Raw genomic sequence first — 57,671 nt, forward strand, 5'->3', positions numbered from 1 at the left:
TCACCACTTGGCGGTGGTCGAAGAGGGAGCGGGTGCTCACCAGGGCGTTGCCGAGGGCGGCGGGCGGCAGGCCGGGGGCGGCGGCGAGGTGTTCGTGCAGCCGCTGGGCCTGGCCGCGCAGGGCCTCCGGGGACTTCGCCGACAGCACCCACGGCAGGACACCGCCGGGAGCTGCGGTGGCGGGCGGGGCGGCATCCGGGGTCTGCCCGGCTGCCCCCGCGCGGTCGCCGTCGCCGTCGTTCTCATGGGGCTGTCCGCCGGGGTGCGGGGGCTGTTCGAGGATGAGGTGGGCGTTGGTGCCGCTGATGCCGAAGCTGGACACCCCGGCCCGGCGCGGCCGTTCCGCTGTGCTCGTCCACTCGCGGGACCCGGTGAGCAGTCGTACCGCTCCGGCCGTCCAGTCGACGTGGGTGGAGGGGCGGTCGACGTGCAGGGTGCGGGGCAGGACCCCGTGCCGCATCGCCATGACCATCTTGATGATGCCGCCCACCCCGGCCGCCGCCTGGGTGTGGCCGATGTTCGACTTCAGCGAACCCAGCCACAACGGGCGCTCCTGATCCCGGTCCTGGCCGTAGGTGGCGAGCAGGGCCTCGGCCTCCATGGGGTCGCCCAGCCGGGTGCCGGTGCCGTGGGCCTCGACCGCGTCCACCGTGGCGGCGGGCAGTCCGGCGTCGGCCAGGGCGGCGCGGATGACGCGCTGCTGGGCCAGTTCGCTGGGTGCGGTCAGTCCGTTGGAGGCGCCGTCCTGGTTGACGGCCGTGCCGCGGATCACCGCCCAGATACGGCGGCCGTTGCGGCGGGCGTCGGAGAGTTTCTCCAGGACCAGGACGCCCGCGCCCTCGGAGAAGCCGGTGCCGTCCGCGGCGTCCGCGAACGCCTTGCACCGGCCGTCCTCGGACAGGCCGCGCTGGCGGGCGAGTTCGACGAACATCCCCGGCGTGGGCAGCGTGGAGACCCCGCCCGCCAGGGCCAGGGTGCACTCCCCCGAGCGCAGCGACCGTACGGCCTGGTGGACGGCGACGAGGGAGGAGGAGCAGGCGGTGTCGGTGGACAGTGCCGGGCCCTGAAGGCCAAGGACGTAGGCCACCCGGCCCGAGGCGACGCTGGTGTAGGTGCCGGTGATCGCGAAGCCCTCCACGTCGCCGGCCGACCCGCCGCCCATCCGCGGGCCGTAGTCGACGGCGTACAGGCCGGTGAACACGCCGGTCGGCGAGCCGCGCAGGCCGGCCGGGTCGATGCCGGCCCGCTCCAGCGCCTCCCAGGAGGTCTCCAGCATGAGGCGCTGCTGGGGGTCCATCGCCAGTGCCTCGCGCGGGCTGATCCCGAAGAACGGCGCGTCGAACTCCGCGAGGCCGTCGAGGAATCCGCCGGTGCGGGTGTACGTCTTTCCGTGCGCCTCGGGGTCCGGGTCGTACAGCGCGTCCAGGTCCCAGCCGCGGTCGCGGGGGAAGTCGCCCATCGCGTCCACGCCGTCGGCGACGACGTCCCACAGCCCTTCGGGCGAGGTCACCCCGCCCGGGAAGCGACACCCCACGCCCACGACCGCGATGGGTTCGCGTGCGGACTCCTCCAGCTCGCGCACCCGCTCACGCAGGTCCTGCGCGTCGCCGACGGCGCGTCGCAAGTAGGACCGGAGCTTGTCGACATCCTCCACCAGGGCCTCCCCCAACAGTTGCCAATACGAACGGTGTTGCTACACGTATCCGCGCTCGATCAACGCGTACAGATCGTCGTCACTGCCGCTCCCCGGCACGCCCGGCACGTCCTGCGTGTTCTGCGTGTCGGGGGCCGCCTGCGGCTCCGGGTCCGGCCGCGGGGCGGCGGGCGCCTGCGGTTCCAGGAGGGAGAAGAGGTGGCGGGCGAGCGTGTGCGCGGTGGGGTAGGTGAACGCGACGGTGGCCGGCAGGCGCAGGCCCAGTGCCGCGGCGAGCCGGCCGCGCAGCCCCACCGCCATCGCGGAGTCGAAGCCCAGTGCCTTGAAGGTGTCCTCGGCCCGTGCCGCGATGTCGGCGCCGGTGGTCCCGGCGTCCTTGACGCTCAGCAGGGCCGCCGTCTCGGCGCACACCAGTGCCTGGACCGCTGCCTGCGAGGTGAGGTCCGCGGGCCTGGTGTCCGGGCCGGGTGCGGCGGCCGCCGGGGTGTCGGGGCCGTCCGGGCCGTCGGGGGCGCTCAGCCAGTACCGGCGGCGCTGGAAGGGGTAGGAGGGCAGGGCGACGGTGCGCGGGCGGTGGCCGGCGAACGCGGTCGTCCAGTTCACCGGCACACCCCGCACGTGCAGTTCGGCCAGCGAGGCCAGCACCTTGCCGGCGCTGCCGTCGCGGCGGTGCAGGGTGCTCGCCAGCAGGGGCGGGACGGCCAGCGTGTCCGCGGTCTCCTCCATCGCCACCTGGAGTACGGGGTGCGGGCTGACCTCGACGAACACGGCGCCGCGTTCGCGCATCAGGGTGTCGACGACGTCGCCGAAGCGGACCTGCGAGCGCAGGTTGTCGTACCAGTAGGAGCTGTCCAGGGTGCGGGTGTCCAGGGCGGTCGCGGTGACCGTGGAGTGGAAGGTGACCGCCGCTTCGCGCGGTGCGATGCCCGCGGTGTCCGCCAGGAGCCGTTCCCGGATGCGTTCGACGTGGTGGGAGTGGGAGGCGTAGTCGACCTTGACCCGCCGTACCCGGACCCCCTCACCGGCGGCCGCGGCGGCGAACTCCTCGAGGGCCTCGTCGTCGCCGGAGATCACCACGGACGCGGGCCCGTTGACGGCGGCCGTCGACAGTCGTCCCGGCCACTGTTCCAGCCGTTGCTGGACCCAGGTCCGGGGTGCGGCGACCGCGCTCATCCCGCCGAGTCCGGCCAGTGCCTTCAGCGCCTGGCTGCGCAGGGCGACGATGCGGGCCGCGTCGTCCAGCGTGAGGGCGCCCGACACGCAGGCGGCGGCGATCTCGCCCTGCGAGTGCCCCACCACGGCGTCGGGGACCACGCCCAGGGAGCGCCACAGTTCGGCCAGCGACACCATCATCGCGAACAGGGCGGGCTGGACGACGTCCACCCGCTCCAGCGAGGCGGCCGACGGCGCGCCGGTCACGACGTCCACCAGCGACCAGTCCACGAAGGGTTCCAGCGCGCGGGCGCACGCGTCGATCGAGCGGGCGAAGACCGGCGACTGGGTGTACAGCTCTCTGCCCATGCCGGGCCACTGGGATCCCTGGCCGGGGAAGACGAAGACGACCGGGCCGGTGGCGCCGGTGGCCGTGCCGCGGACCGTGCGGGCCGCGTCGGCGCCGGCGGCGAGCAGGGCGAGGCCCTCCAGCGCTTCGTGGCGGGTGTCGGCCAGGACCACGGCGCGGTGCTCGAACAGTGACCGGGTGCGGAGCAGGGAGTGGCCCACGTCGGCGGCGCTCAGCGAGGGGTCGGCGCTCACGTGGTCGCGCAGGCGGGCCGCCTGGTCGGTGAGGGCCTGCCGCGAGCGGGCGGACAGCAGCCACGGAAGCGTCCCCAGGCCGCCGGCCGGGGCCATGTCCCCTTCGCCGAGCGGGAGTTGGCGGGCGTGCGCGGGTCCGGTGGTGGGGGCCTGTTCGAGGATGACGTGGGCGTTGGTGCCGCCCATGCCGAACGCGGACACTCCGGCGCGGCGCGGCCGGCCGGGTGTGCTCGGCCAGGGCCGCGGGGCGGACAGGACCTCGAAGTCGTCGTGGAAGTCGGGGATGGCGGGGTTGGGGGTGCGGAAGTTGAGGCTGGCGACCAGGTGGCCGCGCTCCACGCACAGTGCCGTCTTGACGAGGCCGGTGATGCCCGCGGCCGGCTCCAGGTGTCCGACGTTGGTCTTCACCGAGCCGATGACCAGGGGGCGGCTGCGGCCGCTCTGTCCGGACACCGTGCGCAGGCCGGCGATCTCGGCCGGGTCGCCAAGGCGGGTGCCGGTGCCGTGGGCCTCGACGTAGTCCACGCTGTCGAAGGCGATGTCCGCGCGCCGCAGGGCGGCACGGATGGCGGCGGCCTGCCCCTGGGGGCTGGGGTCGGGCATCCGGGTCGTGGCCCCGCCGCTGCTCACGCCCCAGCCGCGGATGACGGCGTGGACGGGGTCGCCGTCGGCTTCGGCGAGGTCGAGGCGTTTGAGGACGACGAACGCGCCGCCCTCGCCGCGGGCGAAACCGCTGGCCCGTTCGTCGAAGGTGAAGCAGCGGCCGTCGGGTGACAGGGCGCCCAAATTCGCCAGGCCGAGTCCTGCCTGCGGGTCGACGATCAGGTGGACGCCGCCGGCGATCGCCATGTCGACGGCGCCGCCGGCGATCCGGTCACACGCCAGGGCCAGCGACACCAGGGAGGAGGACTGGCCGGAGTCCGCGCAAAAGCTCATGCCGCGCACGTCGAACAGGCCGGAGATCCGGTTGGCGATCAGTGCGCCGCTCGAGCCGAGCGCGGCGTAGTGGTCGTCGCTGTCGGCGCCGGACAGGGTGCGCAGCAGTTCGTAGCCGGAGGGTGCGGTGCCGACGACGACGTCGATGTCGCGGCCGGCGAGCGCGGCCGCCGGGATGCGGGCGTCCTCGACGGCCTCCCAGGCCAGTTCGAGTCCCAGGCGCTGGGCGGGGTCCATGGCGGCGGCCTCGGCGGCGCCGGTGGTGAAGAAGCCGGTGTCGAAGCCGTCGACGGCGTCGAAGAACGAGCCCGCCGCGACGGTGGCGGCGTCCGGGTGCCCGGCGGGGGCCGGGCGGGCGTCGGCCGCCCGCCGCGGGGGGAACGTCCCCAGCGTCGACTGCCCCTGGGTCAGCAGGCGCCAGAAGGCGTCCAGGCCGTTGACGCCGGGGAAGCGGCAGGACATCCCGATGACGGCAATACCGGTGGCTGCGCCACTCATGCGAATTCCCTTCCGGTTGCCTGGCGCACGGGAGCGCCGGGCCGCGGCGCGCTCATCGCCCGCGGGCGAGCGTGGTGAGCAACTGGGCCGGGGCGTCCATGAAGTCGTAGTGGCCGCCGTCGAGGACCCGGATCTCGACGGAGTCGGCGTACTGGTGCCAGCCCTGGAGTTCTTCGAGGCTGACGTCGTCGTCCTCGCGCCAGTGCAGGACGACGACGGGGCAGTCGATGCGGGCGGGTTCGGTACGCCGGTAGGCGCCGGCGGCTGCGTGGTCGCGCAGCAGCACGAACATGCCCATGTCGATCATGTCGGGGCGGGGTTCGATGCCCCGGCCGCGCAGGAACGTCTCCAGTTCGGCGCGCAGTTCGTCCTCGCTCAGGCAGAGCATGCGGTCGCGGGCGGCTTCGTGCGGGGCTCGTTGGCCCGACACGTACAGGCACTGCGGGGTGGGCAGGCCGAGTTCGGCGAGCAGCAGGACGCTCTCGTAGGCGGGCAGGGCGCCCGCGCAGTGTCCGAAGAAGGCGAACGGGGTGTCCAGCAGGGGGGTGAGGGGTTCGACGAGGGCGGCGGCGAGGTTCTCGTAGGTGCCGTAGTGGGGGTGGGCCAGGCGGTTCTCGCGGCCGGGGAACTGCAGCGGGCAGACCTCGGTGCCGTCGATGGTGGCCGGCCAGGCGCTGAAGGCGGAGGCTCCGGAGCCGGAGAAGGGGAAGCAGAACAGGCGGGCGGCGGGCCTGGCGGGTGCGGGGGGCCGCACGAACCACGGCGAGGGGGCGGTGGCGGGGGCGGCGGTCATGGGGTGGGCCGTTTCTGGGCGGCGATGGGCAGGTGGGTCATGCCGGCGATGAAGTAGGAGCGCAGGTGCTCCACTTCGCCGGCGAGGTCGAGGGAGGCGCAGCGTGCGAGGAGTTCCTCGAAGAAAACGCGCAGGGTCAGGCGGGCCAGCGGTGCGCCGATGCAGAAGTGCGGGCCGAAGCCGAAGGCGACCTGCCGTTTGGCGTTGGGGCGGGTGATGTCGAAGGTGTGCGGGTCGGGGAACCGGGAGGCGTCCCGGTTGGCCGATCCGATCCACGCGACGACCGCGCCGCCTGCGGGGATGACGCCGCCCGCGATGGGCACGTCGGTGACGGCGTAGCGCATGAAGTTGCAGGCGGCCGAGGTCCAGCGCAGCCCTTCCTCGACGAGGTTGGGGATCAGGGTGGGGTCGGCCTGGGCCTTGTCGAACTGTTCGGGCCGCTCGATGAGGGCCTGCACGGTGCCCGAGACGGTGTGCGGGGTCGTCACGTTGGCGCCGAGCAGGATGCTGTAGCCGTCGAGGGCGATCTCCTCGTCGCTCAGCGGTGCTCCGCCGGGACGCACGCTCATCAGGTGGTGGAGGAGGCTGTCGTCCTGCTCTCCCGAGGCCCGGCGGCGTTTGACCCAGTCGGTGACGTAGGTGACGAGTTCGTGGTGGGCGATGGCCAGGGTGGCGGCTTCGCTGCCGAGCTGGAAGTGCGGGTCCGAGGGTGCGGTGACCATCGCGGTCAGCTGGACGAGTTCGGCCCAGTCCTTGTCGGGGATGCCCAGCAGCGGGCCGGTGACGATCGCGGGGAGGAGCAGGGCGCGCTCGGCGAGGTCGAACACCTCGCCGTCCAGGGCCGGTTCGAGGAAGCGGACCACCGTGCGGCGGATGGAGTCCTCCCAGGACCGGACGGCGCGGGCGGTGAGCTTGGAGCCCAGCGGCCTGCGGACCTCGGTGTGGCGGGGCGGGTCGGTGGAGGTCAGCAGCACGCCGGCGGCGACGTCGTCCTGCCCGAGGTGGGTGGGCACGGTGCCGCGTTCGGAGGTGAACTCGCGGTGGTCGCCCAGGACGCGGCACACGTCCTCGTAGCGGGTGAGGGACCAGAACTCCCGTCCGTCGGGCAGGACCTGGTGGTGCAGGGGTGCCTGGGCGCGCATCAGGTCCCAGACGGGGTGCGGGTCGCCATCCGTGTAGAGGTCCAGGTCGAACAGGTCGACGGCATCGAGGTCGATGTCGCGCGCGGGACCCGGCGTCAGTCTCATGCCCGGGCCCTCGCCTGCTCGATCAGTTCGGCGACGCGGGCCGGGGTCTGGGCCAGGTAGAAGTCGCGTACGGACAGCTGGACGCCGTGGTCCTGCGCCACCCGTTCGATGATCTTGATTCCGGTCAGCGAGTTGCCGCCGAGGGCGAAGAAGTCGTCGTCGTGCCCCACCTCGGGGCAGTTGAGGAGTTCTCCCCACAGTGCGGCGAGTTCGTCCACCAGCGGCACCGGGCCGCCCGAGGGCGCGTCCTGGCGTTGTGCGATCTCGTCCTGTCCACCTCGCGGGTGGATCACCTGCGGCGCCGATTCCATGGCCAGTGTTTCCTTCCTCCGCCGATCGCCAGTGCCCGCTCGCGTCCCGTGCCGCCCGGCACATGCGGTGCATATGACGGGCCGTCACTTTCCGCGTGGCCGCGGGGGTCGGGTGTGCTGTCCCGCCGGCGAGACACGTTCGCCGCATGGCCGACTGGAGTGTCACCCGCCGCCGACCCCCACCACACCCGTCCCGGCACCGGCCCGGTGGGGGCCGGCCGGTGGGGTTGAGGGTGGACGGCCGGCCTGCACGCCACCGCACCGCACGGCCCCCCTCCCCCACCTCCGCCTCCTCCCCCGCCCCCGAGGGGGAAGTCCCGCCTTGAGGGTGTCCCGCCGGCGGGACGGCACAAGTGCGCCCGTACCGCGCCCTGTCCGGGCGCACAGCCGCGTTGACCGGCCGGTGGTGGGGACGTGAACGTGAGGGCGAGGCAGAGACGTTGAAGGCCCAGCCGAACGAGGGGGAACGACGTGGCAGACACCGGCATGGACGCCGAGGTGGTGATCGCGGGCGCCGGGCCGACGGGCCTGATGCTCGCCTGCGACCTGCGGCTGGCGGGCGTCGACGTGATGGTCCTCGAACGGCTCGCGGACCGCACGGGCGAGTCACGGGCCGGCGGGATCCACTCGCGCACCCTGGAGGTGCTGGACCAGCGCGGCGTCCTGGACCGGTTCCTGGCGGCCGGCGAACTGCAGCCGGTGGGCCACTTCTCCGGCCTCTACCTGGACTTCGAGGAGTCCGAGTCCCGCCACCCCTACCCGCTGATGATCCTGCAGTCCGCGATCGAACGGCTGCTGGAGGAGTGGGCGGGCGAACTGGGCGTGCGCATCCGCCGGTCGGCCGAGGTCGTCGGGCTGCGTCAGGACGAGGACGGCGTGAGCGTCGAGGTGGGCGCGGCCGGCTCCGCGCGCCGGACGCTGCGCGCCCGCTACCTGGTGGGCTGCGACGGCGGACGCAGCGCCGTGCGCAAACTGGCCGGCATCGGCTTCCCCGGCACCGAGGCGACGATGACGGCGCTGATCGGCGACGTCGAACTGCCCGGCCTGCCCGAGGAGTACGTGTGGATCCGGCGCTGCGCGAGCGGCGACTTCTCGGCGATCGCCTTCGAGCCCGGCTGGTACCGGGTGATCACCTCGGAGTACGACCGGGTCGCCGACCGCGACGAGGCGCCCACCTTCGAGCAGCTGCGCGACTCGCTGGTACGGCTCGCGGGCACCGACTACGGCATGCACAGCCCACGGTGGATCTCCCGGTTCAACGACGCCGCCCGCCAGGCCGACCGCTACCGCCAGGGCCGGGTGCTGCTCGCCGGGGACGCCGCGCACATCCACTTCCCCGCCGGCGGCCAGGGCCTGAACATGGGCGTGCAGGACGCGGTCAACCTGGGATGGAAACTGGCCTCGGTGGTACGCGGCCGAGCGCCGCAGAGCCTGCTGGACAGCTATCACGCCGAGCGTCACCCGGTCGCGGAGCGGGTGCTGAACAACACCCGGGCGCAGTCGGCGCTGGCCCGCCCCGGCCCCCAGTCGGACGCGCTGCGCGAGGTGTTCGGCCAGCTGATGGTCTTCGACGACGTCAACCGGCATCTGCGGCACATGCTCACCGCGCTGGACATCCGCTACCCCACCGACGACCGGCACCTTCTGTCGGGCCGCCGGGTCCCCGACGCCGACCTCAAGACGGCGGGCGGCGCCTCCGGTGTCAGCGAACTGCTGCACGCCGGCCGGCCCGTCCTGCTCGACCTGGGCGCGGGAGCGGAGGTGACGGCGGCGGCCGCCGGCTGGGCCGATCGCGTCGACGTCGTGGAGGCGGTCAGCGAGGACGAGCACTGGTTCGTGCCCGCCGCCGGTGAGATCCCCGCCCCCGCCGCCCTGCTGATCCGCCCCGACGGCCACGTCGCCTGGGCCACCGGCACGACCGGCAGCCCCGACCTCGCCGCCCTGCGCAGGGCGCTCACCACCTGGTTCGGGCCGGGCCTGCCCGGCTGAGGACACCGCGCCCCCGTCGCGTGACGGCGGCCGCCACGACCCGCTGAAGGGGTCGTGACGGCCGCCGTCGTCGTGCGCCGCGAGCATGTGCCGGGTTGGAGCCGGCCCGCCCAGGACCCGCTCTCCCCCACCGACGCCGGCAGCCCCCTCCCCCACCGACGCCGACACCGACATCGAAACCAGCACCGGCACCGGCGGCAGCAGCAGCAGGGATACAGTGACGCCCCCAACTCCCCTGCACCTGAGGAGAGTTGGGAGCATCCCCGGCAGTACGGGGGGGGCGGCTAGAGGGTGTCTTGGACCGACTGCGCGTTGATGGTGTCCAGGATGTCGCGGCCGTGGTCGACGAGGTACATGTGGTCGCCGGGGAACTCCGCGTAGGTGAAGCCGGCGGTGGTGGCGTCCTGCCACTGGCGGGCCTCGGCCGCGGTGACCAGTCCGTCCCGGGCGCCGCGCAGGGAGCAGATCGGCACCGAAAGGGGGGTGTCGGTGGAGGGGACGTAGTTCTCGTGCATCTCGCAGTCGGCCTGCAGGACCGGCAGGATCAGCTCCCGCATCTCCGGGTGGTCCAGGGCCTCGTGGCGGAAGCCCGCGAACTCCTCGACGCGGGCGAGGAACTCCTCGTCGGGCAGGCCCGTCGCGCGGCGTTCGCGCTGGGTCCAGGGGCCCGGAGAGCCGCTGACGACCAGGCGTTCGACGTGCACGCCGCGGGTGGGGAGCAGGTGGGCGAGTTCGTAGGCGAGGACCGCGCCCAGGCTGTGTCCGAACAGCACGGTGGTGGTGCCTTCGCCGAGGTCCGCGACGATGTCGTCGACCGATCCCTTGGCCGCCTCGACGACGTTGCGGTACGGCGTGTCCAGGATCCGCCGTTCCCGGCCGGGCAGTTCGACCGAGGTGACGCGCCACCGGCCGGCGGACAGTTCCCGCCAGGGGTGGAAGAACGAGGGTCCTGCTCCCGCGAACGGCACGCACAACAGCGCGGCCTGCTCGGAGTCTTCCTGTGGTGTCCGGGGTCCGCTCACCGCGGCCCACCCCCATCCGTTCGGTGTGATCGTGCATCGGGCCGGTGCCGGGCACCGGACGCGCGGCCGGTCATGCCAGCCTGTCGCGGGCGATCTCGAAGAACTCGGCGACCGGCGCCGGCATGTGCATCTCGTGGTGCGTGGCGTTCATGGTGTGCACGTCCAGGGTGCCCAGGACGTAGGGCCGCCACAGGTGGGCGTAGGAGGTGTCCTCCTGGGCCGCGTTGAAATACAGCACGTCGCCGCGGTAGGCGGGCGAGGTGAAGTCCATCATCAGGGCGGCGTTGTTGGCGAGGACGTCCGCCATGGTGTCCAGGAAGCCCTGCCGGCCGCCCAGGCGGATGTACTGGGTGAAGTCGTCCTCGAGTTCGGCCCGGTAGTCGGCCGAGTCCTTGCCGGCGTGGACCTCGCGGAATCCGTGGCCGCCGGGCTGGGCGTCCAGGATCGCCACCAGGGCGACCTGGTGGCCGAGCCGGTCCAGGGCGTCGGCGACGGCCTGCACGACCGTTCCGCCGTAGGACCAGCCGATGAGGTTGAAGGGCCCCTCGGGCTGGGTGTCGAGGATCTGGGTGACGTAGTCGTCGATCATCTCCTTCGCGGAGGAGGCGAGGGTGTCCACGCCGTCGGAGCCGCGGGACTGCAGGGCGTAGGCGGGCCGGTCCTGCAGGTGTGTCACGAAGCTGTAGTAGGCCCAGCCCAGGCCGCCGCCGCCGTGGAAGAACCACACCGGCTTCTTGCCGGTGCCGGGGTCGCTGTTCAGGGGCAGGACGACGGCGAAGGAGTCGGCGTCGTCGGCGGGGACACCGCCGGCGAGCATCAGCGCGGCCAGTTCGGCGACCGTGGGGTACTTGATGATCGTCCTGATGGGGATGTCGATGCCGAACTCGGCGCGGACACGGACGCTGAGCCGGGTGGCCAGCAGCGAGTGTCCGCCGAGCGCGAAGAACCCGTCGCCGACGCCGACGTCCTGACGGCCCAGCAGCTCGCCGAACAGAGCGCACAGCCGCTCCTCGTAGGAGTTGCGCGGTCCGCCGCCGGCCGCGGTCGCGGCGGTGTCCTCGGCGGGCAGGGCGCGCCGGTCGAGTTTGCCGTTGGCGGTGAGCGGGATGTGCTCCAGGGTGATCAGGGTGGCGGGGACCATGTAGTCGGGCAGGCGCTCGCGCAGGTGGGCGGCGAGTGCGGCGGTGTCCGGTGCGGTGCCGGGTTCGGGGACGACGTAGCCGACGAGGCGTTTGTCGCCGTCGCCGTTCTCGCGGACCAGGACGGCGGCCTCGGCGACGGCGGGGTGGCCGGCCAGGGCGTGTTCGATCTCGCCGAGCTCGATGCGGAATCCGCGGATCTTCACCTGGGAGTCGGCGCGTCCGACGTACTCCAGCTGTCCGTGCCGGCTGAAGCGGACGAGGTCGCCGCTGCGGTACATGCGCTCGCCGGGTGTGCCGAAGGGGCAGGCGACGAAGCGGGAGGCGGTCAGGTCCGGGCGGTTGTGGTAGCCGCGGGCCAGGCCGTAGCCGGCGACGTACAGTTCGCCGGTCACCCCGGCGGGCACCGGTTTGAGGTTGTGGTCCAGGACGTGGGCGCCGAGGCCGGGGATCGCCGGGCCGATGACGCTGGCGCGGTAGCGGGCGGCGGCGTGCTCGTCGAGGTCGATGCGGGTGACGTGCACGGTGGTCTCGGTGATGCCGTACATGTTCACCAGGACCGGCGCGTTGTCCGCGTGGCGTTCGTACCAGTCGCCCAGGCGGTTCAGGTCCAGGGCCTCGCCGCCGAACACCACGTAGCGCAGCGCCAGTTCGCGGTCCGGTGCCTGGGCGTCGGCCTGGATGAGCTGGTAGAAGGCGGAGGGGGTCTGGTTGAGGACGGTGACCTGTTCGCGGGCCAGGAGGGCGAGGAAGTCCTCCGGGGAGCGGGAGACGTCGTAGGGGACGACGACCAGGCGGCCGCCGTGCAGCAGTGGGCCCCACAGTTCCCACACGGAGAAGTCGAAGGCGTAGGAGTGGAAGAGGGTCCACACGTCGTCGGCGCCGAAGGCGAAGTCCTGGGCGGCGGTGAAGAGTCCCACGACGTTGCGGTGCGGTATGAGGACGCCCTTGGGGCGGCCGGTCGAGCCGGAGGTGTAGATCACGTACGCGGGGTGGTCGGGGCGCAGCGGGCTGCGGCGTTCGGCGTCGGTGAGGTCGCTGTCGTCGCTGCCGGCGGGGGCAGGGGTGCCGCTCTCGTCGAGGTGCAGGCGGGGCAGGTGGGGGGCGAGGTCCTGGGCGGCGGCGGTGGCGGTGGTGGTCAGCAGGAGGACGGGGGCGGCGTCCTGGATGAGGTGGGCGATGCGGTCGGCCGGGGAGTCGGGGTCGATGGGCAGGTAGGCGCCGCCGGCCTTGAGGACGGCGAGGATCGCGACGACGAGGTCGGCGGAGCGCTCCAGGCAGATGCCGACCAGGGACTCGGGGCCCACGCCCTGGGTGACGAGGTGGCGGGCGAGGCGGTTGGCGCGGGCGTTGGCCTCGCCGTAGGTGAGGGTGGTGTCCTGGCAGACCACCGCGACGCTGTCGGTGTGCCGGGCCGCCTGGCGTTCGAAGAGGTCGACCAGGGTGGTGTCCGCGATCGGGGCGCCCGCGGTGGTGGCCTCGCTCAGGCGCTGGTGTTCACGGGCGCTGAGGACGTCGATGTCGCTGACGCGCAGTGCCGGGTCGGCGGCGAACTGCTCCAGGACGCGGGTGAGGCGGGCGGAGATCTCCTGGGCCGTCTCGCGGTCGAACAGGTCGGTCGCGTACTGCAGGTCGCCGCGCAGCGCTCCGGCCTCGTCCATGGTGAGGAAGAAGGTGAGGTCGACCATGGCGGTTTCGGGGATGGCCTGCTCGAAGCGGACGTCGAGGCCGTCGAGTTCGAAGCCGGGCTTCTCGTAGCTCTGCCAGGAGAAGATCACCTGGAAGAGGGGCTGGTAGGCGGCGGAGCGTTCGGGGTTGATGGCCTCGACGATCGCGTCGAAGGGCACGTCCTGGTGCTCGTAGGCGGCCAGCGCCTTGTCGCGTACCTGGGCCAGGAGGCTGGTGAAGGCAGGGTTGTCGGACAGGTCGGCGCGCAGGACCTGGGTGTTGACGAAGCAGCCGATCAGGTCGGCCAGGGCTTCGTCGGTGCGGCCGGCGATCGGGGAGCCGATCGTGATGTCGTCGCCGCCGCCGAGTTTGCCGAGCAGGACGGCCAGGGCGGCCTGCAGGAGCATCGACATGCTGGTGCCGCGTTCCCCTGCGAGCGCCGTCAGGACGTTCGTGGTGGCGGCGTCGACGTGCAGGGGGACGGTGTCGCCGTGCGAGCCGGCCTCGGCGGGCCGGGGCCGGTCCAGCGGCAGGTTCAGCGGCTGCGGCACTCCGGCGAGTTCCTTGCGCCAGTACTCGACCTGGGCCGCGGCGAGGCTGCCCGCGTCCGCCGGGTCGCCCAGGACCTCGCGCTGCCACAGCGCGTAGTCCTTGTACTGCACGGGCAGCGGCTCCCAGTGGGGTGCGCGGCCCTGGGTGCGGGCGGTGTAGGCGGCGAACAGGTCGCGCATCATGGGGGCGCTGGAGCTGCCGTCGGAGGCGATGTGGTGGATGACCAGGACCAGGACGTGTTCGGTCGGCGAGCAGCGCAGGATGTCGGCGCGCCAGGGGAGTTCGGCGGTCAGCTCGAAGCGGTGGGCGACGGCCTTCTCGATGGCCGCGGGCACGTCGGCGGGCGGTATCTCGCGCACCCGTACCTGCCCTGCGGTGTCCGCTGCGGCGAGGAGGCGTGAGAGGGGTTCGCCGGCGTCGTCCAGGGCGTACAGGGTGCGCAGGATCTCGTGCCGTTCGGCCACGTCGCGCAGGGCGGCGGTGAGCGCGTCCCGGTCGAGGGGGCCGGTCAGTCTGAACGCCGCCGAGATGTTGTAGGTCGCCGCTCCGCCCTCCAGTTGGTGCAGGAGCCACATGCGGCGTTGGGCGTATGACAGCGGGATCATCGGGTTACTCCTTTGCGAACATCTGGCGCAGGCTGGGGCGGCGGGGGGCGGCCGATTCCTGTGACCAGGTGGCGAGCGCGGCCACGGTCTGCAGGTCGAAGACGGTGCGGATGGGTATTTCGATGCCCGCCTCGGCGCGGGCGCGGGCGATGAGGCGGGTGGCGAGCAGGGAGTGTCCGCCGCGTTCGAAGAAGCCGTCGTCGATGCCGACCCGGTCCAGGCCGAGGACTTCGGCGAACAGGGCGGCGAGGGTTTCCTCGCGGGGGGTGCGGGGGGCCCGGTAGGGGGCGCCGGTGTATTCCGGTTCGGGCAGGGCGGCCCGGTCGAGTTTGCCGTTGGGCATCAGCGGCAGCCGCTCCAGCAGGACGACGGCGGAGGGCACCATGTAGTCGGGCAGCTGCTCGGCGGCGTAGCGGCGGATGTCCTGGGCGGTGGTCTCCCGGGCGGGCACCACGTAGCCGATCAGGCGGGTGGCGGTGCCGGTGCCGTGGGTGATGACGGCGGCCTGGGCGAGGTCCGGGTGGGCGGTGAGGACGGCCTCGACCTCGCCGGGTTCGACGCGGTGGCCGCGCACCTTGACCTGGGCGTCGCAGCGGCCGGCGTACTCCAGGCGGTCCTCGCCGGTGAAGCGGGCCAGGTCTCCGGTGCGGTACATGCGGGCGCCGGGCGTGCCGTGGGGGTCGGGGACGAAGCGGGTGGCGGTCAGGGCGGGTCGGTCGTGGTAGCCGCGGCCGATGGTCCCGCCGACGTACAGTTCGCCGACCGTGCCGGGCGGGACCGGGAGGAGGCCGGGGCCCAGGACGTAGGCGCGCATGTTGGCGAGCGGGGTGCCCAGCGGGGCGCTGCCCGCCTGCGTGTCGTCCTTGGGGGTGTCGGCGGCGGTGTGGGTGGTGGCGTAGAACGTCTCGCTCTGTCCGTAGGCGTTGACGACGCGGACGCCGGGGAAGGCCTGGCGGGTGCGTTCGACGAGGGCGGTGGGCAGGGCTTCGCCGGCGAAGACGACGCTGTCCACCTGGGTGCGGTCGCTGATCTGGTCGAGGAGTTCGGCGAAGGCGGAGGGCACGGTGGAGATGACGCTGCCGCTCCACTGCTTGCGCTCGCCGAGCACGAGGACGTCGCGGACCAGTTCGACGGTGCCGCCGGTGGCGAGGGTGGTGAAGATCTCGAACGCCGAGACGTCGAAGTTGACGGATGCTCCCGCCAGGAGCCGCTTGCCCGGGCCCAGGTCCAGCCGGTCGGCGAGGTGCAGGACGCCGTTGACGACGCCCGCGTGGGTGATGGCGACGCCCTTGGGCCGGCCGGTGGAGCCGGAGGTGTACATCACGTACGCCAACTGCTGTGTCTGCACGTCGGGTTGGGGCGGGCTCGTGGGGTGGGCGGGCAGGTCGAGGGTGTCGAGGAGGAGGGTGGGGGCGCTGTGCCGGGGCAGGAGGGCGGCGGTCGCGGTGTCGGTGAGGACGAGGGCGGGGTGGGCGTCGGTGAGGATGGCGGCGAGGCGGTGGCCGGGGTACTTGGGGTCGAGCGGCAGATAGGCGCCGCCCGCCTTCAGGACGGCGATCAGGGCGATGACCAGGTCCGCGGTGCGGGGCAGCGACAGGGCGACGAGTGATTCCGCTCCCACGCCCTGTGCGGCCAGGTGGTGGGCGAGGCGGTCGGCGCGGCTGTTGAGCTCCTGGTAGGTGAGCGTGGTGTCGTCGGCGACGAGGGCGTCCTCGTACGGGGTGCGGGCGGCCTGCTGCTCGATCAGGGCGCCGATCGTGGTGTCGGGGGTCGGGGCGGCGGTGTCGTTGAAGTCGACGAGCAGGCGCGCGCGTTCGTCCGGGGTCAGGATGTCGAGGCGGTCGGCGGGCAGGTCGGGGCTGTCCGCGAGCCGGGCCAGGACGCGCACCAGGCGGGCCGCGTAGTCCTTGACGGTGTCCCGGTCGAAGACGGCGCGCGCGTACTGCAGGGTGAGCTGGAGCTGGGGTTCGACCAGCGCCATCAGGGTGAGCGGGTAGTTGGTGCCGGTGGCGTGGCGCAGGCCGGTGACGGTGAGGCCGCCGGTGGCCTCGCCCGCCGCGCTCAGTCCCTGTTCGTCGACGGGGTAGGACTCGAAGACGACGAGGGTGTCGAAGAGGGCGGGCAGGCCGGTGGGCCGCTGGATGTCGGTGAGGCCCAGATGGTGGTGGTCGGACAGGGCGGCCTGGCGGCTCTGCAGGGCGCTCAGGAGGCCGGCGAGGGTCTCGCCGGGGGTGTGCGCGACGCGGACGGGCAGGGTGTTGATGAACATGCCGACCATCGACTCGACGCCGGTGACCTGGGCCGGGCGGCCTGAGACGGTGGCGCCGAACACCACGTCCTGGCGGCCGGTGAGAGCGCCGATGAGCAGCGCCCAGGCGCCCTGGAGCAGCGTGTTGGGGGTGACGCCCAGCGCGGTGGCGCACCGGCCCAGTTCGCTCGCCAGCCCGGGCGGGAGCGGGACGTCGACCTCGTCGAGGCCCTCGTCGCCGGTGTCGCCGGCGCCGGGGGCCAGCAGGGTCGGTTCGGTGAGGCCGTCGAGTTCGCCGGCCCAGGCCCGCGCCGACTCCTGCTCGTCCTGGCGGGCGCGCCAGGACAGGAAGTCGCCGAAGTCGCGGGGTGCGGGCAGGGCGGCCGGCTCGCCGCCGGAGGCGTACAGGAGCAGGAGGTCCTGCAGCAGCAGGGGGGTGGACCAGCCGTCGAACAGGGCGTGGTGGGCGGTCAGTACCAGTTCGGCGCGCCCGGGTTCCAGGTCGATGAGGGCGATCCGCAGCAGGGGCGGTGTGGTGATGTCGAAGGGGGCGGAGCGGTCCTGGTGAAGGAACTCCTCGAAGGCGGCGACGCGGCTGTGGGGGGTGTGGGCGGTGAGGTCGAGGTGCTGCCAGGGCAGGGGCACCGTCGTGGGGATCACCTGGAGCGGCTCGCCGTCGGCGCGTTCCACGAACGCGGCGCGCAGGCCGCTGTGGCGGTCCAGGAGGGCCTGTGCGGCCCGGTGCATGCGCTGCGGGTCGATGTCTCCGCCGAGGTGGAAGACGAGTTGCATGCGGTAGGCGTCGAAGGTGGACGTGCCGGCGAGCAGGGTGTGGAAGAGCATCCCGGACTGGGCCGGGGTGAGCGGCCACACCTGGGTCAGGGGGCCCAGGCGCTGTTCCCAGGTGTCGATCTGCGGCTGGGTCACCTGGGCCAGGGGCGCGTCGCTGGGAGTGAGGCCGCCGGCGCCTTCGGTGGTGGCGTGGCGGGCCAGGGCGGTCAGTGCCTGGAGCCACAGGTCGGCGAGTTCGCTGACCTGTGTGCGGGTCAGGACGCCGGTGGCGAAGCCGAAGTAGGCGCTCAGTTCGTCGCCCTCGTCGGTGGCGGCGGCCACCGCGTTGATCTCCAGGGCGGACAGGACGGGCATGTCCGCGTCGGGGGCGGCGATCAGGTCCTGGTGGCCGGTGTCGGGGGTGAAGCCCGCGCCCCGCATGTGTTCGGGGAGGTCGGCTCGGGAGGCGCGGCCCAGGTAGTTGAAGCCGATCTGCGGCTGCGGCAGGGCGGCGAGGTCGGCGGCGGTGCGGGGGTTGAGGTGGCGCAGCAGGCCGTAGCCCAGGCCGTTGTCGGGGACCGCCCGCAGGTGTTCCTTGACGGCCTTGAGTGCTGATCCGGCGGCCGGGCCGCCGGCGAAGGCGTCCACGAGGTCGAGGCCGGCGAGGTCCAGGCGCACCGGGTACATGGCGGTGAACCAGCCGATGGTGCCGGTCAGGTCGGCTCCGGGGACGAGGTGTTCTTCGCGGCCGTGGCCCTCCAGGCGGACCAGTGCCGGGTGTGCGGGGGTGCCGCGGTCGGCGTGCCAGCGGGCGAGGGCGAGGGCGAGGGCGGTGAGCAGGGCGTCGTCGGCGCCGCCGCGGTACAGGGCGGGCAGGGTGGTCAGCAGGGTGTGGGTGATGTCGGCGGGTACGCGCACGCGGACGGTGTCGGTGGTGGCGGCGGTGTCGGTGGCGGGGTCGGTGCGGCGGCTTCCCAGGGGTGGTTCGCCGTGGCGGAGGATCTCCTGCCAGTGGGCCAGTTCCGCTTCCCGCCGGGGGGTGTCGGCCGCCTCGGTCAGGGCGTGGGCCCAGCGGCGCAGGGAGGTGGAGGCGGGGGCGGGGCGGGGTCCGAGGCCGTCGCGGACGTGCTGCCAGGCGTCGGCCAGGTCGGGCAGCAGGATGCGCCAGGACACGCCGTCGACGACGAGGTGGTGCAGCACGAGGAGGAGCCGGCCGGGCCGGGTGTCGTCGGTGAGGTGCACGAACTGGGCCATCACGCCGGCGTCGGGGTCCAGGCGGGCGGCGGCTGCGTCGAGTTCGCCCTGCACGGTTGCCGGGTCGTAGGGCCGCTGGTGGAGCAGGGTGGCGGCGTCGATGCTGCCGGGCGGTTGCATACGCAGGCCGGGCTGCAGGCGTACGAGGCGCGAGCGCAGGGCGTCGTGCCGGTCCACCAGGGCCTGCAGGGTGGCGGTGAGCTGCCCGGGGGTGATGCCGTCGGGCAGGGTCAGCAGCGCGGACATGCAGAACCGGCCGATGCCCCCGCCGAGGGCCAGGACGTGGGCGGCGGTCGGGGTCAGCGGGGCCCAGCCCACGCCGGCGCCGGGCAGTTCGGCCAGGACCGGCCGCTCCTGCACCCCGCGGGCCTGGGTCAGTTCGGCGAGCCGGGCGATGGTGCGGTGCTCGAAGATGTCGCGGGTGCTGACCCGTACACCGCGTGCGGTGGCGCGGGCGACGACCTGGATGGAGCGGATGCTGTCGCCGCCGCTGGTGAAGAAGTCGTCGTCGATGCCGACCTGGCGGCTGCCGAGGACGTCGGCGTACACCTCGGCCAGGACGTGTTCGGCCGGGGTGCGCGGGGCGCGGTGGGCGGCGGTGGTGAAGCGGGGGGCGGGCAGCGCGGAGCGGTCGAGTTTGCCGCTCGCGGTCAGCGGGAGGCGTTCGAGGACCACGAGGGCGGCGGGCACCATGTAGTCCGGCAGGTGACGTGCGGCGAAGCGCCGCAGGTCCGCCTCGGTGACCGGGGCGGGCGGGGCGGTGGCGTCGGTGGTGGCCGGGGGTGCGACGTGGGCGACCAGGCGGGGGCTGCCGGTCGCGTCCTGGTGGACGGTGACCACCGCCTGGCCGACGGCGGGGTGGCGGGCCAGGACGCTCTCGATCTCGGTCGGTTCGATACGGATGCCGTTGATCTTGACCTGGGTGTCGGCGCGTCCCGCGTAGACGAGGTGGCCCTCGCGGTCGAAGCGGGCCAGGTCGCCGGTGCGGTACATGCGGGTGCCGGGCGCGCCGTGGGGGTCGGGCAGGAAGCGGTGTGCGGTCGCGGCCGGGTTGTCGTGGTAGCCGCGGGCCAGGACTCCGGCGATGTGCAGTTCGCCGATCACGCCGGGCGGGACGGGGGTGAGGTCGGGGCCCAGGACGTGGGCGCGCATGTTGGCCAGCGGCCTGCCGATGGGCAGCGCGCCGGTGGGGGCGGGCTCCTGGGGCAGGGTGTGGGTGGTGGCGTAGAAGCTTTCGGTCTGGCCGTAGGCGTTGACGATGCGGACGCCGGGCAGCACGGCGTGGACCTTTGCCACCAGGTCGGCGGAGAGTGCCTCGCCGGCGAAGACGACGGTGTCCACGGCGAGGTGGAGGCTGCCGGGGTGGTGGGTGATGTGGTCCAGGAGGGCGGAGAACACGGCGGGTACGGCGCTGATGGTGCTGCCCGACCATGCGTCGCGTTCGGCGAGTTCGAGGACGTCGCGGACGATCTCGACGCTCGCTCCGGTGGACAGGGCGGTGAAGATCTCGAACACGGAGACGTCGAAGTTCACCGAGGTCGCGGCGAGCATCCGCTGTCCCGCCTCGACGCCGGTGATGCGGCGCAGGTCGGCCACGCCGTTGACGACGCCGGCGTGGGTGACGGCGACGCCCTTGGGGGTGCCGGTCGAGCCGGAGGTGAACATCACGTAGGCCAGGTGGTCCGGGTGCACCGCCGTGTCGGGAGCGGCGGGGGCCGGGCCGCGCAGGTCGCAGTCGTCGAGGTGCAGGACGGGTGCGGCGCCGGGGGCGAGGCCGGCCGCGGTGGCGCGGTCGGTGAGCAGGAGGGCCGGGCGGGCGGCGGTGAGCAGGAGGTCGGTGCGGGCGGCGGGGTGGCGGGGGTCGACGGGCAGGTAGGCGCCGCCGGCCTTGAGGACGGCCAGCAGGGCGACGACGAGGTCCGCGGTGCGGGGCAGGGCGACGGCGACCAGTACGTCGGGGCCCACCCCGTGGTCGCGCAGGTGGGCGGCGAGGCGGGCGGCGCGCTCGTCGAGCTGCCGGTAGGTCAGGGTGGTGCCGGCGTGGACGACGGCGGGGGCGTCGGGGGTGCGGGCGCTCTGCGCGGCGAGGAGTTCGGGCAGCGTGGCGGTGGCCGGGGCTGTGGTGGTGGCGTTGAGGCGGGCCTGGTCCTCGCGTTCGGCGTCGGTGCGCACGTCGAGGGCGGCGAGGGGGGCGCGGGGGTCGGCGACCACGTGGCGCAGGACGCGCACGAAGCGGTCGGCGATGGCGGCGGCCGTGGCGTGGTCGAAGAGTTCGGTGGCGTACTCCAGGCGGCCGTAGGCGCCGCCGTCGGCGTCGGGGACGACATTGAAGAACAGGTCGAACTTGGCGGCCTTGGTGTCGGCGGCGAGCGGGATGGCGTCCAGGCCCGGCAGGTGGATCCGCGGCCACACGAACTGCCAGGCCAGCATGGTCTGGAAGAGCGGCTGGTAGGAGGTGGCGCGGTCCTGGCCGAGCAGTTCCACCAGGCGTTCGAAGGGGATGTCCTGGTTGTCGTAGGCGGCGAGCGCCTTCTCCCGTACCTGTTCGAGCAGATCGGTGAAGGTGGGGGCGGTGGACAGATCGGCGCGCAGGACCCAGGTGTTGACGAAGAAGCCGATGAGGTCGTCGAGCTGTTCGTCGGCGCGGCCCTCGATGGGGCTGCCGATCGTCACGTCCGCTCCCCCGCCGAGCTTGTGCAGGAGCAGGGTGAGGGCGGCCTGGGCGGCCATGGGGGCGGTGGCGCCGTGGTCGGCGGCCAACTTCCCCAGCCCGGTGAGCAGTTCGGGCTCCAGGGCGAAGGAGACGTGGCCGCCGTGGTGGCCGGGCATGGTGGGCCGGGGCCGGTCCAGCGGCAGCTGCACCGGCTGGATCACGCCGTCCAGTTCGTGCTGCCAGTAGTCGATCTGTGCCGCGGCGACCGACTCCGGGTCGTCCTCGTCGCCCAGGAGCTGGCGCTGCCACAGCGTGTAGTCCTTGTACTGGACCGCAAGGGGCGTCCAGTGCGGCGCCTGTCCCTGGCGGCGGGCGGTGTAGGCGGTGACCAGGTCGTTGAGGAAGGGGGCCATGGAGGCGCCGTCCACCGCGATGTGGTGGAAGACGAACGCGACGACGTGTTCGTGCGGGGAGAGCGTGAAGACGGTGGTGCGCAGCGGGAGTTCGGTGTCCAGGTGGAAGCCGCGGCGCAGGACCTTCTCCAGTGCGCCGTCCAGGTCCTTCGGGGTGGTGTCGGTGAGGTCGAAGGGCAGGACGGCTTCGGCGGGGGGCAGGATCCGCTGGCCCGGTGTGCCGTCGGCGTCCTCCACGATCAGGGTGCGCAGGCTCTCGTGCCGGGTGGCGACGTCGGTTGTGGCGGCGGCCAGTGCGGCGGTGTCCAGCGGCCCCTTGAGCCGTAGCGCGAAGGGGATGTTGTAGGTCGCGGAGGGGCCCTCCAGCCGGTGGAGGAACCACAGCCGGCGTTGGGCGAACGACAGCGGGATCATCGGCTACTCCTGCACAGTCATCTGGCGCAGCTGGGGGCGGTTCGCGCGGCGCGGGCGGCTCTGGTCGGGGGCGGTCAGCTCCTCGATGCGGGCGGCGAGCTGGGCGACGGTCGGGTTGCGGAAGACCATCGTGACCTTGGAGTCGATGGCGAACTCCTTGCGGATGCGGCCGCTGAGGCGGGTGGCCAGCAGGGAGTGGCCGCCGCAGGCGAAGAAGTCGTCGTCGACGCCGATCTGTTCGCGGCCCAGGAGGTCGGCGAAGAGCCGGACGAGGGTTTCCTCGCGTTCGTTGGCGGGTGGCCGTCCGCTCGCCGCTTCGCCGTGGCCGGGTGCGGGCAGGGCGGCGCGGTCGAGTTTCCCGCTCGGTGAGGTGGGCAGGGCGGCGAGCGCGACGATGGCGGCCGGGACCATGTACTCGGGCAGGCGTTCGCGGAGTCGGGCGGTCAGGGCTGCGGTGTCCAGGGTGGTGGGGTCGGCCTTGCCGGCGGGAACCGCGTAGGCGACGAGGCGTTGGTCGCCTGTGCGGTCCTCGCGGACGACGGCGACGGCCTGGGCCACGGCGGGGTGGTCGGCCAGGACGTGTTCGATCTCCCCGAGTTCGATGCGGAATCCGCGGATCTTGACCTGGAAGTCGGTGCGCCCGATGTACTGCAGGCGGCCGTCCTGCGCCCAGCGCACCAGGTCGCCGGTGCGGTACATGCGCTCGCCGGGCGGGCCGAAGGGGCAGGCCACGAAGCGGGAGGCGGTCAGGTCGGGGCGGCCCTGGTAGCCGCGGGCCAGGCCGTCGCCGGCGATGTACAGCTCGCCCTGCACGCCGCGCGGGGCGGCGTCCAGGCGGGCGTCCAGGACGTAGAGCCGGGTGTTGCCGATGGGGGTTCCGATCGGCGGGACGCCGGTGTCGGGGCCGATGTGGGCGCTGGTGGACCAGATCGTCGTCTCGGTGGGTCCGTAGACGTTGGCGACGTCGGCGGCCTGGGCGGCCAGGGTGCGGGCGAGGCGGGGCGGCAGGGCCTCGCCGCCGACCAGGATGCGCAGGCCGCGGGCGGCGTCGGGTTCCTCCATGAGCAGGATCTGCCAGAACGCGGGGGTGGCCTGGACGACGGTGACGTCGTGGTCGCGCATCGTCTTGAGGACGGCTGCGGGCTGGGCGACGGTGTCCTTGTCGGCGAGGACGACGGCCGCTCCCGAGATGAGCGGCAGGTACAGCTCCAGGCCGGCGATGTCGAAGGAGACGGTGGTCACGGCGAGGAGCCGGTCGGCGGGGGTGAGCGGGAAGCGGCGGGCCATGGTGGCCAGGAAGTTCGCCAGCCCGCGGTGGGTGACGCTGACGCCCTTGGGTTTTCCGGTCGAGCCGGAGGTGTAGATGACGTAGGCGCTCTGGTCGGGGTGGACGGCTGTGCCCAGGGGGGTCGCCGGCTGGGCGGCGAGGTCGGCGCGGGCGAGGGTGTCGGCGTCCAGGACGAGGGCGGGCCGGGAGTCCTTGAGGATGTGGGCGATGCGGGAGGCCGGGTGGTCGGGGTCGACGGGCACGTAGGTGGCGCCGGTCTTCAGGACGGCCAGCAGGGCGACGACGAGGTCGGCGCGGCGGGGCAGCCGGACGGCGACCAGTGCTTCGGGTCCGACACCCTGGCCGGTCAGCCAGTGCGCGAGACGGTTGGTGCGTTCGTCGAGTTCGCGGTAGGTCAGCGACCGGTCCTGGGCGGCGACGGCGAGCGCGTCGGGGGTGGCCTTCGCGTGCCGGGTCAGCGTGTCCACCAGGCTGTATTCCAGGGTGGGTTCGGCGGTGTCGTTGACCTCGTCGAGCAGCCAGTGGCGTTCGCTCCCCCCGAGGACGTCGACGGCGTCGAGGCGGGTGTGCGGGTCGGCCAGGAGCTGGTCCAGGACCCGTACGAGGCGGGCGGCGATCTCCTCGGCCGCGGGCCGGTCGTAGAGGTTGTTCTGGTAGTCCAGGGACAGGCGCAGGTAGGGGTCGGCGGAGTTGAGGGTCAGCGGGTAGTGGGAGCCGGCGAAGGGGCGGATCCTGTCGATGGTGAAGCCCGCGGAGGTGTTCGCGTCGACGATGCCCTCACGGTCGATGGGGTAGTTCTCGAAGACGATGAGGGTGTCGAACAGGGCGGGCAGGGCGATGTCGCGCTGGATGTCGGCGAGCCCGTAGTGGTGGTGGTCCAGCAGGGCGGTCTGGCGGTCCTGGAGGTCGGTGATGGCCTCGCCCATGCTGCGTTCGGGCAGGCAGCGCACCCGGGTGGGCAGGGTGTTGATGAACAGGCCGACCATTTCGTCGGAGCCGGGCAGGTCGGCGGGGCGGCCGTTGACGGCGGCACCGAACACCACGTCCTGCCGGCCGGTCAGCTGGGAGAGCAGGATCGCCCAGGCGCCCTGCAGGAGGGTGTTGAGGGTGACGCCGAGCTGGGCCGCACGGCGGGCGAGTTCGCGTCCCTTGTCGATCGACAGCGGCACCTCGACGCGGCCCAGGGCCGAGGACGTGCCCTGCAGGGCGGCGTTGGGGGCCACCAGGGTCGGCTGGTCGAAGCCCTCCAGTTCACTCTTCCAGCGCTCTGCGGAGGCCTGCTGGTCCTGGGCGGACAGCCAGGTCAGGTAGTCGCCGTAGCTGCGGGCCGCGGGGAGGTCCTCGGTGCTCGAGTACAGGCGGACCAGGTCGGTGATCACCATGGGTGAGGACCAGCCGTCGAAGAGGGTGTGGTGTGCGGTGACGATGAGTTTCGCCTGCCGGGGTCCGCAGGTGAGCAGGTTGAGGCGGATCAGCGGGGGCCGGGTGGGGTCGAGCTGGTCGGCCCGGTCGGCGGCCAGGGCCTCGTCCAGGGCCCTGTCCTGTGCGGCGGGGTCCTGTCCGCTCAGGTCGAGGTGGTGCCAGGGCAGGGTGACGTGGTCGGCGACGACCTGGACGGGCTCGCCGCTGTCGGCGGCCAGGAACGCGGAGCGCAGGTTGGGGTGGCGGTCCAGGAGGGCCTGGCCGGCGGCCCGCATGCGGTCCGGGTCGACGTGTCCGCTCAGGTGCAGCACGAACTGCATGTGGTAGACGTCGAAGGAGCCGTCGGCGAGGGCTGCCTGGAACTGGATGCCGGACTGTCCCGGGGCCTGCGGCCACACCTGGCTGAGCGGGCCGTACGTCTGTTCCCAGGCCTCGATCTCGTCCTGGCCGACCGTCACGAGCGGGGCGTCGGAGGGGGTCAGTCCACCGGTGCCGGGGCGGGCGGCGTGGGCGGCCATGCCGTGCAGCACCCGTACCCACAGGTCGGCGAGTTCGGCGGTCCGCTCGCGGGTGAGGACTCCGGTGGGGAACATGAACGCGGCCTGCAGGCGGGTGCCCTCGGGGGTGTCGCTCACCAGGGAGTTGACCTCCAGGGCGGACAGGGCGGGCAGGTCCGCGTCGGGTTTCGGGATCAGGTCGGCGGTCCAGGAGGCGGGCCCCCATCCGTCGGCGCGCAGGTGTTCGGGCACGTCGGAGGCGGAGATCCGGCCGAGGTAGTTGAACCCGATCTGCGGGGCGGGGTGTTCGGCGAGCTGGTCGGCGGTCTCCGGGTTGAGGTGGCGCAGCAGTCCGTAGCCCAGGCCCTTGTCGGGGACGGTGCGCAGTTGTTCCTTGACCCGCTTGATGGCCTGTCCGGCGGCCGGGCCGCCGGACAGGGCGTCGGTGACGTCCAGGCCGCTCACGTCGACGCGGGCCGGGTACATGCTGGTGAACCAGCCGATGGTGCGGGACAGGTCGGCTCCGGGCACGACGTGGTCCTCGCGGCCGTGGCCCTCCAGGCGTACCAGGGTGGAGCGGTCGGTGCCGCTCCAGTGGCCCACGGCCAGGGCGAGGGCGGCGAGCAGGACGTCGGTGCCGGTGGAGTTGAACGCGGCAGGCAGGGTGGTCAGGACGGCTTCGGTGACGTCGGCGGGCAGGTCGACGCGCACGGTGTCCAGGGTGGACATGACGTCGAGGGCCGGGTCGAAGGGGCGGCTGCCCAGCGGGGGGTTGGGGGCTTCGAGCAGGTCGCGCCAGTAGTCGAGTTCGGCTTCGCGCCGCGGGGAGAGGGCCTCGTCCTTCAGGGCCGCGGCCCAGCGGCGGGCGGAGGTGCCCACGGCGGGCAGGTCGGGGGTGGCGCCGGAGCGGACCTGCTGCCAGGCCTCGGCGAGGTCGGACATGAGGATGCGCCAGGAGACGCCGTCGACGACCAGGTGGTGCAGGACCACCAGGAGACGGCCCGTCCCGGTGGCGGGGTCGAACCACACGAAGTCGGCCATGGTGCCGGCGGTGGGGTTCAGTCGGGCGACGGCGTCGTCCAGTTCCTGCCGTGCCGCCCGCAGCAGGGCCGGCTCCTCCCAGCGGCCGTCGCAGGCGACGCGGCGGATCAGGTCCTGGGCGCGGGGGGTGCCGGGCGCCGCCACGTGCAGGGCGGGTTCGTCGGCGTCGGGCACCAGGCGGGCGCGCAGCAGGTCGTGGCGGTCCAGGACGGCGTCCAGGGTGGCGGCCAGACCGGCGGCGTCGATGCCTTCGGGCAGGTCCAGGGCCATCGCCATGGCGAAGCGGTCGGTGCCGCCGCCGTGTTCGAAGACGTGCCGGGCGACCGGGGGCAGCGGGAGTTCCCCGATGCCGGCGCCGGGCAGTTCGGCCAGGACGGGTGCCTGGTCGCGGCGGGCCGAGGCCGCTTCGGCGAGGCGGGCGGCGGTGCGGCACTCGAAGATCTCGCGGGTGGTGAGGTGCAGGCCGCGGGCGCGGGCGCGGGCCACGACCTGGATGGAGCGCAGGCTGTCGCCGCCGACGGCGAAGAAGTCGTCGTCGATGCCGACGCGTTCGACGCCCAGGACGTCGGCGTAGGCGGCGGCGATGACGGTTTCGGCCTCGGTGCGCGGGTGGCGGTAGGTCTCGCCCTGGAACTCGGGTTCGGGCAGTGCCGTGCGGTCGAGTTTGCCGGTCGGTCCCAGCGGCAGGCGGCCCAGTGCGACGAACGCGGAGGGCACCATGTAGTCGGGCAGGCGGGCGGCGACGAACTTGCGCAGTTCGGCGGCCGAGGCGCCGGACTGCACGTCGACGTCGCCGATGCCGCCGGCGCCGTCGTCGCCGACGGCGCCTTCGCCTGTGTGCACCACGTAGGCGACGAGTTGGCGGCCGCCGGAGGGCACGGTGCGGCTGATGACGACGGCTTCGCTGATCCCGGGGTGCTGGGTGACGGCCGCTTCGACCTCGGCGGTCTCGATGCGGAATCCGCGCACCTTGACCTGGCCGTCGCCGCGGCCCACGCACTCCAGCCGGCCCTGCGCGTTCCAGCGGGCCAGGTCGCCGGTGCGGTACATGCGCTCGCCCGCGGGGCCGTGGGGGTCGGCGACGTAGCGGTCGGCGGTCAGCGCGGGCCGGCCGTGGTAGCCGCGGCCCAGGCAGCTTCCGGCGACGTACAGTTCGCCGATCACGCCGTGCGGTACGGGAGCGAGGCCGGGGCCAAGGACGTAGGCGCGCATGGCGGGCAGCGGGGTGCCGATGGGGGTGACGTCGCCGTCGGTGAGGTCCTCCTTGGCGGGCAGGGTGAAGGTGGTGGCGTAGAAACTCTCGCTCTGCCCGTAGGAGTTGACGATGTTCACGCCGGGCAGTGCCTCGCGGACCTGGCGGACCAGGCGGGCGGGCAGGACGTCGCCGGCGAAGACGACGGTGTGCACGTCGGGGGCCTTGTGGAGGTGGCCGAGGAGTTCGCCGAGCACGGAGGGGACGGCGCTGAGGATGTGGCCGTCCCAGTGGTCGCGTTCGGCCAGCGCCAGGGCGCTGGGTACGAGTTCGGCGGTGGCGCCGGTGCTCAGGGCGCTGAGGAGTTCGAAGACGGAGACGTCGAAGTTGACGGAGGTGCCGGCGAGGATGCGGTGGCCGGGGGCGGCGTGCACGGTGCGGGCCAGGGCGCGGATGCCGTCGACGACGCCCCGGTGGGTGATCGCGGCGCCCTTGGGCTTGCCGGTGGAGCCGGAGGTGTACATGACGTAGGCGAGGTTGCCGGGGGCCGGCGCGGTGCTGCCCGGGTCCGTCTCGGGGGCGGTCTCGGGGGCGCTCCACAGGGCGGGGTCGTCGAGGCGGAGGGCCTCGACGGTGTTGGGCGGCATGTCCTGCCAACTCGCGGTGTCGGTGACCGCGAAGCGCGGGGCGGCCTCGTCGAGGACCGTGCGGGCGCGGGCGCTGAGGTACTGCGGGTCCATCGGCAGGTAGCCGGCACCGGACTTGAGGATGCCGAGGAGGCCGGCGACGAGGTCCTCGGTGCGGGGCAGGGCGAGCAGGACGAGGTCTTCGGGGCCGGCGCCGCGGCGGGTGAGTTCGCGGGCGATACGGGCGGCCCGTTCGTCGAGCTGGCGGTAGGTCAGGGTGCGGCCCTCGCACACGATCGCCGGGGCGTCGGGGGTGCGCCGTACCTGGGCCTCGAACAGGCCGGGGACGGTCTGCGCGGATCCCTCTTCGGGGGTGGGGGTGGTGAAGGTGAGGAGCCGGCCGCGTTCGCTTTCGTCGAGGACGTCGATGCTGCTGACGCCGCGCCCGGTGTCGGCGGTCAGCCGGCCCAGCACGCGCACGAAGCGGGCGGCGATGGCCTGGACGGTGTCCTGGTCGAAGAGGTCGGTGGCGTACTCCAGACGCACCCCGGCGCCGCCCGAGCTGTCCGGGATCATGTTGAAGAACAGGTCGAACTTGGCGGTGCCGGTCTCCAGGGTCTGCGACTGGACGTCCAGGCCGGCGAAGTGCAGCTCGCCCAGCGGCTCCTGCCAGGCGAGCATCACCTGGAAGAAGGGGTGGTAGGCGGTGGAGCGGTCGGGGTTGAGGCGCTCCACGAGCCGCTCGAAGGGCATGTCCTGGTTGTCGTAGGCGGCCAGTGCCCGCTCGCGTACGCGGTGCAGCAGATCGAGGAAGGTCGGGTTGCCGCGGAGGTCGACGCGCAGCACCCAGGTGTTGACGAAGAAGCCGACGAGGTCGCGCAGGTCCTCGTCGGTGCGGCCGGCGATGGGTGCGCCGAGGGGGATGTCGTCGCCGCAGCCCAGGTGGTGCAGGAGGACGGCGAGCGCGGACTGCATGACCATGGAGACGGTGATGTCCTGCTCGGCGGCGAGTTTCTCCACGGCGCGCAGCAGGCCGGGTTCGACGGGGAACTCGACGAGGTCGCCGCGTGAGCTGACCGCCCGCGGGCGGGGGTGGTCGGTGGGCAGGGCCAGCGGCTGGGCGAGGTCGGCCAGCGCCTCGCGCCAGTAGGCCAGTTGGCGGGCGGCGAGGCTGTCGGGGTCGGACTCCTGGCCCAGCACGTCCTGCTGCCACAGGGTGTAGTCCGCGTACTGCACCGGCAGCGGCTCCCAGCGCGGGGCGTGGTTCTCGCGGCGGGCCGTGTAGGCGGTGGTGAGGTCGCGCAGCAGGGGGCCCAGGGACTCGCCGTCCAGGGCGATGTGGTGGACGACCAGGACCAGGGTGTGGTCGTGGGGTGCGCAGCGCAGCAGGACGGCCCGGATGGGTACGTCGGTGGCCAGGTCGAAGGTCTGCTTGGCCGCCCGGTCGACGGCCGCGTCCCGCGTGCGGGGGGTGACCTCGTGCAGCGGCAGGGTGACCTGCTCGTGTCCCTGGGCCAGGACCTGCTGGTGCGGGACGCCGTCGTCGTCCTCGACGATGACCGTGCGCAGCACCTCGTGCCGGTCGACGACGTCGTGGAGCGCCGCCCGCAGTGCGTCGACGTCCAGTTCGCCGGTCAGCCGCAGGGCGAACGCGCCGTTGTAGGTCGGCGAGGGGCCTTCGAAGCGGTCCACGAACCACAGCCGGCGCTGCGCGAACGACAACGGGATCATCTTGTCTCCAAATTCGGCGTTACCAGGGAGCAGGTCGTCAGGTCGTCAGCTCTGGTCGAGCAGGGTCAGCAGTTCGTCGTTGTAGAAGTCGTCGATGGAGCACGCGCCCGACAGCGTGGAGAAGTAGCGGTCGATGTGCTGCTGGTGGCCGACGAGCTTGCGCAGCATCTCGGTGCGGCCCTCGGGCTTGAGTTCGGCGACGTTCAGGGCGCCCTGGTAGTGGTTGAGGGCCTCGTCGCCCAGGCTGTTCTCGTAGCGGCGCAGGGCCCGCTTGAGGGCGGTGTCCTCGTGCAGGTTCTGGCCGATGGCGTCGGTGAGGGTCTGGGCCTGGACGAAGGCTTCGGTGATGCCGCGGGCGGTGATGGAGTCCTTGTGGTTGACGGCGTCGCCGACCAGGACCCAGCCGGGGCCGTAGGCCTTGCGGAAGTAGTTGTCCTGGTGGCCGGTTCCGTACAGCTGCTCGACGCGCTCGCCGGCCTGCATCCGCTCGTACAGCTCGGGGGCGGTGGTGCGGAAGGCGTCGAGGTAGGCGGGTTCCACGGCCTTGCGGACGTGGCCGAAGTCCTCCTGCGGGAAGTACGCCATGAGCAGGGTGAGGTCGTCGTTGGTGGGCAGGACGCCGATCCAGCGGCCGGTGCGTTCGTAGAGCTCGAAGTCGGAGGGGACGCCTGACCAGTAGCTGTAGTAGGTGCAGGTCATCCGTGGGTGTTCGATGACGTTGGGGGCGCCGGTCTTGCGGGCGACCAGGGAGCGCATGCCGTCCGCGCCGACGACCAGGCGGGCCTGTTCGGTGGTGACGGTGCCGGCGGGCGTGGTGTAGCGCACGCCGGTGACGCGGTCGCCGTCGAAGAGGAGGTCGTTGACCGCGCAGCCCTGCTGGAAGTCGACGCCGGCCGCGACCGCGCCGTCGGCGAGGATGGGGTCCAGGACGTAGCGGCGGGGCGCGTAGGTGGTGCGCAGGCCGTCGATGGGCAGGGAGAAGCCCTCGATGCGTACGCCGGGGCCCTCGTAGCGCTGGTGGGTGATCGGCTGGGCGCCCGAGTCGCGGATCCTGTCCAGCAGGCCCCACCGGTTGAGGAGGGCGATGCCCTGCTGGTGGATGTAGTGCGAGGAGAGGGTGTCCTGCGGGAAACGCGCTTTCTCCAGGAGCAGGACGCGATATCCCTGCTGTGCGAAAAGCATGGCCGTCGGCGAACCCGCACAACGGGCACCTATGACAATCACGTCGTACATGGCGCCTCTCTTACCGGATGGTTTATGGCACGGTTCGGCCGCGGCCGGAAATGCCAGGGCGTGATGGGGGTGCGCTGTTCGCTGCGGCCCGCCGAATCAGAGAAAAAGGGGGGGCGGTGGCCGTGGACGAATTCGAGGCTATCCGGCCCGGGCGGGCGGGATGAAGAGATGCCGCGGGCCGTGAAAGGACGCCTGTGGAAAGGGTGTTGGAATGGGTGCGGTATGGCGGGGTGTCCCGCCGGCGGGACGGCGCCGCGCCTGCCGGAGCCCGCCGGTGGCGGTGCCGGTGGCGGTGGCGGTTATGGGGCGAGGGCGGCCTGGGAGTCGATGTAGGCGCTGATCGACGCCACGGTCGGGTTGAGGAACATCTGGTCCATGGGGACCTCGGCGCCCAGTTCCTCGATGAAGGCGCCCTGGATCCTGACCATGATCAGGGACTGGCCGCCCAGGGCGAAGAAGTCGTCGTCGGGTGTGATGTCGTCGCGTTCGAGTTCCCGGCACCAGATGGCGCGGACGCGGTCGGCGGTCATCGCATTCCTCTCGGTTGTCGTCACGGTCAAAGGCCGGGTCATGCCGCGGTGTTGCTGCCGGCGTACTGGGTGCGGCTGATGTCCGCCAGGGCGGCGCGGTCCACTTTTCCGTGCGGGCTCAGCGGAAGGCGCAGGATGTTCGTGAACCGGGACGGCACCATGTTCCGCGGCAGGGTCCACAGCAGGCGGGTGCGCAGGTCGTCCTCGGCGAGGTCGTTGCCCGAGGGGACGACGAAGGCGTTCAGTTCGGCTTCGCCGCCGTCGTTGTAGGTGACCACCACGGCCGCCTCGCGGACGCCGGCCAGCCGGCCCAGGGCGCGTTCGATGTCGGTGGGGTCGATCCGCATGCCCCGCACCTTGATCTGGGCGTCCATCCGTCCGGCGACGACGAGTTGGCCGCTGTCGTCGATCCGGCCGCGGTCTCCCGTGCGGTAGACGCGCAGCGGTGTGCCTGCGACGTCGATGGTCGTGAACCTGGCGTTCTCGGGGCCGGCGGCGCCCAGGTAGCCGGCGCCGACGCCGGCTCCGGAGATGCAGATCTCGCCGTCCTGGCCCGCCTGGACCTCGCGCAGATCGGCGTCCAGGAGGTGGATGGCGGTGTTGTGGGCGGGCCGGCCGACCGGGGCGATGTCGTGCTCGCCGGGCCGGTAGCGGGCCAGGTCGTAGGAGGTGGCGACGTCGGTGCACTCGGCGACGCCGTACTGGTGCAGCAGGGTGCAGGTGGTGCCCGGGCGGCGCGCGAAGCGGGTGAGGCGTTCGGTCTTGAGCGGTTCCCCGCCGAACAGGACGTAGTCGAGGCGGGCGAGCGCGTCGCCGCCGCGCGCGTCCTCCCAGTCGACCAGCAGGTACAGGGTGCTGGAGGCGCAGTGCACGACGCGGATGTCGTACTGGGTGAGCATGCGGTGGGCGAGCATGGCGTCGAAGTTGCGGCTGGCCATCAGGTGCTGGGTGGCGCCGCAGAACAGCGGTGTCATCAGGGCGCGTTGGGACAGGTCGAAGCCGAAGGCGGAGACGACCAGGTTGTGGGAGCCGCGGTGCAGGCCGTACTCGAGCTGGAGCCAGTTCATCAGGTTGAACCAGCCCTCGTGGCGGACCGCGGCCAGCTTGGGGGTGCCGGTCGAGCCGGAGGTGAACACGGCGTAGCAGAGGTCGTCGCCGGTGACGTGGACGTCGGGGGCGGTGGCCGGGAGGGTCGCGAGGTGGCCGGCGAGCTGTTCGAGGTCGATGGCCTCGACGCCCGCGGACTGGACCATGGTGGCCGTCGCCGGGCAGGCCACGATCAGGGTGAGGCCGGGTACCTGCCCGAGCAGCAGTTGGAGGCGGGCGGCGGGGTAGGCGGGGTCGAAGGGCACGTAGGCCGCGCCGGCCTTCAGGGTGCCGAGGATGGCGACGATCATGTCGATCGAGTAGTCGAGGCAGATGCCGACCTTCGCGCCGCGGCCGTGGCCGCGTGCGGTGAGCAGGTGCGCGAACCGGTTCGCGCGCGCGTCGAGCTCCGCGTACGTCACTTGCCGGCCGGACCAGACGACGGCGAGGGCGTCGGGGGTGGCCCGGGCGTGCTCCTCGAACCGCCGGTGGACGACGGGCGAGGGCGGCAGGGCCACCCGCTTTCCCTGAAGGATCATCAGCTGACTCCGATGTGTACGGTGCCGGGTCGGGCGTCCCGTCGCGGCACCTGGGCAGAGGGTTCGCCCCGGACGCGCGCCGGGGCGGTGCGCTCTTCAGGCGCTGTGGCGTTCGGCGCTCTCCAGGATCCGGGCCACCCACTTGTCGACGGGCAGTCCGTGCGCGGCGGCCGCCTTGGAGCAGTACTCCAGCTGGCCTGCGGACAGCTCGATGGTCAGCGTGGTGACCTTGCTCCCGCCCTGTCCTGCGGCCTGCGGTGCGGTTCCGGTGGCGGCGTCCTGCCCGCCGTCGCCGGCGCTGTCGGGGAGCTGGGCCTGGTCGCTCTGCACGGCCAGGCTGGCGCGCACCGCGCGGCGCAGTTCGTTGCGCGACCACTTCTGCTGTTCCGCCTTGCGCAGCCAGTAGTCCTGCTCCGGCGGGGACAGCCGGGTCACCTCGGCGTGGTGGGCGAAGCTGAGGCTGTCGCGCCGCCGGTCGTGCTCGAAACGGCGGGCCACCCAGGCGTAGTTGCGCAGGGTCTGGTAGTCGAGTCCGGTCCGCTCGACGGCCTCCTTGTAGCGCCGCCATCCGTAGGTGGCCTCTCCGTAGATCAGCCAGTCGGCGAGCCACCAGGCCGAGGAGTTCACCAGCTCCCGCAGGTTGGCCCCGATCTGTTCCCAGGACCGTTCGGAGAGGTTCTGCGGGAAGACCATCCCCGACTTCTGCACCGTGGCGTGCGTCCCCACGAAGGACAGGACCACATCGCGCTGGGCCGGCTCCCCCGTGGTGTGCGGCCTCGGCTTGTACCTGTTCGCAGTTCTCACAGCGCCCGTCACCACTTCATCTCCCAACTCACAGTGTTCGCGCGTGTCTTGGACCGGTCCCCCGGCCGTGCCGGGCGGCGGTCGCCGCCGTCGGCCGGGGCCGGCCCGCTCACATCGCTGGCGCGTGCCGGGACGCGGCAGGCGCACCCCGGGGGGTGCCGCGGGGCCCGCTGTAGGGACCCCGCGGCCTGACGTCGCGTCAGCCCCGTTCGGTGGGCGTGGTGTTCAGTCCGCGGCCATGGCCTCACGCAGGCTCCGCGGGCGCAGGTCGGTCCAGTTCGACTCGACGTACTCCAGGCACTCGGCGCGGGCCGCCTCACCGAAGACCACCCGCCAGCCGGCGGGCACCTCGGCGAACGCCGGCCACAGGGAGTGCTGCTCCTCGTCGTTGACCACAACGTTGAAGCGGCCGTCCTCGTCATCGAAGGGGTTCGTGCTCACCTGGCACCGTCCTTAACCGTCATGGGGTGACTCGGGATGGGCTGTCGCCGGGCCGGGTGCGAGAACGCACCGGGCGGGGTTCACCGGCCGGCTTCGTCCGGTCGACGGGACACCCGGGCGTCCGGTCGACAGGACACCCGGCGTCGGTGCGACCCCGGCGTTGCCACGACCGTAGGGAGCGGGCCCCCGGCGCGACAAGGACCGCCGCCACGGCGTCCGCCCCGTCGGGAAAAGGGCCCGCACCCGGCCGGGATCCTCTGTACCGGGCCGGGTTCCTGTGCCACGATGCGCGGCCGCCCCGCCCGGGTCCGGCCGGCCACAGTACGGCTGGAGGCCGGGTTCAGAGCGGCTCGACGATGGGGCCGGCACGGCTCGGGCGGGGGGGCGGGTTCGGCAGAGGCGGGCTCTGCGCATCCCGGGTGTGTTCCGTACCGGGGCTCGTCGGCGTTCCGCTCGCGGGCCGCGGGGCGGCAACGTCCGCAACGGTGCCGCACCGGGCAGGGGCGCGCTGCTTGCGGCGGGGCCGGGAGAGGTGCCGGTCGCGCGCTGCGTCGCTCACGACGGGCCGGCCACCGGTGCGGGGCCCGGATCCGCGCTCCTCCGCAGGGGCCAATGCGCCCGCCCGGGGCGCGACATGACGCCGGGCAGGGCACAGGCCGCGCCCCGGGCGCCCTGCCCGGCGGGACCGGCGCGCTGGGGCAGCGCGTATCCCGCGTGCGCGGGGTGGGACGGCTCGGGTGTACGGGGGCCCGGCGGGCCGGCCACCGGTACGGGGCCACGCCCCCGGGCGCCCTGCCCGGCGGGGCCGGCGCGCTGGGGCGCGTACCACGCCTGCGCGGGGTGGGCCGGCTCAGGTGTACGGGGCTCGGCGGGCCGGGAGTTGGCCGCGGTCGGGGCCGTTCGTGGTCGAGCTCCGGTGGGGTGCCTGCCCGCGCCGACCGGGGTGGCTGTGGCACCGGGCGAGCCGCGTCGCGGCTGACGGGCCGGGGGCGAGCGGGTTCGCATGTCATCCCCGGGCGAGCCGCGACGGGCCGGCCACGGGTGCGGGGCCGCGCCCCGGGTGCCTTGCCCGGCGGGGCCGGCGCGTACCCGGCTGCGCGTGGTGGGCCGGCTCGGATGTACGGGGCTCGGTGGGCCGGGAGTTGGCTGCGGTCGGGGCCGCTCGTGGTCGGGCTCCGGTGAGGTGCCTGCCCGCGCCGACCGGGGTGGCTGCGGCACCGGGCGAGCCGCGTCGCGGCTGACGGGCCGGGGGCGAGCGGGTTCGCATGTGATCCGCGGGCAAGCCGCATCTCGACCGGCGGGCCAGAGGTGGGCGGGTTCGTATGTCATCCCCGGGCGAGCCGCGTCGCGGCTACCGGGCCGGGGGCGGAGGGGGCGTGTGTCGCCGGGGCCGGGGTGCCCTCGGTGTGCGTGGCGCGGTGTCACGCCGCGTGCGTCGTGCGGGCGGTGTTCGCGGCACAGGCCCGGCAGCGGGAACGTAGGACTTCCGGCTGTGCGGCGGGAGTTGCGGGCCGCTCGGCGCACGGCCCCGCAGGCCGTGTGGCATGCGGGGCCGTGCGCGTGGGGCAACGGCTACGGCGCTCCGGGGGCCGCTCGGGCCAGGGTGTCGCGCCCCCGTCGGAGGCCGGTACGCGGTGCGGGGAGCCCGGAGGGCTCAGTCGATGCCGCGGACTATGTGCGGTTCGGCGGAGACCGCCGCCTCGTCGTCCGCTCCGGCGAGCCGCAGCGGCGGGGCGCCGGCCTGTGCCGTGCCGCCCACGTAGCTGTGGGTGTGGGCGTGGCGCAGTGGCTGGTCGAGTTCTTGCCAGTCGTCGTTCACCGGTTCGTCCCTTCGCCGGACTTCGCTGTCCTGGGCGCAGATTGGCCGATCGGACACCACGGCGTCGAAGGGCGCTCGCGGTGTCCCGGGAGCGGCCTGGGACCGGGGCGGTGCCGCCGGTCCGCGACGTACGGATGCGAGATCGTCTGCCTCGCGGTGCTGGAGCTGGGCGGGAGCTACGGCGGCCAGACCCGTGTGGCGTCCGCTCCGGTTCGAGCGGTGGTGGGGACCCCTGGCCTTGTGGGCGGGTCCGCGGGTGTCGTACGGGCCTGGCCGGCCGCGTCGCTGGTGCCAACGTCCGTCAATCTAGCGATGGTTGGTGCGGACCTGGTCGAGTCCTGGTCGAGACCGGGGGGCGGGTCCTGCCCGGTCCGTGACGCCGCCGGCAGGCGGGCCCGGCCCCGGCATGCCGGGGCCGCTCGGGCGGGGGCGCGGGCGGCGGGAAGGAAGCAGGCGCGCGGCTTGTGGGGACGGCGCGGGCGGCCGGGGTGCACGGCGGCGGTCAGGGCCGGCGGGGCGGCCGGTCCGTGGGGCGGGCCGGGGCCCGGCGCGCAGTGGAGGGAGGCGGTCCGGGGCGGGGGGCGCGGCGCCTCGCCTGAGGGCCGCTCGAAAGCCGCCACAGCCGCGGCACAGGGCGCCCGGTGGCCGGAACGCGACGGGCGGGCGCCGTTCTATGGTCCCCGGGACGCGGCCCGATCCGAGGGAGAGCGATGAACAGCACCCGACCTGCCCTGCGCCTGTTCGTCCTGCACCACGCGGGCGGCTCGCACCTGCTCTACCGCACCTGGCCGGCCGCTCTGCCCTCGTCGTGGGATGTCCGGCTGCTGGACGCCCCGGGCCACGGGCTGCTGCTCGACCGGGAGCGGATCAGCGACGCCGGCCGTCTCGCGGACCATCTGCTGGAGGGTATCGAGGAGGAACTGGACTGCCCCTACGCCCTGTTCGGGCACAGCATGGGCGCCCTGCTGGCCTACGAGATCACCCGGCGGATCCTCGCGCGGGGCCTGCCGCTTCCGGTGTGGGCGGGGCTCTCGGCGCGGACCGCGCCGCAGCCGGCCGGGCAGGGGACGCGCTACCACCAGCTGCCCGACGCCGCGCTGCGGGAGCGGCTGAGGCTCCTCGGCGGCACCCCCGGCGACGTCTTGGAGGACCCCGACCTGTGGGCCCTGTTCGAGCCGGTCATCCGGGCCGACCTGCGTCTGGTGGAGACCTGGCGGCCCGATCCGGACGCCGCCGTACTGCCGGTGGCGCTGTCCGCCTACGCGGGCGGCGCGGACCACTCCGCCCCGCCCGCCTCGATGACCGGCTGGGCCCGGCACTTCGCACCCTTCCTGGGCCTGCGGGTCCTGGAAGGCGGTCACTTCTACTTCGCCGACGATCCCTCGGCGCTGCTGCGGCAGATCCAGCGGGACGCGACCGCCGCGCTCGACGCGGCGGCCACCGCCCGCACCCGCTGAACCCCCGGGCCGCACCGCGCCCTCGTTGTGCGGGCGGCCCCTTCGCACCAGAGCGCCGCGCGGTTCCGGGCGGCGCGTGCACGGCTCGGCCCCGCACCTCGCAGGGACCCCGTACACCGGCCACGTACCGACAGACGAACGTCAGGAGCCAGAACATGAGGACAGGCAAGAGATCCCGGGCCGGTGCGGTCGGTGTGGCGGCGCTCGCGCTGACGGCGGGCGCGTTCACCGCTCCCGTCCAGGCGGCACCGGACACTTCCGCTGTGGCGGCGGCCCACCAGGCGACGCGGCGGGCGGTCGAGGCGGCCGTCGCGGCCGGTGTTCCCGGCGTCACCGCCCAGGCGCGCGACGCCGGCGGCGTGTGGAAGACGGCTGCGGGCGTCGGCGACCGGGCCACGGGTGCGGCGCGCGGCACCGACGACCGGTTCCGCGTCGGGAACATCACCGACACCTTCGTCGCCACGGTGCTGCTCCAGATGGAGGCGGAGAAGAAGCTGCGCCTGGACGACAGCGTGGACCGCTATCTGCCGGGCCTGGTCAGCGGCAACGGCAACGACGGCCGTGCGATCACCGTGCGCCGGCTCCTCAACCACACCAGCGGCCTCTTCGACTACGTGTCGGACCCGGCGTACGGGCAGACGTACCTGGCGGGCGAGGGCTATCTGCGCCACCGCTACGACACACTGACGCCCCTGTCGCGGGTCAAGGTGGCCCTCGCGCACCCGCCGGCGTTCCCGCCCGGCGTGCGGCACTGGTTCTCCAACACCAACGACGTGCTGGCCGCCCTCGTGGTGGAGAAGGTCTCAGGCCGGTCCTACGAGGACGAGGTGCGCCGGCGGATCATCGAGCCGCTCGGACTCACGGCGACGTCGAATCCCGGCGAGCGCACCGGCCTGCCCCGGCCCAGCAGCCGCGGCTACTCCCGGCTGTTCGCCGACCAGCCGGAGCGGATCGACGACGTGACCGCGGTCAACGGGTCGCAGAGCTGGGGCAACGGCGACATCATCTCCAGCGCCGGGGACCTGAACCGCTTCTTCGGGGCCCTGCTGCGCGGAAAGCTGCTGCCGGCGCAGCAGGTGAAGGAGCTCAAGACAGCCGTCGACAACCCCGACTTCCCCGGCTCGTCCTACGGGCTGGGCATCGAGCGGCTCACGCTGGGCTGCGGCATCACCCTCTGGTACCACGACGGCGGAGCGGTGGGCTGGCTGTCCCTGTCCGCCCTGACCGAGGACGGCAGCCACCAGCTGACGTTCAACTACAACAGCAACTGGGGTGCGGAAACGGTCCTGCCCGTCCTGGACGCCGAGTTCTGCCCGGCGCCGTCCGCCGCGCACTGACGCGGGACGGCGGTGGTGGTGGGTCGTCCCGGCGGCGCACGCCGTATCGGCGGCGGACCGTGCCGGCGGGACGACTCCCCCACTGCCCCGGCCCCTTCTGCCCTGGCCCCTTCTGCCCCGGCGGGCGGGGCGGCGCCGCAGAGGTGTTCTTCGTGCGGTAGTTCGAGTTCGGCTCCGGTTCCTCTCCAGCCCGCGCTGGAAGAGTCTTCGCCGGTCATGTGCCACACCCCGCCACACCCCCCCTTTCTTTTGCTGGAGGCATGATGGAGCGTCAGGCCGCTCGAACCGCGGGGTCGCACGGCGGCCCGGCCACCGCTCTCGCGCAGGGCGCGCCGCAGCCCTCGCGCGCGGTGGGGGCGCGGGCCCGCCGGGGCCAGGTGCTGACGACCCGGGTGGGTCTGCAGATGCCGGAGCTGATGGCGTACGACGAGTGGGAGCGGGCGGGGCGTCAGCTCGCCGATGTCCTGGACTCCTCGTCGTGGTGGCTGGGCGACTGGCTGGTCTACGGCAAGGACCACTACACCGACCGCTACCAGCGCGGGATACGCGCGGTGGGTCTCTCGTACCAGACGCTGCGCAACTACGCGTGGGTGTCGCGGCGTTTTCCGCTCGCCCGGCGCCGGGCCGGCTTGAGTTTCCAGCACCATGCCGAGCTGGCCTCGTTGCCGGCCGAGGAGCAGGACCGGTGGCTGGAGCGGGCCGAACGCCAGCAGTGGACGACCAAGCAGCTGCGCGGTGCGCTGCGTGCCGCGCGCCGCAGCGAGCAGCAGCCGCCGGCCCTCGTGGAGGCCGATCAGCGTCTGGATCTGCCCGGCAGCCGCCTGCAGTGGTGGCACCGGGCGGCGGAGCAGCTGGGTGTCGACTTCGAGCAGTGGGTGACGGCGACGCTGGACAGTGCGGCCGCCACCGCTCTGCAGGACCCCGATGCGGGCGGGGAACAGCGGGAGGTGCCCGCGCTGCGGGACGCCGGCGCCGTACCGGCACCGGCCGCCTGCCCTCCCGCCGGGGGTGCGGGCGCCGGGGGTGCGGGCAGGGGTGAGGGCCGCGGTGGCGCGGCCGGTGGCGGGCGGACGGTTCGGGCGGTGGCCGTCAGCGCCTGACCCTGCCGGCGCCGCGGCCCCGCTCCCCCGCGTTGCTCGGGGTGTCCCGCGTTGCTCGGGTTGTCCCGCCGCTCAGGGCAGCCGGCTCATCAGGCCGGCCGTCTCGCGTTTGTAGGTGCAGGCGCTCTGCCCGAACGATTCGCGGACCCGCTCGCGGACTTCGCCGGGCTGTTCCTGGCTGAGCTTGAACATGCCCTCGGCGCCCGTCACGGTGAAGCGGAAGGCTCCCACGGCGGGTGCGATCTTGCGGAAGTAGCCGAGGGAGGCGGTCATGTCCCAGCCGTTGCCGAACCGTCCCTCGAAGGCGCGCACGGTGGACTCCACGACGCCCAGGGTCTCCTGCACCGAGTCGATCTTCTCCACCACGCCCCGTACGTGGACGGCGGTGAAGTTCCAGGTCGGGGCGGCCGGGGTCACCTCGTAGACGGTGGGTGAGACGTAGGAGTGCGGGCCGGTGAAGGTCAGCAACAGGACGCTGCCCGACTCCAGGGCCGCCCAGTGCGGGTTCGCCCGGTTCATGTGTCCGAGGAGGGTGGCGCCGGGCAGGTCGCCGGTCCACTCGCCCGAGGTGTCGGGGTCGAAGATGACCGGCAGGTGGGTGGCGAACGGGCCGTCCTCGGGGCGGCCGTTGGCGGCCGCGAGTGCCAGTGGATTGGCGCGGATCAGGTCCACCATCCACGAACTGTCCGGTTCGCGGTAGGAGCTGGGCACGAACATGCGGATTCACCCTTTCGAAAGGCGGATTCGGGCTCGACGGCGGATCGGGGAATAGCTCCGGCTCAGGGCACGGCCGATCCGAATTGCGCGCTGATCGCATTGCTCCGGGCATCTCGCCGTCGGCGGCGCCGCGCGGAGTTCTGAAAATTTGCGCCGACCATATCGTCGTCCCGCCGGCAGGACAACGCTTTCCGGGTGCCGCGTACTTCGAGTATCTCTCGAACGGTCTTCATGCCATCTTCAAGTTGCCTTTGAGAGGCTCTCCACAGCAACACTGCAGAACGGTCTCTCGGGCCACCGGCCGAGTTTTCCAGACGCAAGCGGGAGAGTTTTCTATGGGCATAACGGGCAGGCGCAGCCAGGAGATCTACGACGTGGTCGGTATCGGGTTCGGCCCGTCCAACCTGTCGCTCGCGATCGCCTTGGAGGAGCACGGGGCGAGCGCTCCGGAGCATCCGGTCACGTCCCATTTCTTCGAGCGGCAGCCTTCGTTCGGCTGGCACCGGAACATGCTGCTGCCGTCGACGACCATGCAGATCTCGTTCCTCAAGGACCTGGCGACCTTCAGGAATCCGATGTCCCGGTTCAGCTTCATCTCGTATCTGCACGCCGCGAACCGGCTGGTGCAGTTCGTGAACAACCAGGACTTCTTCCCGACCCGCCAGGAGTTCCACCAGTACCTGGAGTGGGCGGCGGCGGGTCTGAGCGACCGGGTCACCTACGGCGCGGAGGTCACCGCGATCCGTCCCGGCACCGAGGGCGGGGTGCTCAATCGTGACCTCATCGAGGTCGAGGTCCGGGCGCCCGACGGCACGCTCAGCCGGGTCACCGCCCGCAACGTAGCCATCTCCACGGGCCTGGTGCCGCGCCTTCCGGAGGGGGTGGTCGCGGATGAACGGGTGTGGCACAGCTCGCAGTTCCTGGGCCGCTTCAACGAACAGGACCCGGCCGCCCTGAAGAGCGTGGCGGTGGTCGGCGCCGGGCAGAGCGCGGCCGAGATCACCCGGTTCCTGCACGACGCGCTGCCGGGCGCGCAGGTCTCGGCGGTCATCCCCTCCTACGGCTACTCCGTCGCCGACGACACCCCCTTCGCCAACCAGGTCTTCGACCCCGGCGCGGTCGACGAGTACTACTTCGGCAACGAGCGGGCCCAGGACGCGTTCTGGCGCTACCACCGCAACACCAACTACTCGGTGGTCGACGCGGATGTCATCCAGTCCCTCTACCAGCGGCTGTACGACGAGCAGGTGCGCGGCAGCCGGCGGCTGCACTTCCGCAACCTGACGCGGGTCGCGGAGGTCAAGCGGGCCGGCAGCGAGACGCGGGTGCTGCTGCGGTCGCTGCTGGACGACTCGACGGAGGAACTGGCCGTCGACGCGCTGGTGTTCGCCACCGGCTACGACGGCCTGGACCCGGCCCGGCTGCTCGGCGACTTCGACCGGCACTTCGAGCGGGACGCGGCGGGCCGCCACCGGGTGGAGCGCGACTACCGTCTGGTGCCCGCCTCGGATCTGACCTGCGGGGTCTATCTGCAGGGCGGTACCGAGCACAGTCATGGCCTGTCGTCGGCGCTGCTGTCGAACATCGCCGTGCGCAGCGGTGAGATCGCCGACTCGATCGTGCTGGGGCGCACCGAGCGGGAGTTGGAGCGCGGCTGCCCGGTGCAGGCCCACTCCTCGGCCCTCTGAACGGGCACCGCTGCGCGGGCGGGTGCCCGCATCCCCCGGTGCCGTGTGCGGCACCGGGGACCGCGAGAGGGGCCCGCCGCGTCCTTCGGGCGCGTCCGCCCGCCGTGCGCGGGATGCACGGGTGCGCGGGGTGCGCGGGGTGCGCGGGGTGCGCGGGCCTCGTGCGCGTACGAACCGTGCCCGGTCGCGATGCGAGCGGTAACGCGGGCACGGCGCGAGCGGCCCGCGAGGCGAATGCGAGCGGGATCTGTCCCTCAGGTTCACCGTGCCGCACAAAAAAAGGGGGGTGAGCGAATGGCCGTAGGAGGACCGGCGGTAGCGGTGCCGGCCGCGGAATCGGCTGACGGGGCGGCGCGCCCGGTCGCGGGACCGTCGGGGCGCTGGCCGTGCGCGCGGATTCTCCGGGAATTCCTCCGCCCGGGGTCGCGGCGGGCGTCGGCGGCTGTCCTGTCGGCAGGACGTGACCGCCTGGGGCGCCGGCATGCGGAAAGGAGCCGGGAAGCCGCTAGCGTGCGCGTGTTGACGGGAATCGGCTTCCGCCGGTCCGGGTGCGGCGCGATGATGGCGGCGCGTTCGGCGTGCGGGGCCGGCAGGTGTTCACCTTCCCAAGAGGGCGCCGTGCGGCCAAGCCTTTTCGTGCCGTCTTCAAGCGCATGTCCACCGGCCTGCGGGGTCCTGGTCGCGGCACGGCGATCCGCCTGACGGGGAGTTACTGCCCGCGCCCCGCTCCGCAGGAGTCCGTTTCCTCCCCGGTCTGAAGGCCGGGGTATCCACGGAGGAGTTTTGATGACCGTCAGCACCGTCAGCGTGCATCCCGCCCAGGCGAAGGCCACGGCGGTCTCGGAGGCCCTGCCGTGGCTGGCCCGCCACCAGGGCCGCACGGTCGTCATCAAACTCGGCGGCCACGCCATGGTCGACGCCGGCCTCACCGCGGCCTTCGCCCGCGATGTGGTCTTCCTGCGCTACGCGGGGCTGCGGCCCGTGGTGGTGCACGGCGGAGGCCCCCAGATCGACGCCGAGCTCGCGCGGCGCGGCCTGCAGCGCGAGTTCAGGGCCGGGCTGCGGGTCACCTCACCGCCCGCGATGGAGGTGGTGCGGATGGTGCTGGCCGGGCAGGTGCAGCGCGAACTGGTCGGTCTGATCAACCGGTTCGGTCCGCTGGCCGTCGGTATGACCGGCGAGGACGGCGACACCCTCACCTCGGTGCGGCACGTGCCGTGGATCGACGGGGAGCCGGTGGACATCGGCCGGGTCGGCGACATCACGCAGGTCGACACCGGTGTCATCGAGGGCCTGCTGGCGGACGGCCGGATCCCGGTCGTCTCACCGCTGGCCCGCAGCGCCGAGGACGGCCTGGTCCACAACGTCAACGCCGACACCGTCGCCGCCGCCCTGGCGCGGGCTCTGCGGGCGCACGCGCTCGTCATGCTGACGGACGTCGCGGGCCTGTACGCGGGCTGGCCCAACAGCGACGAGGTGATCGAGCAGCTGACGGCCGGCGAGCTGGAGAAGCTCCTGCCCGAACTGAGCGAGGGCATGGTGCCCAAGATGGCCGGCTGCCTGCACGCGGTGCGCGGCGGGGTGGGCGCGGCCCGGGTGATCGACGGGCGGGTCCCGCACGCGGTGCTCCTGCAGATGTTCGCCGGCCACCAGGCGGGCACGCTCATCGTCGCGGACCCGGACGAGACGGAGCCCCGGCCGTGAACCACCAACCACGTGAGCAGCACCGACAGCAGCGGTGCGGGCGCGGTGTCCGGGCGAGCGGGCCCGCCGGCAGCGCGGACGCCACCACGCGAGCGAAGGCGAGGGCCGTGACCGTGACCGACACCCCCTGGGCTCCCGACCCGGCCGGCACCACCCTGCACGCCCTCCCCTCCCCCGGACCCGCACTGCACCCGGCCGGCCCGCACGGCCAGGACGACCAGGACGGCCAGGGCCTGGGGCCGGCCCTGGGGTCTGCCGCGGATCTCACGCCGGGTCGGGCCGCCGAACTGGCCGTCGCCGCCGAGAGCGCCGGCGGCCAGGCCCGCGAACTGGCTCGCCGCCTGGCCCTCTCCCTGTCCCCCGAGGCCCGCGGGATCCTGCTGAGCGCCCTGACCGAAGCCGACCCCTACGACGTGTACGACGACGAGGACGTGTACGGGTACGACGTCGGGGTGTACGAGGTCGACGGTGAGGGCGGGTACGACGACGAGGACGCGCACGACAGCGGTGCGTACGGCAGTGGGGCGTACGGCAGTGGGGGTGGGCCGCTTGCCCAGGTGTCCGGTGCGGCTGCTTCTTCTTCTTCTCCCGCAGGGTTGCGTCTCGTGCCGGCACGCCTGGAGCGCGGGGCGGGCCGGGTGAGCGGGCGCGCCGGGCCCGGGGGCGGGGCGCCGGCGGGGGTGGTGCGGCTGCGGTTCGCGGACGCGGTGGCGCTCGATCGTGCGGGGGCCGCCTTCGGCGCGGGGCCGGGCGGGGGCGCTGTCAGTGATCCTGCGACGCTGACCCTGCAGATCCCCGGCGAGGCGGGCACCGAGACGCTGCGGGCGGTACTCGAGGTGCTGGACGCGGCGGCGCTCACGGCCGAGTCGCTGACGGTGCACTCGCACGAACTCGACGACGTGTTCTCCGCGTTGACCGGCCTGTCCTGAACTCTGCGGACGCCACCGCGCCCCGCCCCCTTTTTTTCGGGGAGGGTGCAGAGCGCGGTGGCCCCATGCCGTGCCATGCCATGCCGTGCCGTGCCGGTGCGGGGTTCAGGAGAGGGCGAGGGTGCAGCACTTGACGCTGCCGCCGGCTTTGAGGAGCTCGCCCAGGCTGACGCCGATGGGGTTGAAGCCGCGTTCCTTGAGCCGGCCGATGAGGCCGGTGGCGGCCTGGGGCAGCAGGACGTTGAGGCCGTCGCTGAAGGCGTTGAGGCCGAACACGGCGGCGTCCTGGGCGTCGGCGAGGACGGCGTCGGGGAACATCTCCCTGAGCACGGCCCGGCTGCCGGGGCTGAAGGCCGCCGGGTAGTACATCACTTCGTCCGGGGAGAGCACCGCGAGCGCGGTGTCCAGGTGGTAGAAGGCCGGGTCGAGCAGGGTCAGGCTTGTCACGGGCAGGCCGAAGAACTCCTGCGCCTCGGCGTGGGAGCGGGCGTCGGTGCGAAAGCCGGTGCCGGCCAGTATCCGGCGTCCCACGCGCAGGTAGTCGCCCTCGCCCTCGTTGATGTGCTCGGGCCACAGCAGTTCGCGGTAGCCGTTGCGGGCGAACCAGTCGAGGTAGGCGGGTCCTTCCGCGGTGCGCTCGCGGTGGCGGAAGCGGGCGCCGAGGACCTTGCCGTCCACCACGGTGGCGCCGTTGGCGGCGAACACCATGTCCGGGAGGCCCTCGACGGGTTCGACGACCTCGACGGTGTGCCCCAACGACAGGTACAGGCGGCGCAGTTGCTCCCACTGGAGCAGGGCGGTGGCGGTGTCGGTCGGCTTGTCGGGGTTCATCCACGGGTTGATGCTGTAGGTCACGTCGAAGTACTGCGGGCGGCACATGAGCAGGCGGTGCGGTGTCGCGGTGCGCGGGGTGCGCGGGGTCCGTTCGTGGACTGCGGTGCCGGTCGACACCATGGCGGGTCCTCCTGTGCTCTTCGTGGGAGAAGGGTGCGTGCCCGGCGTCGCGGGGTGTGCGGCGCCGGCCGGGCCCGGTGAGGGGCGCTGGGTGTGCGACGGGTGCGGGGCCCGGATCCCGGGGGTGGCGGGGCGGCCGGGCGGGGGTGGCGGGGTGGCGGGGCGGGGTGGCCGGCGCCCCGCCCATCCGGCCGGGGAGCCGCCGCACATGGCCGGCCGACGAACATCGTCAAGTCCCCGGTTTTCAGCGGTTGTTGGGGTTGTTGACGTCCCTTTTTCAGGCTAGCCGGGTGCGGCCGGTGGGGGCGGGTCGCTCGATCGGTGTTCAAGCGTTCCCCCACGGCACCCGACTCCCGGCCCTTTCCCTGGCCCTCCCCCGCCTTACGGGACGGTGGGGCGGGCCGGGGTGTCAGGGCAGGATCGGTGCGGGGTCGGGCAGGGCGATCAGCTGGGGCACGCTGCGGCTCCAGGGGAAGCCGTGGTGGAGCTGGAGCACGGCGGGCGATCCGGGGTCGACGATCACCGCGACGGCGGCCAGCACGTCGGGGGCCGGTTCCAGTTCCAGGAACCGCCAGCGCGGGGCGCCTTGGCTGTCGTCGCCCGGGGGTGTGAAGCCCAGAACGCCGTTGTCCTCGGCCAGTTCGAAGGCGAACGAGTCGAAGGGCAGGCCAAGGCCCAGGCCGCGGGCCTTGGAGTAGGCCTCCTTGAGCGTCCACAGGCGCAGCACGCGGCGGTCCTGGGGGCGGCCGGGGGGCGCCTTGGCCACCCACTGCTGTTCCGTGGGGGCGAAGGTCTCCACGACGGTGTTCAGGCCGCGGTCGCCGCGGTCCAGGCGTTCGACGTCCACGCCGATGCGGTGGCGGCGCACCATGCCGAGCAGGTTGTGTCCGTGGGTGTGGGAGAGGTTGAAGTCGAGTTTGCGGCCGCCGCGCAGCAGGCCCTCGGGGGGCTTGCGGAAGAAGGGGCGGCCGCGTGGCGAGCGCCAGATCACGGCCTCCGACTCGGGCACGCCCGTCTCCAGGGCCAGCACGCGGCGCACCAGGACGTGCGCGATGAGGTACTGGTGGCGGTCGCGTTCGAACAGGAAGCGTTCGGCGAGTTCGCGTTCGGGTGCGTCCAGCCAGGCGCCCGCCAGGATCTGGGCGAACTCGGCGGCGAGTTCCTCGTTGGTGCAGAACCAGAGTTTGACCGGCGGGGCCCGGTCGGGTTCACCGGGTCCGGCCGGGTGGCCGCGGCGCAGGGCGGTGGGCAGCATCAGCTCGGCTCCCCCGCCATGCCGGCCCGGCCGGCCTCGTCGGCCGGGGCGGCGGTGGGGCGGGTGTCGTCCAGCCACAGCGGGCGGCGCAGGAAGGGCGACGGGGGCAGGGGCACCACCATGGCGCCGGCGCCGGCGCGCCTTTCCAGGGTGGCCCAGTCGACGGGCAGACCGGACAGCCACAGCCGCCTCAGCTGCTCCAGGCGGCCTGCCTGCCACAGCGCGGCGAGGTAGCCGGCGGTCTCGGGCGCGGCGGCCAGAGCGTAGGGGTCGTGCGGGGTCGAGCGCAGGTCGGCGCTGCACACCCCCTCGTCCTGTGCGGCCTGCGGGTCGGCCGTGAACCGGGTGAGTGCCGCGTGGAGGTGGGGCAGGTCATCGACGGTCAGGGCCAGTCGGCAGGGCAGCGCGGCACGGCCGGTGCGCAGGGTCCGGGCCAGCGCGGCGAGCGAGGGCAGCGGGCCGGCGGCCGGCGCCGGGGCGGAGACCGGTGCCGGGGCCGGTGCAGAGGTACGCGCGGGGGCGGGTTGCGTGGTGGCGGGGGCGATCCAGTCGGCGAGGCGGGCGGCCAGGGCGGCCAGGTGGGCGGGGGTGGGTGCGGACAGCAGCACCAGTTCCTCCCCTGCCGTCGGCGCCTGCTCCTGGGCGGAGTCCGGCCCCTGTTCCCGTGCCGGTGCCGGATCGGGGGTGGTGGCGGGGCCGGCGGGCGGGGGCGGGAACTCCTCCAGGAGGACCGTGACATGGGGGCCGTGGGCGGGGGCGAGGTCGACGAGGGCGGTGCGCGGCAGTTCCTGTCCGTGCGGGGTGCGGGGGCGGGGCCAGGCCTTGGGGGCGCAGCGGGGCGCGGTGGGTGCGAGGGTGGCGGTGCGCAGCTGCAGGACGGCGGAGGTCAGGGCCGCGATCCCGGTGGCCGCTCCGGCGTCGCCGATGCGCCGCGTGGTGCTCGCGTGGGTCTCGCGGACGGCGGGGCCGGGGGCGGGCGGGCCGGACGGTGCGCCGGGGGCGGGATGTGCGGGGCCGGCGGCGTAGGCGGTGTGGCGCAGCACGGCGTGGATGTGGTCGCCGTCGGCGAGGGCCCGGGCGAGGGGTTTGAGGACGAGGGCGCCGACGCCCTCGCCGGCCGTGTCGCGGGCGCGTGAGGGGTGCAGCAGGAGTTCGACGCCGCCGGCGACGGCGGCCGCGCATTCTCCGCGCCGCAGGGCGCCGACGGCCAGGTGCACGGCGGCGAGTGCGGAGGTGGCGGCGCTGTCGACGGCGTGGGCGGGGCCGTTGAGGCGAAGGCGGGCGGCGAGGTGGGCGGCGAGGTCGCCGTGGCCGGCGGCGGGCATCGGCCGGCCCCGGGTCCAGTCCTGGGCGGCCAGCAGGGTGTAGTCGGCGGAGCTCACGCCGGCGAACAGCCCCACGGCGCGGGGGCTGCCGTCGGGTCCGGTCAGAGCGTCCAGGCGGGAGCCGGTGCAGCCGGCGTCCTCCAGTGCCTCCCAGACGATCTCCTGGAACAGGCGTGCCTGAGGGTCCATCAGGGCGGCTTCGGCGGCGTCCAGTTGGAAGAAGTCCGCGTCGAAGTCGGCGGCTCCTTGCAGGAAGTGGCCGCGCAGGCCGGGTTCGAGGGGGGATCCGCCGGGCCGGTCGAGCGGCCCAGGCGAGGAGGTGTCCCGTCCCTCGCGCAGGTTGCGCCAGTGCAGGTGCAGGTCCGCGGCGCCGGGATAGCGTCCGGCGATCCCCACCACCGCGTAGTGGTCCAGGTCCGCTTCGCTCCCCTCGGCGCCCGCTGCGGGTATGCCGGTGTCGCCCTGCGGCTGCGCCGGCGGGGCGGAGGTCTCCTGGGCCGGCGGGGCGGACCACGTCTCGGGTGCGAGTGCGGGCGCGGGTGTGGTGCGGGCGGCGGGCGCGGCCGGTGTGGGCGGGGCCGTCCTGCTCACCGGGGCAGGCGTCGCCGACCGCGCCTGCCCCGGCGTCCCCTCCCCCGCCGGTACCGCGCCGCGCGCGGGACGCGGCGGAGTGGACTCCGTGACGCCGATGCCGGTGCGGGGCGCGGCGCCGTGCCGTGCACTGTGGGCGGGCAACGGCTGCTGGGGGCCGGGGTGTTGCCGGGTGCCGGCGGACATCAGGGCCGTGAGGAGGCGCACGGCCTGGGTCCGTTCCAGACGTCCCGCCTTGAAGCGGGTGAGGACTTCGCGTTCGTTCATGAGGTCCGCGGTGGCGTCCATGGGTTCGCTTCTTCAGTCCCGGTGCGAGAGCTGGCCCAGCGCGTCGTCGATGGACAGCCATCCGGCGCGCACCGCGTCCAGCAGGGCGCCGACGCCCAGCGGGGCGGCTCCCGGAACCGTCACGCCCAGCAGGGCGGGCAGGATCTCGGGGACCTGGTGCGGCGGATCGGCCGCGACGATGTGCACCGCGAGGCTGACGAGGTCGGGGTGGTCGTAGAGGGTGCCGACGGGCTCCTGCATCCCGTAGATCCGGTTGACGGCGGCCACGAACTCCGAGGCGATGACGGAGTCGACGCCGAGCAGGGTGAAGGGGGCCTCGGTGTGGATGTCCCAGGGGTCGCAGCACAGGATGCGGGCGAGTTCCTCGCGCAGCGTCTCCAGTACCGTCCCGACACCGTCGTCGTGCGCCTCCACCGGCAGTGCGGTGGAGGCCAGGGGGCGGGCGGGCGCCGGACGTCCGCCCGCGGCGGCCGCGGTGTTCGGGAGCACGGCGCGTGCCAGGTGACGGGCCAGGGCGGCGGGCGTGGGGTGGTCGAGCAGGACGTCGGCCCGCACGTCGGTGCCGTAGTGGCCGTTGAGCGCGGCGACGAACTGGACGGACAGCAGCGAGCCGAGGCCCAGCAGCCGGAAGGTCTCCTCCGGGTCGATCCGCTCCGGCGTGATCCGCAGGACGTCGGCGAGGACCACGACGAGTGAGCCGAGGAGCTGCTCGTGCGCGGCATCGGAGGCAGCCGGGCGGGAGAACGGGCTTTCATCGTGCATGAGTTGACTCCAAGGGTTCCGTCCTGCAGGCCGATGGCGGGAACAGCAGCGGTACGTCCCCTCCGTGGACGCCCGCCCGGCCGTGTCCGGCCGGCCACACTCGCTCCGGATGAACTGTGCGAACCGGCAGTGCGGTCGGGCTTCCTCAAGACCAAACCATACCCGCTGTTTTGGAAGACTTCCAGGGACCACCTCAAGCCCACCTCGAGAGATCCACCCCTGAGAGTCCGTCCCCAAGTAGCCCTAAATAGGCATCAATTGGGGCAGCCGGCGCCGAAAAACCAGCAGACCGCACGTCCCGTTTACGTCTCGGCGTGGGTCGCCTGCTGGCGCGTAACCCTTCCGGTGACGGATCGAGACTTACAGGAGGAGTGAGAAACAGGCACAGCGGTCTGCATTGGGGTGGGAGAAGCCCGGAAGGAAGCCGCAAGGAAGTCCGGTTGGAGACCTGGGCGGAGGGTGGCGGGGTGAAGGGGGTCCGGGCCGGGCCTGCCTGACCCGGCGTCATGCCGACGGCGGCCCCGTACGGACGCCGTCCAGTCCCCGCACACACGGATGCGCCCGTCCCCGTCCGCGGGTCTGCGGATGAGGGGGCGGGCGCGGGAGTGCGGTGGGCACGGTGGGGTGCAGTGGGGTGCGGTGGCTGGCCTTCTCGCCGGGAGGGGCGGCACTCGGCTCGCCCGGGCGGTCGGCTCCCCGCGCGGACTCGCGCGGGCCGGGGCATCGTGTGCGGGTGACCGCCGTGTGCGGGTGACTGCCGTGTGCGGGAGGGGAGTTCGGGGCCGGGCTGCCTGCCGGGGGTGGGGTCAGGTCGCGTTGCCCGGGGTGCGGGTCGCGCGCGGGGGCTGCTGGGCGGCGTAGACGGCGACGAAGGCGGCCAGAGCGCGCGGGTCGCCGTGCGGGCCCAGTGCGGTGAGCGGCACGCTCGGGCCCGGTCCCCGGGTCAGTGTGCGGTGCGCCTGCAGTGCGGCGGCCATCAGCTCACCGCGGGGGCGGCGGGCGTGGTCGGGGTCCGCGCAGGCGATCGCCAGTGCTTCTGCCCAGGCGCGGGAGGCGATCTCGTCCCTGCGGGTGCGGGTGCGGGTGCGGGTGCCGGGGTGCGGGGCCGGGGCCGGGGCGGCGGTGGGGGTGGGGGTGGGGGTGGGGTCCGGCATGGCTGCCTCCTCGGCGTCCGGCTGCTCTCGGCCGGGCTGTCTGCCCGGTGCCGTGCGGTGTGCGGTGTGCGGTGAAGTGCGTCGGTGCTGGGCGGTGTTCGGTGGTGCAGCGCGGTTCGAGGGTGTGCGGTGTGCGGTGAAGTGCGGTGGTGCTGGGCGGTGTTCGGTGGTGCAGCGCGGTTCGAGGGTGTGCGGTGAAGTGGCTTGGCGGGGTGCGGTGGTGTGGGGCGCGGGCCGGGGTGCCGCCCGATGTGTGGCGGGGGCGTGGTCAGGGGTGGGGGCGGGCGGCTGCGGCGAGGCGGTGGGCGAGGTCGTCGGGCTCGGTGGCGGTGGTGTCCAGGACGACGGCGCGGGGCTGGTGGCCGTCGGCGGCGGCGAGGCGGGCGAGGGTGCAGGCGGCGACGCCGTCCCCGCTGAAGGCGGCCAGGACCGGCTGTCCGGTGCCGGGCCGCAGGTGGGGGGCGAGTGCGTCGTAGGCGGCGCGGGCCGCGGTTTGGGCGTGGGCGCCGCCGGCGGGCAGGGGGGTGAGCAGGAGGAGGCTCTCGGGGCCGGGGTAGGCGCGGGCGATCCGGTCGTAGAAGGACCGGGTCCGGCCGGGTGCCTGGAGCAGGGCGAGGGTGGCGGCGCGGGGGTGGGCGGGCGGGCGCAGCACGGCGGGGCGGGGGGTGCTCTCGCGTTCTGTGGCGGGGACCGGGCCGGGGGCGGGGTCGGTGCCCAGGTGGGTGAGGAGGGCCAGGACGTCGCCGAGGGTGGTGCCCGGGCCGGCGCCGCGGGGCAGTTCGCGCAGCAGCAGGGCGGCGTGGGCGAGGAGTTCGGTGATCTCGCCGAAGCGGGCCTGGTCGTAGGAGGCGGTCAGGACCAGGCATTCGCCGCGGTCGTGGTGGGCGGTCAGGGTCAGGGGGTAGGCGGTGTGGGCGCCGAGGGTCTGGGGCGGCTCCACCTCGATGCCGTGGGCGGCGAGTTCGGCGTCCAGTTCGCTCAGGGCGTGCGGCAGGGTCTCGAAGGTGAGCAGGGTGTCGGCGGGCGGGGCGGGGCGGCGTGTCCAGGCGTGGATCTGGCCGGCGGTCACCCATTCGTAGGCGGCCTGGTCCAGGCAGTGGTCGCGCAGGTGGGCCATCAGCTGGGGCACGGTGGCGTCCGGGTCGACGAGGACGGACTGCGGCAGTGGGCCGGCCAGGGCGCCGGGGGTGCGTTCGACTCCCTCGAAGAGGATGCCGCGGCCGGCGGTGGTGGTGGCGAAGCGGACGTGGCAGGGGCCCTCGGCGCGGCCGGCGCGGTACAGGAGCAGCGACCACACGGCCTGCAGGGCGGTGGACTCGCCGCCGCCCCAGGTGGCGGCCCAGTCGGCGAGGCGGGCGGTCTCCTCCTGGGTCAGGCGCAGCCGGGAGCGGCCTTCGGTGCGGTGGGCGGTGTCGGTGAACAGCGGCGGCACGCGGACGGCGTCGGCGTCGTGGGCGCCGGTGCCGTCGGCGGTGTGGGTGAAGAAGTCCTGGGCGGCGGTGGTGTCCTGGGTGGCGAGCCAGGCGGTGTAGTCGCTCATGTCGGGGCGGCGTTGGCCGCCGGGCAGTTCGCCGCCGGCGAGGTAGGCGCGGTAGAACTCGCGGACCAGCAGGCGCACCGACCAGCTGTCGAGCAGGGCGTGGTGGTAGGTGAGCAGGACGCGGGCGGGGCCGGTGCGGGCGGTGTCGGCGGGGTCGGTGCTCTCGCCGCCCAGCAGGGTGACGCGCAGCGGGGCGGGGCGGCGGGGGTCGATGCCGCGGCGCCGGTCGGATGCGACGAGGGTGTGCCACTCGGCGCTGTCGTGCGGCAGGTGGACGACCTGCGGGTCGGGCCGGTCGTGGACGACGAGGCCGGGTTCGCTCTGGTCGTCGAAGGCGGTGCGCAGCACTGATTCGCGGGCGAACACGGAGTGCCAGGCGGCGGTGAAACGCGGCACGTCCAGCGGGCCGTGCCAGTCGAAGGAGGCCTGTTCGACCTGGCGGCCGGGGCCGGGGTGGGCGTCGGCGGCGGCCAGGAGTTCGCGCTGCAGCAGCGTCGCGTTCTGGTGGCGGGCGGTGAAGGCGCCGCGGCCGGCGCGGGTGAGGAGGTCGGCCAGCGCCCCGAGGGGGAAGTCGGCCGGCTCGGGGCCGTCCGTGGCGGAGAACCGCACGGTGTGCCGGCCGGGTCCGGGGCGGTGCAGGTCGGTCTTCCAGGCGCGGGCGCCGGGGTGGCGTGCGGCGATGCTGTCGAGGGCGGCCTCGATGCGGGTGGTGGGCAGCGGGCCGCACAGTTCCAGGACCGGCGCGGCGCCCGAGCCCAGGTCGACGACGACGGTGATCGGCTCGCGCTGCGGCAGACGTGCGAAACGGTTCGTGGTCATCGGCGGTCCGGAGGCACGCGCCGATGAAGCCCCCTCCCCCTCTCCTCACGAGGCGCTGGCCAAGCATGCGGCAGCCCCGCGACAAACCCCTGACACCCCCCTGACATCCCGCTCGATCCGGCCCGCACACCGCACACCCGCCTGACGGGGGAAGCCGGCCGGGGTGCGGGGAGAGGGGGCGGACGGGTACGGGACGGACACCTACGGGGCGAGGTGGAGCGGCGCGGGGTGGAGCTGCGCGGGCTGGAGCTGCGCGGAGCAGCGCGGGGACGGAGCGGGGACGGAGCGGGCGCCGTCCGCCCTGCCGGGCGGGCCACAACACCATTACCGGGCGCGGGCGTTGGGGTGCGGGGGCTGGGGGCGGTGGGGGCTGGGCCCGGGTGTTGGGGTGTGGGGCTGTGGCGTGAGGGCGTGGGCCCGGCCCGGGTGTTGGGGCATGGGGGCTGCGACGTGGGGTGCGGGACGGATGGAGGGTGCCGGGGTGCCGGGCAGGGTGTGGCCGGGGGCGTCTTGCTGCCTGCGGGGCCGTGTGCCTGGTCGCGGGCGGGGCGGGGTGTGGGGTGGCTGTCGCCGCGGGGCAGTTGGCCGAGGCGCGGCGGGGATCGGTCTTGCTGCCCGCCGGGCCGTGCGCGGGGCCGCCGGGCCAGGTGCGGGCCGGGATGGGCGTGGGGTGGGGCCCGGGGCGGGGTGGGGCGCCGGGTGGGGTCAGGCGAGGTCGTCGCGGGTGATGCGGCGGTGGGAGGTGCGCCAGGTGCCGTGGGCGCGGACCAGGACGTCCTCCATGACGCACACGTACAGGACCTTGGAGGTCGCGCCGGGGGGTGTGGCGTGGGCGAGGGCGGAGCAGCGGGTGTGCAGGGTGGCGTCGGGCTGGGGCCGCACGTCGAGCATGCCGACCCAGTGGTGCAGGCGGCTGCCGGCCCGCTGCCGGCGTGCCGCGGCGGCCCGGGCGTAGTGGGTGAGTCCGGCGCGGGCGCGTAACGGGGCGGGCAGCAGGGGCAGTTCGACGACGGCGTCCTCGGTGAAGGCGGCCGCCCAGTGTTCGCCGCCGCCGGTGTCCAGGAACTGCATCTGGCGGTCGTAGAAGTGCTGAGCCTGCGCGTACAGGGCGGCGAACTCCCCTACGTGCGCGGCGTGTTCGGCGCCCGCCATCAGTTCGACGGTCATGGTCCTCGGCCTCCTCGTGTCCGGGTCCTGGACAGTCTTTGAGGCGCGGCTCGAGCATCCTTCGAATACTCCTCGAGTGCGGGCGCCGACGGTGGAGTGCACAGGGGGTGGTGGCGAGCGCTCCCTGTCCTTGGGTGTGCGGAGCGGGAAATGACGGTGGAGGTGTCTTTGATGTCTGGTGAGCGTGTGCGGCGCCTCGTGTACTCGGCCGAGGTGGCCGCGCCGGCCGAGGCGGTCTACGCCCTGCTCGCGAACGCCGTGCGCGGGCCGCTGTACAGTCCGGAGGTCCTGCATGTGGAGCGTATGGACGCCGACGGGGACCGGGAGCGGCTGCGGGTGTGGGAGGACTCGGGCGGTGGTGTGCGCTGCTCGCTGTGGGCGCGGGTGGCCCACCCGGGCGAGCGGCGTATCGAGTTCTGGCGGTTGCGCGGCGAGGCGCCGTTCACGTCGATGGCCGGGCAGTGGACCGTTGAGGAGAGGTCGGGCGGGCGCAGTGTGGTGAGCGTGCTGCACGAGTTCACCGTCGCCGGTGACCCCGAGGGCGCCGAGGCGGCCCGGGCCGCTCTCGCCGTCAAGGACAGCGCCCGCAGTGCGCTGCGGGGCGTGCGCCGGATCGCGCAGGGCAGTGGCGGCTCGCGGCAACGGGTGCTGACGTTCCAGGAGTCGCTGCGGGTCGCGGGGCCGGGCGAGGTCGTCTACGACTTCCTCTACCGGGCCGCCGACTGGGCCGGCCGCGTACCGCAGGTCCGGCACGTCGAGGTGAGCGAGGTGTCCCCCGGGATCCAGGCCGTCAACTACCGTCTGCGGCTGCCCGACCGGACGGAACGCGCCACGAGCTCGCTGCGGCTGTGCTTCCCCCACGCCGGGCGCATCGTCTACAAGCAGACCACGCCCTGGGCGCCCGTCGCCGCGCACACCGGGGAGTGGTCGGTCCTGCCCGACGAACACGGTGTCCGCGTGATCGCCGAACACACGGTGCTCCTCGACCAAGACGCCCTGCCGGACGGCGGACCCGCCACGCCGGGCCGGGAGAACACACGATCGTCCGGCGCAGACGCTCAACCGTCCCGGGGGAGCACGCAACCCTGGTCCCAGGGCAACGCGGGACGGTCCGAGGACGGAGCGGCCCACGTTCTCGCCGGGGCCGGGGAGTCGCGTGGGCGCCAGAGGCCGGATCCGGTCCCGCCAAGCGGGCGGGGACAGGAGCGGTCTGCCGGGCAGGGGCCCGCGCCGGGAAGCGGCGGCGGGGTGCGCGAAGCCATCGGGCTCGCGTCTCGGGCGATCCTCGAACAGGCCGGGCGGCACGCCGAGTCGGCGGTACGGGCACTGCCACGACGCTAGCGGGACAGGCCTGTTGGGGCCCGGGGGCTCTCCTGCGACGGGTGCGTGACCCGTGCCGGGGGGGCCGAGCGTGACTCGTGGCGGTGACCCGTGGCGAGGGGCCCGTGCCTGACCCGTGCCGGGTGACCCGTGGCGAGGGGCACGTGCGTGACGCGTGCCGGGTGCGTGGCGAGTGACCGGTGCCTGACTCGTGCCGGGTGACCCGCGGTGCATGACTCGTGCCGGGTGACTCGTGCCGGGTGACGCGCGGCGGGGGGCGGGTCAGGCGCCGGTGAGTTCTTCGAGCACGGGGGCGAAGGTGTCCATGGCGTTGTCGAGGACCACGATGTAGGACAGGCCGAAGCGTTCGCGTTGTTCGCGTAGTTGCTCGGCGATCTGTTTGACGGTGCCGAACAGCATCACCGGCAGGGTGAGACGGTCTTCCTGCGACATCTCTGGGTGGATCTTGGGGAGCCGGTCCGCGGCGGCCCGCCGGTCGTCGGTGATCTCGACGTGATGCACCAGCAGGTTCCGTTCGGCGGGAACGGGGCGGTGGGCGGCGAAGCGTTCGTAGGCGGCGACGCGTTCGTCGAGCTGGGCGGGGGTCAGGGCGTTGAGGATGCCCTTCTCGTAGCCGGCGGTCGCGGTGAAGGCGGCGATGTCGGCGTGCTGGGCCATCAGGCGCAGCAGCCGGTCGCCGTTGCCGCCGATGAGCAGCGGGGGCCGGGGGCGCTGGACGGCGGGCGGGGTGTGCGCGGGATCGCTCAGCAGGCGGTCGAGTTCGCCGACGGTGTGCCGCAGGAGGTCGATGCGGCCACCGGGCGCGAGGAACTCGATGCGGGCGCGCTCGTGTTCGGCCTGCGCGTAGCCGGCGCCGAGGCCGATCTCCAGACGCCCGCCGGTCAGGGCGTCGGTGGTGGCCACGTCCCGGGCCAGCAGTGCGGGGTTCCAGAAGCCGGCGTTCAGCACGAAGGTGCCGATCCGGGGGCGTTCGGTGGCGTCCGCCGCGGCCGTCATGGCCGGGAACGGGGAGACCATGCCCAGATGGTCGGGGACCAGGATGACGTCGTAGCCGAGCAGTTCGGCGCGCCGGCATCGTTCCCGCCACTGCGCGCCCGCTGCCGGTTTCAACATGTTCACGCCGAAACGAAACGGCCTGGTCATGTCCCGCCCCCCGAAAATCGTTCCGCCTGCCCTGCTCGTCACATGCGTGCCTGCCTGCTCGCACGTGCTGCCCGCCGTCCGCCTGCCGTCCGCAGGTCTGCTCGCTCACCTGCTCGGCTGCTCGCGTGCCGGCTGCCGGCCGGTGCTGCGGCGGCTGTGCCGCCGCGGTGACCCTACCTCAGCGCCCGTCTCGTCAACGGGCCTTCGCGGACGCCGCTTTGGCCTGCCG

The 57,671-nt window shown here is 73.6% G+C and carries 32 protein-coding genes (1 of these 32 only partly in view); 8 read left to right on the top strand and 24 right to left on the bottom strand.

Features of this window, described 5'->3' with window-relative positions:
- The 5 genes in view from ABZT74_RS28285 to ABZT74_RS28305 are tightly spaced (at most 52 nt apart) and all read right to left on the bottom strand, a layout consistent with a single transcriptional unit that may run on beyond the window.
- On the bottom strand, window positions 1-1,654 hold the 5' end (the start) of the coding sequence (locus ABZT74_RS28285) for an SDR family NAD(P)-dependent oxidoreductase (RefSeq protein ID WP_356439222.1). 4,055 nt of this gene lie to the left of the window's left edge; only the first 1,654 of its 5,709 coding nucleotides appear in the window; it begins with the start codon at window positions 1,652-1,654; its stop codon lies beyond the left edge, outside the window.
- A gap of 39 nt (window positions 1,655-1,693) precedes the next feature.
- Window positions 1,694-4,843, bottom strand: coding sequence for a type I polyketide synthase (locus tag ABZT74_RS28290; protein WP_356439224.1), 3,150 nt, complete (start codon window positions 4,841-4,843; stop codon window positions 1,694-1,696).
- 52 nt (window positions 4,844-4,895) lie between these two features.
- Window positions 4,896-5,636: a thioesterase domain-containing protein gene (locus tag ABZT74_RS28295; RefSeq protein ID WP_356439227.1), complete on the bottom strand. Its 741-nt coding sequence runs from the start codon at window positions 5,634-5,636 to the stop codon at window positions 4,896-4,898.
- Complete coding sequence (locus ABZT74_RS28300) at window positions 5,633-6,883, bottom strand: cytochrome P450 (RefSeq protein ID WP_356439230.1); 1,251 nt, start codon at window positions 6,881-6,883, stop codon at window positions 5,633-5,635. Before ABZT74_RS28300 ends, ABZT74_RS28295 begins: the two co-directional genes overlap by 4 nt.
- Window positions 6,880-7,194: a phosphopantetheine-binding protein gene (locus ABZT74_RS28305; protein ID WP_356439233.1), complete on the bottom strand. Its 315-nt coding sequence runs from the start codon at window positions 7,192-7,194 to the stop codon at window positions 6,880-6,882. The genes ABZT74_RS28300 and ABZT74_RS28305 overlap by 4 nt, the downstream gene beginning before the upstream one ends.
- Window positions 7,195-7,665: 471 nt before the next feature.
- Between ABZT74_RS28305 and ABZT74_RS28310 the strand changes: the two genes are divergently transcribed.
- Window positions 7,666-9,183, top strand: a complete 1,518-nt coding sequence (locus tag ABZT74_RS28310) for an FAD-dependent monooxygenase (RefSeq protein WP_356439236.1) — start codon at window positions 7,666-7,668, stop codon at window positions 9,181-9,183.
- Between the two features lie 284 nt (window positions 9,184-9,467).
- Here ABZT74_RS28310 and ABZT74_RS28315 read toward each other — a convergent pair whose 3' ends face one another.
- The 10 genes from ABZT74_RS28315 to ABZT74_RS28360 all read right to left on the bottom strand — a co-directional run bounded on the left by ABZT74_RS28315 (window position 9,468) and on the right by ABZT74_RS28360 (window position 36,171).
- Window positions 9,468-10,205 (bottom strand): alpha/beta fold hydrolase, encoded by a 738-nt coding sequence (locus ABZT74_RS28315; protein WP_356439239.1) that lies wholly within the window; start codon window positions 10,203-10,205, stop codon window positions 9,468-9,470.
- Window positions 10,206-10,275: 70 nt separating this feature from the next.
- On the bottom strand, window positions 10,276-14,169 hold the full coding sequence (locus ABZT74_RS28320) for an amino acid adenylation domain-containing protein (RefSeq protein WP_356439242.1): 3,894 nt from the start codon (window positions 14,167-14,169) through the stop codon (window positions 10,276-10,278).
- A 4-nt stretch (window positions 14,170-14,173) separates the two neighbouring features.
- On the bottom strand, window positions 14,174-21,922 hold the full coding sequence (locus ABZT74_RS28325; RefSeq protein WP_356439245.1) for an amino acid adenylation domain-containing protein: 7,749 nt from the start codon (window positions 21,920-21,922) through the stop codon (window positions 14,174-14,176).
- A 3-nt stretch (window positions 21,923-21,925) separates the two neighbouring features.
- The gene (locus ABZT74_RS28330; RefSeq protein WP_356439248.1) at window positions 21,926-29,719 is read right to left on the bottom strand and encodes an amino acid adenylation domain-containing protein; all 7,794 of its coding nucleotides are present in this window, start codon (window positions 29,717-29,719) and stop codon (window positions 21,926-21,928) included.
- A 45-nt stretch (window positions 29,720-29,764) separates the two neighbouring features.
- On the bottom strand, window positions 29,765-30,952 hold the full coding sequence (locus ABZT74_RS28335; RefSeq protein WP_356439251.1) for an NAD(P)/FAD-dependent oxidoreductase: 1,188 nt from the start codon (window positions 30,950-30,952) through the stop codon (window positions 29,765-29,767).
- Window positions 30,953-31,251: 299 nt separating this feature from the next.
- Entirely contained in the window at window positions 31,252-31,482 is a 231-nt protein-coding gene (locus ABZT74_RS28340; RefSeq protein WP_355879788.1) for a phosphopantetheine-binding protein, read from the bottom strand.
- A 38-nt stretch (window positions 31,483-31,520) separates the two neighbouring features.
- Window positions 31,521-33,107: an amino acid adenylation domain-containing protein gene (locus ABZT74_RS28345; protein ID WP_356439254.1), complete on the bottom strand. Its 1,587-nt coding sequence runs from the start codon at window positions 33,105-33,107 to the stop codon at window positions 31,521-31,523.
- Between the two features lie 96 nt (window positions 33,108-33,203).
- Window positions 33,204-33,911 (bottom strand): LmbU family transcriptional regulator, encoded by a 708-nt coding sequence (locus ABZT74_RS28350; protein WP_356439257.1) that lies wholly within the window; start codon window positions 33,909-33,911, stop codon window positions 33,204-33,206.
- Window positions 33,912-34,136: 225 nt separating this feature from the next.
- Window positions 34,137-34,352 (bottom strand): MbtH family protein, encoded by a 216-nt coding sequence (locus tag ABZT74_RS28355; RefSeq protein ID WP_356176395.1) that lies wholly within the window; start codon window positions 34,350-34,352, stop codon window positions 34,137-34,139.
- A 1,654-nt stretch (window positions 34,353-36,006) separates the two neighbouring features.
- Window positions 36,007-36,171 carry a hypothetical protein gene (locus ABZT74_RS28360; protein ID WP_355879803.1) on the bottom strand — a complete coding sequence of 55 codons (165 nt, stop codon included), beginning with the start codon at window positions 36,169-36,171 and terminating at the stop codon, window positions 36,007-36,009.
- Between the two features lie 710 nt (window positions 36,172-36,881).
- Here ABZT74_RS28360 and ABZT74_RS28365 point away from each other — a divergent pair.
- The 3 genes from ABZT74_RS28365 (at window position 36,882) to ABZT74_RS28375 (ending at window position 40,065) form a co-directional block, all read left to right on the top strand.
- The gene (locus ABZT74_RS28365) at window positions 36,882-37,628 is read left to right on the top strand and encodes an alpha/beta fold hydrolase (protein WP_356439260.1); all 747 of its coding nucleotides are present in this window, start codon (window positions 36,882-36,884) and stop codon (window positions 37,626-37,628) included.
- Window positions 37,629-37,783: 155 nt separating this feature from the next.
- Window positions 37,784-38,965, top strand: a complete 1,182-nt coding sequence (locus ABZT74_RS28370) for a serine hydrolase domain-containing protein (protein WP_356439263.1) — start codon at window positions 37,784-37,786, stop codon at window positions 38,963-38,965.
- 260 nt (window positions 38,966-39,225) lie between these two features.
- The gene (locus tag ABZT74_RS28375) at window positions 39,226-40,065 is read left to right on the top strand and encodes an LmbU family transcriptional regulator (protein ID WP_356439266.1); all 840 of its coding nucleotides are present in this window, start codon (window positions 39,226-39,228) and stop codon (window positions 40,063-40,065) included.
- A gap of 72 nt (window positions 40,066-40,137) precedes the next feature.
- Here ABZT74_RS28375 and ABZT74_RS28380 read toward each other — a convergent pair whose 3' ends face one another.
- Window positions 40,138-40,782: an FMN-binding negative transcriptional regulator gene (locus tag ABZT74_RS28380; RefSeq protein WP_356439269.1), complete on the bottom strand. Its 645-nt coding sequence runs from the start codon at window positions 40,780-40,782 to the stop codon at window positions 40,138-40,140.
- A gap of 335 nt (window positions 40,783-41,117) precedes the next feature.
- Here ABZT74_RS28380 and ABZT74_RS28385 point away from each other — a divergent pair, with 335 nt between their 5' ends.
- The 3 genes from ABZT74_RS28385 to ABZT74_RS28395 all read left to right on the top strand — a co-directional run bounded on the left by ABZT74_RS28385 (window position 41,118) and on the right by ABZT74_RS28395 (window position 45,103).
- Window positions 41,118-42,470, top strand: coding sequence for a lysine N(6)-hydroxylase/L-ornithine N(5)-oxygenase family protein (locus ABZT74_RS28385; RefSeq protein ID WP_356439272.1), 1,353 nt, complete (start codon window positions 41,118-41,120; stop codon window positions 42,468-42,470).
- A gap of 786 nt (window positions 42,471-43,256) precedes the next feature.
- Complete coding sequence (gene argB, locus ABZT74_RS28390; RefSeq protein ID WP_356439275.1) at window positions 43,257-44,174, top strand: acetylglutamate kinase; 918 nt, start codon at window positions 43,257-43,259, stop codon at window positions 44,172-44,174.
- A gap of 107 nt (window positions 44,175-44,281) precedes the next feature.
- Window positions 44,282-45,103, top strand: coding sequence for a hypothetical protein (locus ABZT74_RS28395; RefSeq protein ID WP_356439278.1), 822 nt, complete (start codon window positions 44,282-44,284; stop codon window positions 45,101-45,103).
- A 105-nt stretch (window positions 45,104-45,208) separates the two neighbouring features.
- Here the strand turns inward: ABZT74_RS28395 and ddaH are convergent, their stop codons facing one another.
- The 7 genes from ddaH to ABZT74_RS28430 all read right to left on the bottom strand — a co-directional run bounded on the left by ddaH (window position 45,209) and on the right by ABZT74_RS28430 (window position 54,958).
- A complete protein-coding gene (gene ddaH, locus ABZT74_RS28400; protein ID WP_356439281.1) occupies window positions 45,209-46,057 on the bottom strand; it encodes a dimethylargininase in 849 nt (282 codons plus the stop codon).
- Between the two features lie 409 nt (window positions 46,058-46,466).
- A complete protein-coding gene (locus ABZT74_RS28405; protein ID WP_356439284.1) occupies window positions 46,467-47,312 on the bottom strand; it encodes a 4'-phosphopantetheinyl transferase superfamily protein in 846 nt (281 codons plus the stop codon).
- Complete coding sequence (locus tag ABZT74_RS28410; RefSeq protein ID WP_356439287.1) at window positions 47,312-49,516, bottom strand: beta-ketoacyl synthase N-terminal-like domain-containing protein; 2,205 nt, start codon at window positions 49,514-49,516, stop codon at window positions 47,312-47,314. Before ABZT74_RS28410 ends, ABZT74_RS28405 begins: the two co-directional genes overlap by 1 nt.
- Window positions 49,517-49,528: 12 nt before the next feature.
- Window positions 49,529-50,278 (bottom strand): phosphopantetheine-binding protein, encoded by a 750-nt coding sequence (locus ABZT74_RS28415; protein WP_356439289.1) that lies wholly within the window; start codon window positions 50,276-50,278, stop codon window positions 49,529-49,531.
- 806 nt (window positions 50,279-51,084) lie between these two features.
- Window positions 51,085-51,432 carry a hypothetical protein gene (locus ABZT74_RS28420; RefSeq protein ID WP_356439292.1) on the bottom strand — a complete coding sequence of 116 codons (348 nt, stop codon included), beginning with the start codon at window positions 51,430-51,432 and terminating at the stop codon, window positions 51,085-51,087.
- A gap of 268 nt (window positions 51,433-51,700) precedes the next feature.
- On the bottom strand, window positions 51,701-53,791 hold the full coding sequence (locus ABZT74_RS28425) for a condensation domain-containing protein (protein ID WP_356439294.1): 2,091 nt from the start codon (window positions 53,789-53,791) through the stop codon (window positions 51,701-51,703).
- 705 nt (window positions 53,792-54,496) lie between these two features.
- Window positions 54,497-54,958 (bottom strand): nuclear transport factor 2 family protein, encoded by a 462-nt coding sequence (locus tag ABZT74_RS28430; RefSeq protein ID WP_356439297.1) that lies wholly within the window; start codon window positions 54,956-54,958, stop codon window positions 54,497-54,499.
- Window positions 54,959-55,129: 171 nt separating this feature from the next.
- Between ABZT74_RS28430 and ABZT74_RS28435 the strand changes: the two genes are divergently transcribed.
- Window positions 55,130-56,299, top strand: a complete 1,170-nt coding sequence (locus ABZT74_RS28435; protein ID WP_356439300.1) for an SRPBCC family protein — start codon at window positions 55,130-55,132, stop codon at window positions 56,297-56,299.
- Window positions 56,300-56,560: 261 nt separating this feature from the next.
- Here the strand turns inward: ABZT74_RS28435 and ABZT74_RS28440 are convergent, their stop codons facing one another.
- Complete coding sequence (locus ABZT74_RS28440; protein WP_356439303.1) at window positions 56,561-57,442, bottom strand: TIGR03621 family F420-dependent LLM class oxidoreductase; 882 nt, start codon at window positions 57,440-57,442, stop codon at window positions 56,561-56,563.
- Window positions 57,443-57,671 lie beyond the last annotated feature (229 nt).

The sequence above is a fragment of the Streptomyces sp. NPDC005302 genome (assembly GCF_040607345.1).
In the GTDB taxonomy this organism is placed as follows: Bacteria; Actinomycetota; Actinomycetes; order Streptomycetales; family Streptomycetaceae; genus Streptomyces.

Excerpts from the sequence above, each read along its gene's own strand:
- ABZT74_RS28290 (WP_356439224.1), bottom strand. The coding sequence starts at position 4,843 with ATGAGTGGCGCAGCCACCGGTATTGCCGTCATCGGGATGTCCTGCCGC.
- ABZT74_RS28295 (WP_356439227.1), bottom strand. The coding sequence starts at position 5,636 with ATGACCGCCGCCCCCGCCACCGCCCCCTCGCCGTGGTTCGTGCGGCCC.
- ABZT74_RS28300 (WP_356439230.1), bottom strand. The coding sequence starts at position 6,883 with ATGAGACTGACGCCGGGTCCCGCGCGCGACATCGACCTCGATGCCGTC.
- ABZT74_RS28305 (WP_356439233.1), bottom strand. The coding sequence starts at position 7,194 with ATGGAATCGGCGCCGCAGGTGATCCACCCGCGAGGTGGACAGGACGAG.
- ABZT74_RS28320 (WP_356439242.1), bottom strand. The coding sequence starts at position 14,169 with ATGATCCCGCTGTCATACGCCCAACGCCGCATGTGGCTCCTGCACCAA.
- ABZT74_RS28325 (WP_356439245.1), bottom strand. The coding sequence starts at position 21,922 with ATGATCCCGCTGTCGTTCGCCCAACGCCGGCTGTGGTTCCTCCACCGG.
- ABZT74_RS28330 (WP_356439248.1), bottom strand. The coding sequence starts at position 29,719 with ATGATCCCGTTGTCGTTCGCGCAGCGCCGGCTGTGGTTCGTGGACCGC.
- ABZT74_RS28335 (WP_356439251.1), bottom strand. The coding sequence starts at position 30,952 with ATGTACGACGTGATTGTCATAGGTGCCCGTTGTGCGGGTTCGCCGACG.
- ABZT74_RS28340 (WP_355879788.1), bottom strand. The coding sequence starts at position 31,482 with ATGACCGCCGACCGCGTCCGCGCCATCTGGTGCCGGGAACTCGAACGC.
- ABZT74_RS28345 (WP_356439254.1), bottom strand. The coding sequence starts at position 33,107 with ATGATCCTTCAGGGAAAGCGGGTGGCCCTGCCGCCCTCGCCCGTCGTC.
- ABZT74_RS28365 (WP_356439260.1), top strand. The coding sequence starts at position 36,882 with ATGAACAGCACCCGACCTGCCCTGCGCCTGTTCGTCCTGCACCACGCG.
- ABZT74_RS28370 (WP_356439263.1), top strand. The coding sequence starts at position 37,784 with ATGAGGACAGGCAAGAGATCCCGGGCCGGTGCGGTCGGTGTGGCGGCG.
- ABZT74_RS28375 (WP_356439266.1), top strand. The coding sequence starts at position 39,226 with ATGATGGAGCGTCAGGCCGCTCGAACCGCGGGGTCGCACGGCGGCCCG.
- ABZT74_RS28380 (WP_356439269.1), bottom strand. The coding sequence starts at position 40,782 with ATGTTCGTGCCCAGCTCCTACCGCGAACCGGACAGTTCGTGGATGGTG.
- ABZT74_RS28385 (WP_356439272.1), top strand. The coding sequence starts at position 41,118 with ATGGGCATAACGGGCAGGCGCAGCCAGGAGATCTACGACGTGGTCGGT.
- argB (WP_356439275.1), top strand. The coding sequence starts at position 43,257 with ATGACCGTCAGCACCGTCAGCGTGCATCCCGCCCAGGCGAAGGCCACG.
- ddaH (WP_356439281.1), bottom strand. The coding sequence starts at position 46,057 with ATGGTGTCGACCGGCACCGCAGTCCACGAACGGACCCCGCGCACCCCG.
- ABZT74_RS28405 (WP_356439284.1), bottom strand. The coding sequence starts at position 47,312 with ATGCTGCCCACCGCCCTGCGCCGCGGCCACCCGGCCGGACCCGGTGAA.
- ABZT74_RS28410 (WP_356439287.1), bottom strand. The coding sequence starts at position 49,516 with ATGGACGCCACCGCGGACCTCATGAACGAACGCGAAGTCCTCACCCGC.
- ABZT74_RS28415 (WP_356439289.1), bottom strand. The coding sequence starts at position 50,278 with ATGCACGATGAAAGCCCGTTCTCCCGCCCGGCTGCCTCCGATGCCGCG.
- ABZT74_RS28420 (WP_356439292.1), bottom strand. The coding sequence starts at position 51,432 with ATGCCGGACCCCACCCCCACCCCCACCCCCACCGCCGCCCCGGCCCCG.
- ABZT74_RS28425 (WP_356439294.1), bottom strand. The coding sequence starts at position 53,791 with ATGACCACGAACCGTTTCGCACGTCTGCCGCAGCGCGAGCCGATCACC.
- ABZT74_RS28430 (WP_356439297.1), bottom strand. The coding sequence starts at position 54,958 with ATGACCGTCGAACTGATGGCGGGCGCCGAACACGCCGCGCACGTAGGG.
- ABZT74_RS28435 (WP_356439300.1), top strand. The coding sequence starts at position 55,130 with ATGTCTGGTGAGCGTGTGCGGCGCCTCGTGTACTCGGCCGAGGTGGCC.
- ABZT74_RS28440 (WP_356439303.1), bottom strand. The coding sequence starts at position 57,442 with ATGACCAGGCCGTTTCGTTTCGGCGTGAACATGTTGAAACCGGCAGCG.